General features: G+C 69.0%; 57 protein-coding genes and 1 tRNA gene (1 of these 58 running past the window's edge). 29 read left to right on the top strand and 29 right to left on the bottom strand.

The window, feature by feature from the left end; genetic code table 11:
- The 4 genes in view from cobD to cobU are tightly spaced (each overlapping or abutting the next) and all read left to right on the top strand, a layout consistent with a single transcriptional unit that may run on beyond the window.
- Positions 1-278 carry the 3' portion of a threonine-phosphate decarboxylase CobD gene (cobD, locus tag PMI02_RS05890; RefSeq protein WP_007680103.1) on the top strand. The gene continues 706 nt to the left of window position 1, outside the view, so the window shows 278 of its 984 coding nt (coding positions 707-984); its start codon lies off the left edge, out of view; the stop codon is at positions 276-278.
- On the top strand, positions 271-1,215 hold the full coding sequence (gene cbiB / locus PMI02_RS05885; RefSeq protein ID WP_007680102.1) for an adenosylcobinamide-phosphate synthase CbiB: 945 nt from the start codon (positions 271-273) through the stop codon (positions 1,213-1,215). Before cobD ends, cbiB begins: the two co-directional genes overlap by 8 nt.
- Positions 1,203-2,660: a cobyric acid synthase gene (locus PMI02_RS05880; protein ID WP_007680101.1), complete on the top strand. Its 1,458-nt coding sequence runs from the start codon at positions 1,203-1,205 to the stop codon at positions 2,658-2,660. The genes cbiB and PMI02_RS05880 overlap by 13 nt, the downstream gene beginning before the upstream one ends.
- Entirely contained in the window at positions 2,657-3,163 is a 507-nt protein-coding gene (gene cobU / locus PMI02_RS05875) for a bifunctional adenosylcobinamide kinase/adenosylcobinamide-phosphate guanylyltransferase (RefSeq protein ID WP_007680096.1), read from the top strand. Before PMI02_RS05880 ends, cobU begins: the two co-directional genes overlap by 4 nt.
- Positions 3,164-3,202: 39 nt before the next feature.
- Here cobU and PMI02_RS05870 read toward each other — a convergent pair.
- A tRNA-Arg gene (locus tag PMI02_RS05870) sits at positions 3,203-3,279 on the bottom strand.
- A 115-nt stretch (positions 3,280-3,394) separates the two neighbouring features.
- Here PMI02_RS05870 and PMI02_RS05865 point away from each other — a divergent pair.
- From PMI02_RS05865 to PMI02_RS05810, 12 genes are all read left to right on the top strand, one after another.
- Positions 3,395-3,880, top strand: a complete 486-nt coding sequence (locus PMI02_RS05865) for an MmcB family DNA repair protein (protein ID WP_007680093.1) — start codon at positions 3,395-3,397, stop codon at positions 3,878-3,880.
- 284 nt (positions 3,881-4,164) lie between these two features.
- On the top strand, positions 4,165-5,577 hold the full coding sequence (locus PMI02_RS05860) for a DEAD/DEAH box helicase (RefSeq protein ID WP_007680090.1): 1,413 nt from the start codon (positions 4,165-4,167) through the stop codon (positions 5,575-5,577).
- 303 nt (positions 5,578-5,880) lie between these two features.
- Positions 5,881-6,645, top strand: a complete 765-nt coding sequence (locus PMI02_RS05855) for a sterol desaturase family protein (protein ID WP_007680088.1) — start codon at positions 5,881-5,883, stop codon at positions 6,643-6,645.
- The gene (locus PMI02_RS05850; protein WP_007680081.1) at positions 6,645-7,052 is read left to right on the top strand and encodes a DUF2141 domain-containing protein; all 408 of its coding nucleotides are present in this window, start codon (positions 6,645-6,647) and stop codon (positions 7,050-7,052) included. Before PMI02_RS05855 ends, PMI02_RS05850 begins: the two co-directional genes overlap by 1 nt.
- 41 nt (positions 7,053-7,093) lie before the next feature.
- Entirely contained in the window at positions 7,094-8,401 is a 1,308-nt protein-coding gene (locus tag PMI02_RS05845) for an MFS transporter (RefSeq protein WP_007680078.1), read from the top strand.
- A 94-nt stretch (positions 8,402-8,495) separates the two neighbouring features.
- The gene (locus PMI02_RS05840) at positions 8,496-9,851 is read left to right on the top strand and encodes a hypothetical protein (RefSeq protein WP_036502487.1); all 1,356 of its coding nucleotides are present in this window, start codon (positions 8,496-8,498) and stop codon (positions 9,849-9,851) included.
- A 183-nt stretch (positions 9,852-10,034) separates the two neighbouring features.
- Positions 10,035-11,396, top strand: a complete 1,362-nt coding sequence (locus PMI02_RS05835; RefSeq protein ID WP_007680072.1) for a M48 family metalloprotease — start codon at positions 10,035-10,037, stop codon at positions 11,394-11,396.
- A 36-nt stretch (positions 11,397-11,432) separates the two neighbouring features.
- Complete coding sequence (locus PMI02_RS05830) at positions 11,433-12,134, top strand: DsbA family protein (RefSeq protein ID WP_238538995.1); 702 nt, start codon at positions 11,433-11,435, stop codon at positions 12,132-12,134.
- Between the two features lie 93 nt (positions 12,135-12,227).
- A complete protein-coding gene (locus PMI02_RS05825; protein ID WP_007680066.1) occupies positions 12,228-13,391 on the top strand; it encodes a sensor histidine kinase in 1,164 nt (387 codons plus the stop codon).
- Positions 13,392-13,437: 46 nt separating this feature from the next.
- On the top strand, positions 13,438-14,235 hold the full coding sequence (locus PMI02_RS05820) for a LytTR family DNA-binding domain-containing protein (protein ID WP_007680063.1): 798 nt from the start codon (positions 13,438-13,440) through the stop codon (positions 14,233-14,235).
- A 323-nt stretch (positions 14,236-14,558) separates the two neighbouring features.
- Positions 14,559-15,419, top strand: a complete 861-nt coding sequence (gene nadC / locus PMI02_RS05815) for a carboxylating nicotinate-nucleotide diphosphorylase (protein ID WP_007680059.1) — start codon at positions 14,559-14,561, stop codon at positions 15,417-15,419.
- Complete coding sequence (locus PMI02_RS05810) at positions 15,416-16,120, top strand: ribonuclease T (protein WP_007680056.1); 705 nt, start codon at positions 15,416-15,418, stop codon at positions 16,118-16,120. The genes nadC and PMI02_RS05810 overlap by 4 nt, the downstream gene beginning before the upstream one ends.
- Here the strand turns inward: PMI02_RS05810 and PMI02_RS05805 are convergent.
- The gene (locus tag PMI02_RS05805) at positions 16,117-16,572 is read right to left on the bottom strand and encodes a nucleoside deaminase (protein ID WP_007680054.1); all 456 of its coding nucleotides are present in this window, start codon (positions 16,570-16,572) and stop codon (positions 16,117-16,119) included. The two genes, PMI02_RS05810 and PMI02_RS05805, sit on opposite strands and share 4 nt — an antisense overlap.
- A 115-nt stretch (positions 16,573-16,687) precedes the next feature.
- Here PMI02_RS05805 and rpmB point away from each other — a divergent pair, with 115 nt between their 5' ends.
- Positions 16,688-16,972 (top strand): 50S ribosomal protein L28, encoded by a 285-nt coding sequence (gene rpmB / locus PMI02_RS05800; RefSeq protein ID WP_007680053.1) that lies wholly within the window; start codon positions 16,688-16,690, stop codon positions 16,970-16,972.
- A gap of 100 nt (positions 16,973-17,072) precedes the next feature.
- Here rpmB and PMI02_RS05795 read toward each other — a convergent pair whose 3' ends face one another.
- From PMI02_RS05795 to xseA, 4 genes are all read right to left on the bottom strand, one after another.
- Positions 17,073-18,068, bottom strand: a complete 996-nt coding sequence (locus tag PMI02_RS05795; protein ID WP_007680051.1) for an esterase-like activity of phytase family protein — start codon at positions 18,066-18,068, stop codon at positions 17,073-17,075.
- A 77-nt stretch (positions 18,069-18,145) separates the two neighbouring features.
- On the bottom strand, positions 18,146-19,042 hold the full coding sequence (locus PMI02_RS05790) for a M23 family metallopeptidase (RefSeq protein WP_007680048.1): 897 nt from the start codon (positions 19,040-19,042) through the stop codon (positions 18,146-18,148).
- Between the two features lie 7 nt (positions 19,043-19,049).
- Positions 19,050-19,253, bottom strand: coding sequence for a DUF2093 domain-containing protein (locus PMI02_RS05785; protein WP_007680047.1), 204 nt, complete (start codon positions 19,251-19,253; stop codon positions 19,050-19,052).
- Between the two features lie 21 nt (positions 19,254-19,274).
- Positions 19,275-20,783 carry an exodeoxyribonuclease VII large subunit gene (gene xseA / locus PMI02_RS05780; RefSeq protein ID WP_007680046.1) on the bottom strand — a complete coding sequence of 503 codons (1,509 nt, stop codon included), beginning with the start codon at positions 20,781-20,783 and terminating at the stop codon, positions 19,275-19,277.
- Between the two features lie 5 nt (positions 20,784-20,788).
- Here xseA and purD point away from each other — a divergent pair, with 5 nt between their 5' ends.
- Together purD and PMI02_RS05770 are read left to right on the top strand one after the other, a co-directional pair.
- A complete protein-coding gene (gene purD, locus PMI02_RS05775; RefSeq protein ID WP_007680045.1) occupies positions 20,789-22,072 on the top strand; it encodes a phosphoribosylamine--glycine ligase in 1,284 nt (427 codons plus the stop codon).
- A complete protein-coding gene (locus PMI02_RS05770) occupies positions 22,065-22,598 on the top strand; it encodes a hypothetical protein (RefSeq protein WP_007680044.1) in 534 nt (177 codons plus the stop codon). The genes purD and PMI02_RS05770 overlap by 8 nt, the downstream gene beginning before the upstream one ends.
- Positions 22,599-22,619: 21 nt before the next feature.
- Here PMI02_RS05770 and PMI02_RS05765 read toward each other — a convergent pair whose 3' ends face one another.
- From PMI02_RS05765 to PMI02_RS05755, 3 genes are read right to left on the bottom strand one after another with little or no spacing between them, the layout of a single operon-like run.
- Positions 22,620-23,030 carry a hypothetical protein gene (locus PMI02_RS05765; RefSeq protein WP_238538994.1) on the bottom strand — a complete coding sequence of 137 codons (411 nt, stop codon included), beginning with the start codon at positions 23,028-23,030 and terminating at the stop codon, positions 22,620-22,622.
- Positions 23,027-23,533 carry a hypothetical protein gene (locus PMI02_RS05760; RefSeq protein WP_007680041.1) on the bottom strand — a complete coding sequence of 169 codons (507 nt, stop codon included), beginning with the start codon at positions 23,531-23,533 and terminating at the stop codon, positions 23,027-23,029. Before PMI02_RS05760 ends, PMI02_RS05765 begins: the two co-directional genes overlap by 4 nt.
- A 21-nt stretch (positions 23,534-23,554) precedes the next feature.
- Positions 23,555-24,553 (bottom strand): adenosine kinase, encoded by a 999-nt coding sequence (locus PMI02_RS05755; RefSeq protein ID WP_007680039.1) that lies wholly within the window; start codon positions 24,551-24,553, stop codon positions 23,555-23,557.
- A 139-nt stretch (positions 24,554-24,692) separates the two neighbouring features.
- On the opposite strand from PMI02_RS05755, the gene PMI02_RS05750 reads away from it, so the two are divergent.
- Positions 24,693-25,160, top strand: coding sequence for a hypothetical protein (locus PMI02_RS05750; protein WP_007680037.1), 468 nt, complete (start codon positions 24,693-24,695; stop codon positions 25,158-25,160).
- Between the two features lie 11 nt (positions 25,161-25,171).
- Here the strand turns inward: PMI02_RS05750 and PMI02_RS05745 are convergent, their stop codons facing one another.
- Together PMI02_RS05745 and pdxH are read right to left on the bottom strand one after the other, a co-directional pair.
- Complete coding sequence (locus PMI02_RS05745) at positions 25,172-26,113, bottom strand: cation diffusion facilitator family transporter (RefSeq protein WP_007680036.1); 942 nt, start codon at positions 26,111-26,113, stop codon at positions 25,172-25,174.
- Entirely contained in the window at positions 26,110-26,718 is a 609-nt protein-coding gene (pdxH, locus tag PMI02_RS05740; protein WP_036502498.1) for a pyridoxamine 5'-phosphate oxidase, read from the bottom strand. Before pdxH ends, PMI02_RS05745 begins: the two co-directional genes overlap by 4 nt.
- A gap of 174 nt (positions 26,719-26,892) precedes the next feature.
- Here pdxH and PMI02_RS05735 point away from each other — a divergent pair, with 174 nt between their 5' ends.
- From PMI02_RS05735 to fabI, 3 genes are read left to right on the top strand one after another with little or no spacing between them, the layout of a single operon-like run.
- Entirely contained in the window at positions 26,893-27,873 is a 981-nt protein-coding gene (locus PMI02_RS05735; protein WP_007680031.1) for a DnaJ C-terminal domain-containing protein, read from the top strand.
- Positions 27,863-28,879 carry a YihY/virulence factor BrkB family protein gene (locus PMI02_RS05730; RefSeq protein ID WP_238538993.1) on the top strand — a complete coding sequence of 339 codons (1,017 nt, stop codon included), beginning with the start codon at positions 27,863-27,865 and terminating at the stop codon, positions 28,877-28,879. The genes PMI02_RS05735 and PMI02_RS05730 overlap by 11 nt, the downstream gene beginning before the upstream one ends.
- Positions 28,876-29,679 (top strand): enoyl-ACP reductase FabI, encoded by an 804-nt coding sequence (gene fabI, locus PMI02_RS05725; RefSeq protein WP_007680021.1) that lies wholly within the window; start codon positions 28,876-28,878, stop codon positions 29,677-29,679. Before PMI02_RS05730 ends, fabI begins: the two co-directional genes overlap by 4 nt.
- Before the next feature lie 67 nt (positions 29,680-29,746).
- Here fabI and PMI02_RS05720 read toward each other — a convergent pair whose 3' ends face one another.
- From PMI02_RS05720 to PMI02_RS05675, 10 genes are all read right to left on the bottom strand, one after another.
- Positions 29,747-30,601 (bottom strand): sulfite exporter TauE/SafE family protein, encoded by an 855-nt coding sequence (locus PMI02_RS05720; protein WP_007680019.1) that lies wholly within the window; start codon positions 30,599-30,601, stop codon positions 29,747-29,749.
- Between the two features lie 242 nt (positions 30,602-30,843).
- Positions 30,844-31,419: a hypothetical protein gene (locus PMI02_RS05715; protein WP_007680017.1), complete on the bottom strand. Its 576-nt coding sequence runs from the start codon at positions 31,417-31,419 to the stop codon at positions 30,844-30,846.
- A 147-nt stretch (positions 31,420-31,566) separates the two neighbouring features.
- Positions 31,567-32,088, bottom strand: a complete 522-nt coding sequence (locus PMI02_RS05710; protein ID WP_007680015.1) for a demethoxyubiquinone hydroxylase family protein — start codon at positions 32,086-32,088, stop codon at positions 31,567-31,569.
- Positions 32,085-32,573 (bottom strand): disulfide bond formation protein B, encoded by a 489-nt coding sequence (locus tag PMI02_RS05705; RefSeq protein ID WP_007680013.1) that lies wholly within the window; start codon positions 32,571-32,573, stop codon positions 32,085-32,087. Before PMI02_RS05705 ends, PMI02_RS05710 begins: the two co-directional genes overlap by 4 nt.
- A 14-nt stretch (positions 32,574-32,587) precedes the next feature.
- The gene (locus PMI02_RS05700) at positions 32,588-33,961 is read right to left on the bottom strand and encodes a S41 family peptidase (RefSeq protein WP_007680011.1); all 1,374 of its coding nucleotides are present in this window, start codon (positions 33,959-33,961) and stop codon (positions 32,588-32,590) included.
- Positions 33,962-34,324: 363 nt separating this feature from the next.
- On the bottom strand, positions 34,325-35,560 hold the full coding sequence (locus PMI02_RS05695) for a murein hydrolase activator EnvC (RefSeq protein WP_007680008.1): 1,236 nt from the start codon (positions 35,558-35,560) through the stop codon (positions 34,325-34,327).
- Between the two features lie 78 nt (positions 35,561-35,638).
- A complete protein-coding gene (locus tag PMI02_RS05690; protein WP_007680005.1) occupies positions 35,639-36,064 on the bottom strand; it encodes a 23S rRNA (pseudouridine(1915)-N(3))-methyltransferase RlmH in 426 nt (141 codons plus the stop codon).
- 101 nt (positions 36,065-36,165) lie between these two features.
- A complete protein-coding gene (rsfS, locus tag PMI02_RS05685) occupies positions 36,166-36,564 on the bottom strand; it encodes a ribosome silencing factor (RefSeq protein ID WP_007680003.1) in 399 nt (132 codons plus the stop codon).
- A 114-nt stretch (positions 36,565-36,678) separates the two neighbouring features.
- On the bottom strand, positions 36,679-37,461 hold the full coding sequence (locus PMI02_RS05680) for a nicotinate-nucleotide adenylyltransferase (RefSeq protein WP_007680001.1): 783 nt from the start codon (positions 37,459-37,461) through the stop codon (positions 36,679-36,681).
- A gap of 124 nt (positions 37,462-37,585) precedes the next feature.
- On the bottom strand, positions 37,586-38,875 hold the full coding sequence (locus PMI02_RS05675; protein ID WP_007679999.1) for a glutamate-5-semialdehyde dehydrogenase: 1,290 nt from the start codon (positions 38,873-38,875) through the stop codon (positions 37,586-37,588).
- Positions 38,876-39,299: 424 nt separating this feature from the next.
- Between PMI02_RS05675 and PMI02_RS05665 the strand changes: the two genes are divergently transcribed.
- Both PMI02_RS05665 and PMI02_RS05660 read left to right on the top strand, forming a co-directional pair.
- A complete protein-coding gene (locus PMI02_RS05665; RefSeq protein WP_007679997.1) occupies positions 39,300-40,346 on the top strand; it encodes a M23 family metallopeptidase in 1,047 nt (348 codons plus the stop codon).
- 24 nt (positions 40,347-40,370) lie between these two features.
- A complete protein-coding gene (locus PMI02_RS05660) occupies positions 40,371-40,793 on the top strand; it encodes a polymer-forming cytoskeletal protein (RefSeq protein WP_007679994.1) in 423 nt (140 codons plus the stop codon).
- A gap of 70 nt (positions 40,794-40,863) precedes the next feature.
- Here PMI02_RS05660 and PMI02_RS05655 read toward each other — a convergent pair whose 3' ends face one another.
- Both PMI02_RS05655 and PMI02_RS05650 read right to left on the bottom strand, forming a co-directional pair.
- On the bottom strand, positions 40,864-41,571 hold the full coding sequence (locus PMI02_RS05655) for a DUF1013 domain-containing protein (protein ID WP_007679991.1): 708 nt from the start codon (positions 41,569-41,571) through the stop codon (positions 40,864-40,866).
- A 174-nt stretch (positions 41,572-41,745) separates the two neighbouring features.
- Positions 41,746-42,762, bottom strand: coding sequence for an NAD(P)H-quinone oxidoreductase (locus PMI02_RS05650; protein WP_007679989.1), 1,017 nt, complete (start codon positions 42,760-42,762; stop codon positions 41,746-41,748).
- An 86-nt stretch (positions 42,763-42,848) separates the two neighbouring features.
- Here PMI02_RS05650 and PMI02_RS05645 point away from each other — a divergent pair, with 86 nt between their 5' ends.
- From PMI02_RS05645 to PMI02_RS05630, 4 genes are all read left to right on the top strand, one after another.
- On the top strand, positions 42,849-43,067 hold the full coding sequence (locus PMI02_RS05645) for a DUF1192 domain-containing protein (RefSeq protein WP_036502475.1): 219 nt from the start codon (positions 42,849-42,851) through the stop codon (positions 43,065-43,067).
- A gap of 146 nt (positions 43,068-43,213) precedes the next feature.
- Positions 43,214-45,589 (top strand): ATP-dependent Clp protease ATP-binding subunit ClpA, encoded by a 2,376-nt coding sequence (gene clpA, locus PMI02_RS05640; RefSeq protein WP_007679987.1) that lies wholly within the window; start codon positions 43,214-43,216, stop codon positions 45,587-45,589.
- 63 nt (positions 45,590-45,652) lie between these two features.
- Positions 45,653-46,657, top strand: coding sequence for a ligase-associated DNA damage response exonuclease (locus PMI02_RS05635; RefSeq protein ID WP_007679984.1), 1,005 nt, complete (start codon positions 45,653-45,655; stop codon positions 46,655-46,657).
- Positions 46,658-46,945: 288 nt separating this feature from the next.
- A complete protein-coding gene (locus PMI02_RS05630) occupies positions 46,946-48,538 on the top strand; it encodes a cisplatin damage response ATP-dependent DNA ligase (protein ID WP_007679969.1) in 1,593 nt (530 codons plus the stop codon).
- Positions 48,539-48,567: 29 nt separating this feature from the next.
- Here the strand turns inward: PMI02_RS05630 and PMI02_RS05625 are convergent, their stop codons facing one another.
- The 6 genes from PMI02_RS05625 to PMI02_RS05600 all read right to left on the bottom strand — a co-directional run.
- The gene (locus tag PMI02_RS05625; RefSeq protein WP_007679966.1) at positions 48,568-48,849 is read right to left on the bottom strand and encodes a DUF167 domain-containing protein; all 282 of its coding nucleotides are present in this window, start codon (positions 48,847-48,849) and stop codon (positions 48,568-48,570) included.
- The gene (locus PMI02_RS05620; RefSeq protein WP_007679964.1) at positions 48,849-49,424 is read right to left on the bottom strand and encodes a gamma carbonic anhydrase family protein; all 576 of its coding nucleotides are present in this window, start codon (positions 49,422-49,424) and stop codon (positions 48,849-48,851) included. Before PMI02_RS05620 ends, PMI02_RS05625 begins: the two co-directional genes overlap by 1 nt.
- Positions 49,421-51,655: a fused MFS/spermidine synthase gene (locus tag PMI02_RS05615; RefSeq protein ID WP_007679961.1), complete on the bottom strand. Its 2,235-nt coding sequence runs from the start codon at positions 51,653-51,655 to the stop codon at positions 49,421-49,423. Before PMI02_RS05615 ends, PMI02_RS05620 begins: the two co-directional genes overlap by 4 nt.
- Complete coding sequence (locus PMI02_RS05610; RefSeq protein WP_007679958.1) at positions 51,634-52,188, bottom strand: GNAT family N-acetyltransferase; 555 nt, start codon at positions 52,186-52,188, stop codon at positions 51,634-51,636. The genes PMI02_RS05615 and PMI02_RS05610 overlap by 22 nt, the downstream gene beginning before the upstream one ends.
- Position 52,189: 1 nt before the next feature.
- Entirely contained in the window at positions 52,190-53,185 is a 996-nt protein-coding gene (hemB, locus tag PMI02_RS05605) for a porphobilinogen synthase (protein ID WP_007679955.1), read from the bottom strand.
- A 94-nt stretch (positions 53,186-53,279) separates the two neighbouring features.
- A partial coding sequence (locus PMI02_RS05600; protein WP_007679952.1) for a M23 family metallopeptidase occupies positions 53,280-54,677 on the bottom strand: 1,398 nt, incomplete at its 5' end.

The following is a 54,677-nucleotide window of genomic DNA, read 5'->3' as shown; positions in this document are numbered from 1 at the left end:
ATGCCGACGCCGAATGGACCGCGCGCACCCGTGCCGACCTCCCCCGCCGCGCCGCCGCGCTCGACGCCGTGCTCGAACGCAGCGGCCTCACCCCGCAAGGCGCCTGCCCGCTATTCCGCTACCTGACCGGCTGCGACGCGCAGGCCCTGTTCGCCCTGCTCGCCGAGGCCCGCATCCTCACCCGCCCCTTCGCCGAGCGTCCCGACACCCTGCGCCTTGGCGTCCCCACCGACCCCGCAGCGCTGGACCGCCTGAGCCGTGCGCTCCGCCATGGCTGAGCCGATCGCCGCCGCCGCTCTCGCCATCGAGGCCCTGCTCGGCTGGCCCGCGCGACTCCATGCCGTGACCGGGCACCCGGTCGGCCTCTTTGCGAGGTTCATCGGCGCTGCCGACCGCCGCCTGAACCGCCGGGAATGGCCCGATCACCGCCGCCGCCTCGCCGGGCTGGCCGCGATGGCCCTGCTCATCGTCCTGACCGCCGCAGCCGCCGCGCTGGTCGAGGCCCTCGTTCGCGCGCTGGCGGGCGCCTGGGCCTGGCCGGTCCTCGCCCTGCTCGCATGGCCCGCCATGGCCGCGCGCAGCCTCGACGATCATGTCCGCCCGATCCGCGCCGCACTGAATGCAGGCGACCTCCCCGCCGCCCGCCGAGCCGTGGGCATGATCGTCGGGCGCGACACGCAGCGTCTCGACGCGCCCGGCGTCACCCGCGCCGCCATCGAGAGCCTGGCCGAAAGCTTCTGCGACGGCGTCGTCGCGCCGCTGTTCTGGCTGCTCGTGCTCGGCTTGCCGGGCGTATGGGTACTGAAAGCGATCAACACCGCCGACAGCATGATCGGCCACCGCGAGGAGCCCTACGGCCCCTACGGCTGGGCCGCCGCGCGCATCGACGACCTTGCCATGCTGATCCCCGCGCGCCTGTCCGGCGTCCTGTTGTGCCTTGCCGGAAGCGGCGGCTGGCGCACGATGGCGCGCGACCACGCCGCCCACGCCTCGCCCAACGCCGGCTGGCCCGAAGCGGCGATGGCGGGCGTGCTGGGCGTCCGGCTCGCGGGGCCGATCGCCTACGACGGCGTGCTTGCGGACAAGCCGTGGATCGGGAAGGAGGGCCGGGACGTACAGGCCGCCGACCTCGGCCGCGCCCTCACCGTCTACCGGCGCGCCTGCGTCATTCTGGGAGCGATCGCGCTGATGGGAGCAGCTTCATGGCCGGGCTGATGCTGCAGGGAACCGGCTCGGACGTCGGCAAGTCGGTGCTGGTCGCCGGGCTCTGCCGCGCCGCCGCCAACCGGGGCCTGCGCGTGCTGCCGTTCAAGCCGCAGAACATGTCGAACAACGCCGCCGTCACGCCCGAGGGCGGCGAGATTGGCCGCGCGCAGGCGCTGCAGGCGTTGGCTGCAAGGGCTCCGCTCCATGTCGACATGAACCCGGTGCTGCTGAAACCGCAGGCCGACCGCACCTCGCAGCTGATCGTCCACGGACAGGTGCGCGGCACGCTGGGCGCCGCCAATTTCCGCGAGGCGCGCCGCCCGCTGCTCGGCGAAGTGCTGGCCAGCTATCGCCGCCTCGAAGCGCGCTGCGACCTCGTGATCGTGGAGGGCGCGGGCTCACCCGCGGAGATCAACTTGCGGGCCGGCGACATCGCCAACATGGGCTTCGCGCGCGAGGCCCATGTGCCCGTCGTGCTGGCCGGCGACATCGACCGGGGCGGGGTGATCGCCGCCGTCGTCGGCACCCGCGCGGTGATCGATCGAGAGGACGCGGCGATGATAAAAGGCTTCCTCATCAACAAGTTCCGGGGCGAACCTGCCCTCTTCACCGATGGCTATGAAGCGATCGAGCGGCTCTCGGGCTGGCGCGGGTTCGGCGTGCTGCCGTGGGTGCCCGAGGTCGCGCAGCTGCCGAGCGAGGACGCGGTAGTGCTCGAACGCGGGCTGGGCGCCAGGCCGGGCAAGCTGCTCGTCGCCTGCCCGATCCTGCCGCGCATCGCCAATTTCGACGACCTCGACCCACTGCGGCAGGAGCCGGGCGCCGAAGTCGCCATGATCCCGCCCGGAAGCCCGATCCCGTCTAGTGCCGCGCTGATCGTGCTGCCGGGCTCGAAGGCGACGATCGCCGACCTCGCCTTCCTGCGCGCGCAGGGCTGGGACATCGACGTGCTCGCCCACCACCGGCGTGGCGGCGCGGTGCTCGGCATCTGCGGCGGCTACCAGATGCTCGGCCGCACGATCGCCGACCCCTTGGGGATCGAGGGACCGCCGAGCGAGGTCGCCGGGCTAGGCCTGCTCGACGTGACCACCGTGCTGGGCAACCGCAAGGCCCTGGCGCAGGTCGAGGGGAGCGCGCTCGGCGGCCGTTTCACGGGCTACGAAATGCACATGGGCGTGACGCAGGGGCCCGATACCGCGCGGGCCTTTGCCCGCCTCGACATCGGCCGCGACGATGGCGCCACCAGCCGCGACGGCCTCGTGCTCGGCACCTACTGCCACGGCTTGCTGGCGAAACCCCCCTTTCGCGGCGCGCTGCTGGAGCGGATCGGCAGCGCCTCGGACGGTGTGGACCACGACGCGCGCGTGGATACCGCGCTCGACGCGCTGGCGGCGGCGATGGAGGAGCATCTGGATATCGACGGCCTCCTGGCTCTCGCAGGGATAGGCGCATGACCTCGCTGTTCGTCCTCGGCGGCGCGCGCTCGGGCAAGAGCCGTTATGCGCAGGCCCGCGTGGAGGCGCATCCGGGCGCCCTCGCCTATATCGCCACCGCGCAGGCGTTCGACGACGAGATGACCCACCGCATCGCCCGCCACCAGGACGACCGCGGGTCGCGCTGGACGACGCTGGAGGAACCCCTCGACCTCGCCGCCGCGATCGAGCGCGCGGGAGCCGAGGCCGGCGCGATCCTCGTCGACTGCCTGACGCTGTGGCTCTCGAACCTGATGCTGGCGGAAATGCCGCTGGACGACCCCGTCGCCGCGCTGGGCCAGGCGATCCGCCGCTGCCCGGTGCCCCTCGTCCTCGTCTCGAACGAGGTGGGCCTGAGCATAGTCCCCGAAAACCCCCTCGCCCGCGCCTTCCGCGACGAAGCCGGGCGGCTCAACCAGACGGTCGCCGCGCTGGTGGACGAGGTGCAGTTCGTCGCGGCGGGTCTGCCACTCAAGCTGAAGTGACGCTCGGAATCCGAGCCTGAAGCTCACAAAAGAGAGAAATGGTGCACCCGACTGGATTCGAACCAGTGGCCTACGCCTTCGGAGGGCGTCACTCTATCCAGCTGAGCTACGGGTGCAACGACAGGGCGGTTAGCAGAGGGCGGCGGGGGTTTCCAGCGGCAATTTGAGCGTCTTACGACACCCTTACCGTCATGGCTTGCCAGTTCCCTGTATGTTCTTATTATGGGTGCCATGGCCGAAGCCGATTCTCTCCCCCTGCTGCGCACCGCTTCCGACGTTTCGCGCGGAATCTGTCGCCTGTTCGCCCGCAACGGCATCTGGTGCATGCCCGAAATGCCGCTGCGCTGCGGGCGGCGCGCCGATCTCATGGGGATCGACGCGAAGGGCCATGTCATCATCGTCGAGATCAAGGTCTCGCGCGCGGATCTGCTGGGTGACGGCAAGTGGCCCGACTACCTCGACTACTGCGACCGCTTCTACTGGGGCCTCTCCCCCGCGCTCGACCGCGCCCCGCTGGAGACGGCGGCGTTCCTGCCAGAGCGCTGCGGCGTGATCGTGGCCGACGGCTACGACGCCGAAATCCTGCGCCCCGCGCCGCTGCACCAGCTCGCCGCCGCCCGCCGCAAGGTGGAAACCGAGCGGCTCGCACGCGCCTCGCTGCGGCGGCTGGTGACGCTGGGTGATCCGCACACCGCGCAATGGGGCTCCGAGGTCTGACCCCTGCGAAGGCAGGACGCGCAATTTTCTTGCTTTTCGCTGCAACGCACCCTATGTGGCAACTCAGCAACCGGCGCGCGGGGATTTTCCCGCCGCAATCCGTGAGCAGCGTGAGGTCATGGCGCCAGCCGCCAGGACCGGCCCGGACGAACGATTGCCACCACTCAAGCTTCCTTCCTCACGCAGGGTCGCCCGTAACGACACCTTGCCGTGCGCGCGCTCTTCTTCGAAAGCCTCGTCTTTTCGGAAGCTGTGCGCCCCCGTGCACTTTTGAAAGTGACTTGATGTCCTATTTCCACGAACTTGGCCTTGCCGAGCCCATTCTCCGCGCGCTCCAGGTCAAGGGCTACACCGATCCCTCGCCGATCCAGCGCCAGGCCATTCCGGCCCTGCTCGAAGGCCGCGACCTGCTCGGCATCGCGCAGACCGGCACCGGCAAGACCGCCGCGTTCTCGCTGCCTTCGCTGCACCGCCTCGCCCAGGATCCCAAGCCGCGCCAGAACGCCGGCTGCCGCATGCTCGTGCTCTCGCCCACGCGTGAGCTGGCTGCGCAGATCGCCGACAACATGCGCGGTTATGCGAAGTTCCTGAACCTCACCATCCAGTGCATCTTCGGCGGCGTGCCGGTAGGCAAGCAGGCCCGTGCGCTCGAGCGCGGCGTCGACATCCTCGTCGCCACTCCCGGCCGCCTGCTCGACCTCATCGACCAGCGCGCGCTGACCCTCAAGCACGTCGAGATCTTCGTGCTCGACGAAGCCGACCAGATGATGGACCTCGGCTTCATCGTGCCGCTCAAGCGCGTCGCCAACATGCTGCCCGCCGGCCGCCAGAGCCTGTTCTTCTCGGCCACCATGCCGCAGGCGATCGCGGACCTCGGCCGCCAGTTCATCAACAACCCGGTCAAGGTCGAGGTCGCCCCGCAGTCGACCACCGCCGAGCGTGTCGAGCAGTTCGCCACCTCGATCAACCAGGCCGAGAAGCAGGCGCTGCTGACCCTCAGCCTGCGCGCCGGCCTCGCCGATGACGCCGCCGAGAACGCCACCCACGGCGCGATCGACCGCGCGCTGGTGTTCAGCCGCACCAAGCACGGCGCCGACCGCATCGTGCGCCACCTCGTCGCCGCCGGCATCCCGGCCGCCGCGATCCACGGCAACAAGAGCCAGGCCCAGCGCACCGCCGCGCTCGGCGGCTTCCGCCAGGGCGCCATCCGCGTCCTCGTCGCCACCGACATCGCGGCGCGCGGCATCGACGTCTCGGGCGTCAGCCACGTCTACAACTACGAGATCCCGAACGTCGCCGAGCAGTACGTCCACCGCATCGGCCGCACCGCGCGCGCCGGCGCCACCGGCGTCGCCATCAGCTACGTCGCGCCGGACGAGAAGCCCTATATCCGCGACATCGAGCGCCTGACCCGCATCAAGCTCGAGCCGCTGGCCCTGCCCGAGGACTTCCAGAACCAGGCGGCCCGCCTGCCCGCCCCCGCCCGTCCCGCCCCGGCCCAGCCGCAGGGTAGCGGTCGCGGCCAGGGCGGTGGTCGCAGCGGCGGCCAGGGTGGCCGTGGCGGCCAGCGCAGCGACCGTCCCCAGGGCGATCGCCAGGCTGCCGGCGGCGAGGAAGGCGAGCGCAAGCGCCGCTTCCGTCCGCGCGGCCCCAAGGGTCTCGGCGCGCACAAGGGCGCGGTTCGCCGCGCCGGTTGAGGCACTTCTGGTAGGGTAGTCCCGGGGCCAACGCCCCGGACTCCGTTGCCGCCGTCATTGGGCACGCAGCCATGCTGCGCGCCCATTTCGTTTTCAGCTCCCGACATACCGTCATCCCAGCGAAGGCCGGGATCGCCGCGAACCCTCGAGGCGATAGCTTTCCGACAGCCAGCGTTCGCCTTGAAGCGGCTCGGCCTTGCCGGCGGTCCCAGCCTTCGCTGGGACGAGGGGTGAGCACCGCCCCGCCGACATATCTTCCCTTTTCTCTTCCCCTGCCGCCCGACAAAGCCTAGTCCGGCGCCCATGGCGCTCGACGCTCCCCTCACGGCAATCATCGCTTCCGCCGCCGCCATGACGGCCATCGTCGGCGTGCGGTATCTGGTGACTTCGGGCCTGTTCGCCTGGATCACCGGGCGGGTGAGGCCCGGCCATTACGACGGCCTCGACAGCCAGATCCGGCGCGAGATCCTATGGTCGCTGCTCTCGGCGGCGATCTACGGGATTCCGGCCGGCGTGGTCGCCTGGGGCTGGCAGGCGCATGGCTGGACCCGCATCTACACCGATGTCCGTGCCCAGCCGCTGTGTTGGCTGCCGGTCTCGGTGCTCGTCTACCTCCTGCTCCACGACACCTGGTTCTACTGGACCCACCGATGGATGCACCGCCCGCGCGTGTTCAAGCTCGCCCATGCCGTGCACCATGCCAGCCGCCCGCCGACGGCGTGGGCGGCGATGAGCTTCCATCCGCTCGAGGCGCTGACGGGCGCAGTGGTAGTCCCGGCGCTCGTGTTCTTCGTGCCGATCCACGTCGGCGCGCTGGGCGCGGTGCTCACGATCATGACCGTCATGGGCATCACCAATCACATGGGCTGGGAGATGTTTCCCCGCCCGCTGGTGCAATCGCGCATCGGCCGCTGGCTGATAACGGCCAGCCACCACCACCGGCACCACGAAAGCTATCGATGCAACTACGGGCTCTACTTTCGCCACTGGGATCACCTGTGCGGCACGGACCGGGGGCTCTCGGACGGACTGGCGCAGGACGCCTCGCCACGTGCGGTGCCGCGCTGATGACGGCGGCGGTTCTCACCGCGACCGGCGTCCCGCCGACCTTGGTACAGGTGACGGTGACGGAACTGCGGTCGGACAAGGGCCAGGTCCTCGCCTGCCTGACCACGCGCGCCGACGCCTTTCCCGACTGCGACAAGGACCCGCTCGCCCGCAAGCTGACCGTCCCCGCCGCCGCCGAGGTCCACCTCGACTTCGGGGCCGTACCGGCGGGGCGATATGCCGTCTCGGTCATCCATGACGAGAACGGCAACGGCAAGCTCGACACCCGGCTGGGAATCCCGCGCGAGGGCTACGGGTTCTCACGCGATGCTGCGGTTCGCATGGGACCGCCGAAGTTCGAGCACGCCGCCGTGGACGTGGCGGGCGAGACTGTTCGCCTGGCGATCCGGATGCGATATCTTCTCTGACCGGGCTTGCCCCTGAGCCACGCGCCCCCTAGCCTCGAAACGTGGATGGGAAAGAGGATGCGATAGAGCACGCCGTCGAAAAGGCGGTGGAAGTGACGACGGCGGGGCTGGTCGCCCGCCCTCGCGGCAGCACGTTCTCGCCGTTCCGCTACCCCGTGTTCCGCGCGATCTGGACCGCCAACCTGTTCTCCAACCTCGGCTCGACGCTGCAGGGTGTGGGCGCGGCATGGCTGATGACCGAGCTGACGACCTCGCACCAGCTGGTCGCGCTGGTGCAGGCTTCGGCGACGGTGCCGATCATGCTGCTGGGTGTCTTCGCGGGCGCCATCGCCGACAACTACGACCGCAGGCAGGTCATGCTGGTGGCGCAGGTGGGCATGCTGGTGGTCTCCGCCGCGCTGGCCGCGCTCGCCTACGCGCACCTGCTCACGCCGTTCCTGCTGCTCGCCTTCACGCTGAGCGTGGGCATCGGCACCGCGCTCAATTCGCCCGCGTGGCAGGCCTCGGTGCGCCAGCAGGTCGAGCCGCGCGAGATACCGCAGGCGATCGCGCTCAATTCGATCTCTTTCAACATCGCGCGCTCGATAGGCCCTGCGCTGGGCGGTCTGCTGATGTCGATCTGGGACGTCTCGTTCGCCTTCGCGATCAACGCGATCAGCTATGTCGGCCTGATCGGCGTCCTGCTCTGGTGGAAGCCCGAGGCGCGGCCGGTGCAGGTGGACCGGCGGCCGATCCTGCCCGCCGTGGCCGTGGGCATCCGCTACTGCGCGACCAACGGCCCGCTGCGCCGCCTGCTCATCCGCGGCTTCGCGCTGGGCTTCAGCCTTGCCGCCTACCAATCGCTGCTCCCGGCCGTGGTCAGCGGCAACATCCACGGCGACGAGCTGGATTTCGGGCTGATGCTCGGCCTGTTCGGCATCGGCTCGATCACCTCCGCGCCGTTCACCGGCACGATCCGCCGCAAGATCGGGCTCGAGGGTATCCTCGCGCTGGGGGCGGCGATGTTCGTCTTCTCGCTGTCGCTGATCGCGGAGGTGCACGACATCCGCTTCGCCCTGCCCGCCGCCTTCGTGTCCGGCATGGCCTGGGTGATGATCCTGACCACGCTGAACACCGCCGTCCAGCTGCGTTCGCCCGATGCGATCCTGGGTCGTTGCCTGTCGATCTACCAGGCGGCGACGTTCGGCGGCATGGCGCTGGGATCGTGGGTATGGGGCGCCGTTGCCGACTGGCAGAGCCTGTCCTTCGCGCTCCACGCCGGGTCGATCTTCCTCATCGTGTCCTTCGTGGCTCTGCGGATCGTCGCCCCGCTGCCCAGGCCCGGCGAGGGCGTGATCCGGCACGATTGAACGATCGCGGGCTACCCGATGGGCCGGGCTTAAAGGTTAATTCACCATGTGCGGCCAGAACGGGCATCCAACAGGGGTGAGTCGGGATTTCGGCATGGACAGTTTGCACGGTCAGTTTTCCGACCAGGACGGTGCCGGGACGAGTCCCGGCGACGCGGACCTGCCGGACATGGGCGGCGGCTCCACCGCGCCGGTGGCCGGCAACGACGAGCGCCGCATGCAGGTGCGGGCCTACAATTTCTGGGCCGGCATGCTCGGCACCCGCGCCTTCCCCGACATCGCCGACCTGACCCCCGAAACCCTCCCCGACTTCGGTCCCCGCAGCGTCCTGCTCGACTTCACCGGAGGCATCGAAACCCCCTCGATCACCCACCTCGGCTCGCTGCTGGCGCAGGAATGCGCGGCTGACGGCCCGATCCACGGCATCCGGGACGTGCCGAGCCGGTCGCTGCTCTCGCGCATCACCGACCACTACATGCAGATCCTCGCCAACGAGGCGCCGATCGGGTTCGAGGCCGAATTCGTCAACGCCCTGGGCGTTACGATCCTCTACCGCGGCATCCTGCTGCCCTTCTCGCGGGGGGACTCAGGCCGGATCGACTACATCTACGGCGTCATCAACTGGAAGGAACGCGCCGGCCCGCTGGGCGACGAGCCCCCCGTTCCCGCCGATGCGCCGGAGAAGGACACCCGCCCGGCCATGCTGCGCGGGCTGGAGCCGCTGACCGAATGGGCGGACGGCCCCGCCGACCTCGGCCTGTCGATGCCCCTCAACAGTTACTCTCCCATCGAACTGCCGCGCCCCGGCTTCGCGATGGACGAGGAGCCCACCTCGTTCGAACCGCGCGACCTCGGCCTTGCCGACTGGCTGGCATCCGCGCGCGAACTGGCGCAGGTCGCCCACGGCTGCGAGGAACGCTCGCACCAGGCGCTCTACGATGCGATCGGGCGCGCCTACGACTTCGCGCTGGCCGCCGCCGACGCGCCGGAAGACCTCGCGGAGCTGCTGGAAGACGCCGGGATCAAGGGGCAGGAGCGCGCCCCGCTGCTGCCGCTGGTCAAGCTCGTGTTCGGCGCCGACTACGACAAGACCCGCCTCACCGAATTTGCCGCCGTCATCGCCCACGGTCGCCGCCTCGACCTCGCCAGCGGCATGCTCGCCGCGCATCTCGGCGCCGTGCCCGGCGGTCTCAAGGCACTGGTCCGCGAGGAACGCCGCCTGCGCCGCGAGGAAGAAGGCAAGGTCGCTACCCCTTCGACGGCCCGCGAACGCCTCGCCAGCGGCCTGCGCGCCATGGAGACCCGGCCGCTTGCCGCGCTCGCCCGCGACGGCGAGGAATTCACCGTGCTCGTCGCCCGCCGCCTGGATAGCGGCGAAGTGGTGGTGCTGGGCGAAGCGGGCGGCGACGAAGCCCTGCTCCAGCGCGCCGCCAAGCACCTGCTGGGCTGAGACGTCGGCAGACGATAGCTGACAACGGCCGTCATCCCGGCAAAGGCTGGGATGACGGAGATTTTTCATCGCACCGCCGCGTCTCGACTTCGCTCGACACGAGCGGGGATGGTGTGCTTTGGTCCCCGAAGCGTCTGGTCCGGCTTCATCGCCGGTTAAGCCCGCCGGCCCCCAAGAGGAACGATGCCGAAGCTGCGATTTCCCGCAACTCTCCTCGCCCTGCTGGCGCTCGTCGGCATGTCGGCCGTCCCCGCGAGCGCGCAGTCGATCCTGCGCGACGCCGAGACCGAAGCGCTGCTCAAGGACATGGCGGCGCCGCTGGTCAAGGCTTCCGGGCTTGGCGCGGGCAACGTCGACATCGTGCTGGTCAACGATTCGTCGGTGAACGCCTTCGTGGCGGGTGGGCAGGCGGTCTACGTCAACTCCGGCCTGATCGACGAGGCCGACACCGCCGCCGAAGTGCAGGGCGTGATCGCCCACGAACTCGGCCACGTCACCGGCGGCCATGCCGTGCTGAACCTGGGCGGCCAGAGCGCGACCAACATCTCGCTGCTCTCGCTGCTGCTGGGCGCTGCGGCCGCTGCGGCTGGCGGCGGCGAGGCGGCGATGGGCGTCATCATGGCGGGCCAGCAGGCGGCCATGGGCAAGTACCTGGCCTATAACCGCTCGCAGGAAGCCTCTGCCGACGCGGCGGGCGCGCAGTATCTCTCCAGCGCCGGGATCAGTGGACGCGGCTCGGTCGAATTCTTCAAGAAGCTGCAGAACCTCGAGTTCCGCTACGGCTACCGGCCCCAGGACGGCGACGAGTTCTATTCCAGCCACCCGCTCACCGCGGACCGCATCGCCACGCTCCAGGACACTTACGAGAAGGACCCGGCCTGGACCAAGCCGGACGATCCGCTGATCCAGAAGCGCTTCCTGCGCGCCAAGGCCAAGCTCTACGGCTTCCTCGCCGCCCCGCGCGACGTGCTGCGCAAGTATCCCCTGACCGACAATTCGGTGCCCGCCCGCTACGCGCGCGCCTATGCCTATCACCGCGAGTCGCAGTTCGACCTCGCCCGCAAGGAAACCGAAGCATTGATCGCGGCCGATCCCGACGACCCTTATTTCCTCGAACTCGACGGCCAGATTCTGCTCGAGGCGGGCAAGGCGGCCGAGGCGATGATGCCGCTGCGCAAAGCGACCGAGCTTTCGGGCAACACGCCGCTGATCGCCACGCTGTTCGGCCACGCTCTCATCGCCACCGAGGACCCCGCGAACTTCCGCGAGGCGCAGGAAGTGCTCAGAACCGCCGTCGCGCGGGACCGCGAGAACCCCTTCGCCTGGTACCAGCTGGGCGTGATCTACGCCGCCAACGGCGACATGCCGCGCGCCTATCTCGCCAGTGCCGAGCAGCAGGTTATGTCTGGCCGCATGGACGACGCGCTGCGCAGCGCCCAGGCGGCCGAGGCGGGGCTCAAGGAAGGTACGCCAGACTGGCTGCGCGCGCAGGACATCGAGATGCAGGCCCGCGCCGAACTGGAACGGGACAAGAAGCGCCGCTAAGGGCGCTTCTCCCGCACGTATGAAACCGACAGGAATATGATGGGCAACGCCTCGAAGTTCACAATGATCGCCGGAGCCCTCTTGCTGGTGGGCGCCGGGGGCTGGTACGGGGGGCGCATCGCGGTGGAGCACGTCGTTCACGACTACATCCTCGATCACCCGGAAATCCTGCCGCAGGCGATGGAGAACTTGCAGAAACGCCAGGCCACGCAGGCGCTCTCCGGCGTGCGCCAGAACGTCGAGACGCCGTTCCCCGGCGCCGTGCTCGGCAATCCGAACGGCAAGGTCACCCTGGTCGAGTTCACCGACTTCGCCTGCGGTTACTGCCGCCAGAGCCTGGGCGACGTGCAGGGCCTCATCGCCAAGAACCCGGACCTGCGCATCGTCGTGCGCGAACTGCCGATCATCAGCCCGCACAGCCCCGACGCCGCCAAGATGGCGCTCGCCGCCGCCGAGCAGGGCAAGTACCCGCAGTTCCACGACGCCATGTTCGCCGCCGGCCAGGTCGACACGCCGACCATCGAGGCGGTGGCGCAGAAAGTCGGCCTCGACATGGACAGGGCCCGCCGCATCGCCGCCAGCCCGACCGTCGAGGCGGAACTCTCCCGCAACCTCGAGATCGCGCAGCGCCTCGGCTTCTCGGGCACGCCCAGCTGGATCGCCGGCGAGCGCCTGATCGCGGGCGCGGTCGGCATCGACCAGCTCTCGGAAGCGGTGAACGCCGCCCGGGGGCGTTGATGCGGACAGGGATGCAGGCGTCGATGCGGATAACGCGTGAACTCGGGTTCTTGCGGATTTCAGCTTTCGTGGAACATCGGCTAGGCTGATCCGATGAGCGTCCTGCCCATCCAGCCGATCCCCTTCTTCGCCAACAAGGACAAGGCGTTCTGGCGCCTCCAGGTCATCGGCTGGGGCGGGGCCATGATCCTGCGCACGATGTCGGCGCTGGCCAACGACCTGCCACTGGCCTCGCTGGTGCTGGTGCTGATCGCGACGATCACCGGCTTCTCGATCTCGCTGGTGCTCTCGGTGATCTTCCGCACGCTCATCACCAAGCGGGCGCTCGTCACCTGGGGCCTGACCGTGCTGATCCTGCCCTTCGCGGTGGGCCTGCATGCCTTCATCGACGCCTGGGTGATCTCGCTCTGGCGGACCGAGGGCGACGCCAGCTTCACCCAGCTGTTCCTCGGCGTGTTCTACCTCGATGCAACGCTGCTGGGGGCGTGGACCGCGCTCTACTACATGGTCAACTTCTACCTCCAGGTGGAGGAGCAGAACGACCAACTGATCCGGCTGGAGAACCAGGCGACCAGCGCCCAGCTCGCCATGCTGCGCTACCAGCTCAACCCGCACTTCCTGTTCAACACGCTGAACTCGATCTCGACACTGGTGCTGCTCAAGCAGACCGAGCCGGCGAACGCGATGCTTTCGCGCCTGTCCTCGTTCCTGCGCTACACGCTGGTGAACAAGCCCTCCGCGCGCGTCACCGTGGCGCAGGAAGTGGAGACGCTGCAGCTCTACCTCGACATCGAGCGCATGCGCTTCGAGGAACGGCTGCGCACCACCTTCGACATCGATCCCGCCACCGAGACCGCGCTGCTGCCCTCGCTGCTGCTCCAGCCGCTGGTCGAGAACGCGATCAAATATGCGGTCAGCCAGCAGGAGGCGGGGGCAGAGATCACCGTTTCGTCGCAACTCGTCGGGCCGATGCTTCGCATCACCGTCTCGGACACCGGGCCGGGCTTGCAAAGCCCCACGACCGACAACAGGTTGTCGGGCATGACCTACGATGGAGGGGAGCCGGTATCGACCGGCGTGGGACTGGCCAACATCCGCGACCGCCTGTCGCAGGCCTACGGCGAGCAGCATCGCTTCGAGACGGTAGAGCCGCTCGAGGGCGGTTTTGCCGTCGTCATCGAAATTCCCGTCGACCGCCGCGAAACCTCCGAGGACATGAACGAGCCCATGCGTCAGCCCGTTTCGGCTGCACGATGAAACAATTTTGGTCCGCGCGCGTTTGCCGGTCCGGAGAAAACAACAGATGACCATCCGCACGATCCTTGTCGACGACGAGAAACTCGCCATCCAGGGGCTGCAACTGCGGCTCGAAAAGTACCCTGATGTCGAGATCATCGACACTTGCGCCAACGGCCGCGAGGCGATCCGCAAGATCAAGACCGAAAAGCCCGACCTCGTCTTCCTCGACATCCAGATGCCCGGTTTCGACGGCTTCTCGGTGGTCAAGGGCGTGATGGAGATCGAGCCGCCGCTGTTCGTCTTCGTCACCGCCTACCAGGAACACGCCGTCCGCGCCTTCGAGGCGAACGCGGTGAATTACCTGATGAAGCCCGTGGACGAGAGCAAGCTGGACGACACCCTCGCCCGCGTGCGCCAGCGCCTCTCGGAAAAGCGCTCGTCCGAGGAAGCCGAAAAGCTCAAGACCGTGCTCGCCGAAGTCGCCCCCGACGCGGTCGACCACATGCCCGAGGACAGCGATCCGGGCGCGGACCGCTACGAAAAGCTGATCAACATCAAGGATCGCGGCCAGATCTTCCGCATCGACGTCGATTCGATTGAGCACATCGAAGCCGCCGGCGACTACATGTGCATCCGCACCGCCGACAACTCGCTGATCCTGCGCGAAACGATGAAGGACCTCGAGCGCCGCCTCGACCCGCGCGTGTTCCAGCGCGTCCACCGCTCCACCATCGTCAACCTCAACCAGGTCCGCCAGGTGAAGCCGCATACCAACGGCGAATGCTTCCTCGTGCTCGATTCGGGCGCGCAGGTGAAGGTGAGCCGCTCGTACCGCGACGTGATCGCGCGCTTCGTTCACTGATATAGCGGGACGCAGGGGCCATCACCCCTGCTCCCTCCACTCAACGTCGTCCCAGCGAAAGCTGGGACCGCTTGCAACGCCGCGCGGCCTTTCGGCGGAGCTGTCGGCAAGACATCGCGTCGAGAGTACCTAGCGGTCCCAGCCTTCGCGGGAACGACGGGCTGTCGGAGGCCATCAAATTGCCCTGACCCCGAAATGAGCGGGCCAACGACGCCGCGCGCAGCGACGACATAAAAGGGCTCTGGGGTGATGGGGCCAGGTCTTCCCCTCCCCCAAAGCTGCTCCCCCTCGACAACGCAACCTGAACGCGCAAAAGACGCGCCATGACATCGTTCTCGATCCCCGGTTTCGACCTCGCCGCCTTCGTCGACGCAACGCTGGCCGAGGATCTCGGCGTGGGCCTCCCGGGCGGCGGCCGCGACGTCACGTCCGAAAGCGTGATCGAGGCGGACGCCCGGTTTTCGGGCGTGATGGACTCGCGCGATGCGATCACCGTGGCCGGCCTGCCGATCGCGGCTGCCTTCTTCCGCAATCTCGACCCGGCAATGGATATCGAAATCCTCGTCGAGGAAGGCGCGCAGGTCCAGCCCGGCACCAACCTCATGCAACTGACCGGCAATGCCCGCGCCATGCTGACGGCGGAGCGCAGCGCGCTCAACACCGTCCAGCACCTCTCCGGCATCGCCACCATGACACGCGAATACGTCGACGCCATGCAGGCTCACGCGACCCTGCTGGACACGCGCAAGACCATCCCCGGCCTGCGCCACCTCGAAAAGTACGCGACGCGCCAGGGCGGTGCGAAAAACCACCGCATGGGCCTGTGGGACGCGGCGATGATCAAGGACAACCACGTCCTCGTCGCCGGCGGCGTCGGCCCGGCTGTCGCCCGCGCGAAGGCCGCAGGCGTGGCTCAGATCATCTGCGAGGTCGACCACCTCGCCCAGATCGAACCCGCCATCGCGGCGGGCGCCCACCACCTGCTGCTCGACAACATGGGCCCGGACATGCTGCGGGAGGCCGTGGCCATCGTCGCCGGTCGCGTCCCGACCGAAGCCTCAGGCGGCGTCAACCTCAAGACCATCGGCGCCATCGCCGCCACCGGCGTCTCGTATGTCTCGGTCGGCCGCCTGACCCAGAGCGCCCCCGCCGCCGACATCGGACTGGACTTCACGCCGCTGTGAGGAGCGCCGGGGCGCTGATCGCGGCGATGGCGAGCGTCCTGCCCGTCCCGGCACTCGCGCAGGCCTATCAATGCTCCATGCCGCCCAGGGTCGCTGCCGTGGCCCCTGTCACGCCCGACGGTCCTGCACGTCGGACGCCGATCGCCGGCTATACCCTCGCGGCGAGTTGGTCGCCCGACTACTGCAAGACCAGCGGCGACACGCGTTCGATGCAGTGCGCCAAGGCCAACGGGCGATTCGGCTTCGTGCTGCATGGTCTATGGCCCGAATCGGCGCGCGGCCCCGCGCCGCAGTGGTGCGCGGCGGCACCTCTCCCTCCGCCGCAACTGTTGCGCCAGCACTTGTGCATGACCCCCTCGCCCTCGCTGCTGGCGCACGAGTGGGCCAAGCACGGCAGCTGCATGGTAAAGACGCCCGAGACCTATTTCCGCGTCAGCGCGATCCTGTGGCGCTCGCTCGGGTGGCCCGACGCCGACCGGCTGTCCCGTAAGCGGGACCTGACCGCCGGCATGCTGCGCGACCAGTTCCTGGCAACGAACCCCGGCTGGCCCCGCGCCGCCGTCGGCATCGGCGCGAGCGACAACGGCTGGTTGCGAGAAGTGCGGCTATGCTACCGCAAGGACTTCCGCCCCGGCCGCTGCCCCGCGCGGCAGTTCGGCCTGCCCGATTCGGCGCCGCTGAAGATCTGGCGCGGGCTCTAGCGCCGCTCGCGGAAAAATCGCCGCAGCATTTCCGCCGATTCGGCCTCGCCTATGCCGGTGTAGACTTCGGGGCGGTGCAGGCACTGCGGATGCTCGAACACCCGCGCGCCGTGCTCCACCGCGCCGCCCTTGGGATCGGATGCCCCGTAGTAGAGCCGCGCGATGCGGGCGTGGGCGATGGCCCCGGCGCACATCGCGCAGGGCTCCAGCGTGACCCACAGCTCGCAGCCTTCGAGGCGTTCGTTGCCCAGCACCCGCGCCGCGGCGCGAATCGCCTCGATCTCGGCGTGGCTGGTGGGGTCGTGCCGTTCGCGAGGGCCGTTGCGGCCCGTCGCCAGCACGCTGCCGTCCTTCACCACCACCGCGCCGATGGGAACTTCGCCCAAATCAGCGGCTTCGCGGGCTTGCGCGAGAGCGAGAGCCATGTATTCGGGGAGCGGCCAACGAGTCATGGGTTTGCGCTAGCCTGCGAAAAACCTGTGCGCAACTTGACCTTGCACGGGCGACTCGCTAAGGGCGCGCCTTCCCGTTTCTACGGCAACAGATCTTTTTCGAGCGAGAGTAGACATGTCCCGCATCTGCGAACTGACTGGCAAGGGCCGCCAGGTCGGCTGCAACGTCAGCCACGCCAACAACAAGACCAAGCGCGTCTTCCTTCCCAACCTGCAGAACGTGACCCTGCTGTCGGACGGCCTGGAGCGCAGCTTCAAGTTCCGCGTCTCGACGCACGGCCTGCGCTCGGTCGAGCACAACGGTGGCCTCGACAACTGGCTGCTGAAGACCTCGGACACCAAGCTTTCGCCCAGCGCCGTCAAGGTGAAGCGCGAACTGCTGAAGAAGCAGGCAGCCTGATTTCGCTGCTCTCCTAACGGAGAGCGCGTCAGGTCGATCCGCTTGAAACGGCGTGCGAAGCCTGGCTTCGCGCGCCTTTTCGCGTTCCCATCCGGTGATCCTACTTGGGCCAGGGCAGCCGTGCCGGGTCGACCGACAGGCGGAACAGCAACGTGCGCTGGTAGTCGGCATGATTGTCGTCCGAGATCAGCCAGACGCCCAGCCGGCCGTCGGCGCGGGGCTCCACCGTCATGCCCTCGAGGTTGTCGATCGGCAGCACCGAGGCCAGCCGCGCCACTTCCTCGACATGCCAGGGTTCGCCTTCGCGAATAGCGCGCGGGTCGCCGATCGCGATGCGCGAGGCGAATCGCATCGGGAACGGCCAGATCAGCCGCCGCATGAGGACAAGCACCCGCCCGTCGGGCATCTGCGCCATGTCGGTTATCGCGAAATTACGCGGCCCGTCGAAAGTGAACCGGAGGGGCCGGGCGCCCGAGGTCGGATCTCGCGGGAACAGCAGGCCCGGGTTTCCAGTGCCGGCGAAAAAGCGCCCGGGAACCTCGCGCACCGTCAGGAACCGGCCATCGGTGAGACGCACGAGGCTTTCCGGCCCGGTATTGTCGCCCCAGTCCTGCATGGCGGGCGGCTGGATCGCGGCGGTCTTTACGTAATCGGGGCCCAACCTGATGATCTGGTTGCGGCCCTCCAACCCCACCCAGAACCGACCGCTGACCGGATCGCGCGTGGCGGACTCGACGTCGCTGAACTCCTTGCCATCGGCTGAACCGAGCAGCAGCGGGCTCGCGGCGGGGCCGGGACCGGCGCGGTCGGGCGGGGTGAAGCGCAGCAGCGCGCCGCTGTCGCTGAAGGCCGCCCAGCGGCCACCGGGGATCGCCAGCAGAGCGGAGTAGCCGCCGAAGCGGATCGATCTGCTGCGCAGGCGCCAGATCTTCTCGAGCCGGAAAGCCCCAAGCCGCGCTGTCTGTCGCGCGGGCGGCAGGGGCTCGGCATTCACCCGAAGGTTCAGCTCGTAGATGGGCTTGGGGGGCGGCTCGCCCTGCGACCATGTCACGACGAGCAGGCCGACAAGGCCGAGGGAACCGATGATGCGCTGCACGCGCGCTGCGGTAGCGAATCGGCGATCCGGCGCAAGACGCGAACCGGGAGCGTCGCCGAATTAGCGGGGCACAGGTGTCAGTTCATGGGTCCGGTGAACAGCAGCGGGTCGAGCCGCGCCTCGTTCCACTTGATCGACCAGTGCAGGTGCGGGCCGGTCGCGCGCCCGGTCATGCCGATACGGCCGATGACCTGCCCCTGCCGGACATGGTCGCCCTCCTTCACGAGAATCTGCGAGCAGTGGAGGAAGGCGCTGTTCAGGCCCATGCCGTGGTCGAGCATGAGGAGGTTGCCCTCCAGCGTGAACGGCTTTTCGGCGGTGAGGATCACCACGCCGTCGGCAGGCGCGACGAAAGGCGTACCGCTGGCGCCGCTGCTGATGTCGAGGCCCGAGTGATAGGCGCCGGGCTCGCCGCGATAGATGCGCTGCGAGCCGAAGCGGCCGGAGATGCGCCCCTTGGCGGGCCAGACGAAGTGCTGGCGCCACCCTTGGGCATCGGTCACCTGCGCCCGCGCCGCGTTGATGCGCGCGAGTTCGGGGCGGCGGATAGCCATGTAGGCCTCGGTCGGGCCGCCGGGGCTGCGGGCAATGTTGACGTTCTCGATCTGCCAGGCGCGCGGGGAGACGACGACGCGCTGCTCGCCGATCGAGCCGTTAGCCAGCACCGTGCGCAGCAGCGCCTGCGGCGCCGCGTCACGGTCGAACGCGGCGAACCACGTGCCGTCGGGCGCGACCTTGACCGGCGTCCCGTCGAGCGAAAGCGTGCGCATGCCGGCGGGGAGCGAGCCGCGAATCCAGCCGCCCTGCGTCTGCTCGCCGCTGAAGGGGATCGTGACCGGGCGGGCCGGTGCGGCAGGAGCGACCGGCGCCACGCCGCCGCGCGGAGCTGCCGCGCGGATCACCATGGGCACCGCCAGCGCCGTGCCAATGGCGACGGCAACGAGCAGCGCGAAGCCGCGCCGGCTTCCCGTCATGTCCCGGTCAGACCTGACCGAGCAGGCGCTTCGTGGCGATTTCGGCGGTGGCGTAGGGTTCCTGGCGCTCGTTGCTCCAGTAGCGCAGCATTTCGAGCGGGATCTTCTCGCCGCTCACGGCGCACAGGACGTAGTGCCCGGCGCTCAGGACACGAAAGCCGTTGGGGCCATAAGCGAGCTTGGCGGGGCGATCGGCAGAGGACATCAGCATGGGTGGGTCCTTAGCAGACCATCACGATCCGAACAAATCGTCCTGTCGCGGCGCTATGGGCGCCGGTCGCGTGGGCTTGCGAGCGGGGGCTGCAACGGGTGCGACGGGAGGCGGCACGGCGCCGCTTTCGCCCACTGATACCGGCAGTTCGCCGTCGCGGAACTCGATCACCAGCCCTGCCTCTTGCGAAGCGGCCTCGCGGCTCGTGAGCGCCCGGCCTCCTGCGGTCTTTACCAGCGCATAGCCGCGCTGGAGCGGCAGGCGTGGGTCGAGCTGGGGCAGCACGCGGGCAACCGGGGCAAGGCCGTCGCGCGCCAGCGTCCAGCGGCGTTCGAGCAGCCGCGGGGTCAGGCCGACGCGCACCAGCCGCTCGCCCGAGGACTGGATGCGGTGGCGCAGCAGCGGCAGCGAGAGCGTGCCGGCGACGCGGTGCAGCGCCTCGCGCTTCTTCGCGGCCTCGTCGCGCAGGCCGCGGCGCAGGCGGTCGGACAACTCGTCGAGCTTCTGGGCCTTGGCGGCGAGGATCGCCTCCGGCTTGGGCAGGCGCTGGACGCGCGCTTCCAGCCGCTCGCGGCCGAGCGTGACCGGACGCAGCGCGCAGCGGCGCTTGCGAAGGGCGAGTTCGTCGATCTGGTTCTGGAGTTCGGCGCGCACCGGCACGGCCATTTCAGCGGCGGCGGTGGGGGTGGGAGCGCGGCGGTCGGCGGCATGGTCGCACAAGGTGGTGTCGGTCTCGTGGCCCACGGCGGAGATCACCGGGATCGTCGATTCGGCGACCGCGCGCACGACGATCTCCTCGTTGAAGCTCCACAGGTCCTCGATCGAGCCGCCGCCGCGCGCGACGATGACGAGGTCGGGGCGCGGCACCGGACCGCCGGGCTGGATCGCCGAGAATCCGCGCACGGCATTCGCCACCTGCGCCGCCGCGCCCTCGCCCTGCACCAGCACCGGCCAGACGAGCACACGGCTGGGGAAGCGGTCGGCGAGGCGGTGGAGGATGTCGCGGATCACGGCGCCGGTGGGCGAGGTGACGACCCCGATCACCTGCGGCAGGAACGGCAGCGCGCGCTTGCGTTCGGGGGCGAACAGGCCCTCGGCGGCGAGGCGCAGCCGCAGCTTTTCGAGCAGCGCCAGCAGCGCGCCCTCGCCCGCGATCTCCATCGATTCGATGACGATCTGGTATTTCGAGCGGCCGGGGTAGGTGGTGAGCTTGCCGGTGGCGATGACTTCGATGCCGTCCTCGGGCCGGAAGGCGAGTCGCTGCGCGCCGCCTTTCCACATGACGCCGTCGATGACCGCCTTGTCGTCCTTGAGCGCGCAGTAGAGGTGGCCCGAGGCCGCGCGTTTCACGCCCGAAAGCTCGCCGCGCAGGCGCACGAAGCCGAAGCGGTCCTCGACCGTGCGCTTCAGCAGGTTCGAAATCTCGCTGATCGAAAGGGGCGCGGCGTTGTCCCCGGCCGACTCCTTCGCTACCAGCCCCCCGAAACGACCATCGTTGGTATCATCGTCGTAGAATTGATCGGAAGGCACGGGAAATGAACATCCTGCTACTGGGCTCTGGCGGCCGCGAACATGCACTGGCGTGGAAGCTGGCGCAATCGCCGCGCTGCGATGCCCTGTGGGCGGCGCCCGGCAATCCGGGCATCGCACAGGTGGCCACCTGCATCGCGCTCGACGCGACCGACCATGCCGCAGTGCTCGCCTTCTGCGAGGCGCACGTGATCGGCCTCGTCGTCATCGGCCCCGAAGCGCCGCTGGTCGACGGCCTGTCCGACTCGCTGCGCGGCGAAGGCTTCGCGGTCTTCGGGCCGAGCAAGGCGGCGGCGCAGCTGGAGGGCTCGAAGGGCTTCACCAAGGACCTGTGCGCGCGCGCCGGCATCCCGACCGGCGGCTACGAGCGCGTCACCGATGAGGCCGCCGCCATGGCCGCGCTCGCGAAGTTCGGCGCGCCGGTGGTCATCAAGGCCGATGGCCTCGCTGCCGGCAAGGGCGTCACCGTGGCGATGACCATGGCCGAGGCCGAGGACGCCGTGCGTGACATCTTCGCCGGACGCTTCGGCAGCGCCGGCGCCGAGGCGGTGATCGAGGAGTTCCTCGAGGGCGAGGAGGCCAGCTTCTTCGCGCTGACCGACGGGTCGACCATCCTGCCCTTCGCCTCGGCGCAGGACCACAAGCGCGTGGGTGATGGCGACACAGGCCCGAACACCGGCGGCATGGGCGCCTACAGCCCCGCCAGGGTGCTCACGCCCGAGCTGGAAGCGCTGGCGATGACGCGCATCATCGCTCCCACCGTGCGCACGCTCGCCAACGAGGGGATGCCCTACTCGGGCGTGCTGTTCCTCGGCATCATGCTCACCGCCAAGGGGCCGGAGCTGATCGAATACAACTGCCGCTTCGGCGATCCCGAGTGCCAGGTCATGCTGATGCGGCTCGAATCGGACCTCGTCGAACTGCTCCACGCCTGCGCCGAGAACCGCCTCGCCGCGATCGAGCCGCCGCGCTTCTCGCCCGATGCGGCGCTGACCGTGGTGATGGCGGCCGAGGGCTATCCCGGCACGCCGGCCAAGGGCGGCGCGATCCGCGGTATCTCCGAGGCCGAGGCGAACGGCGCCAGGGTCTTCCACGCCGGCACCGCCTTGGTGGACGGCGAACTGGTGGCCAGCGGCGGGCGCGTGCTCAACGTGACCGCGCGGGCGAAGACCGTGACGCAGGCGCAGGACATCGCCTATGCGGCTGTCGATGCGCTCGATTTCCCCACCGGCTTCTGCCGCCGCGACATCGGCTGGCGCGAAGTGGCTCGCGAACGCACCGATGCTTAAGCACGCCGACCCCATCCTGAAGATTGCGCTGGCGCTGGCGGCGCTGCTCGCCGGGGCGGGCGTGGGCTATTACTACGGCATCTACCTGCCCGCGCAGGACGTGCGCCGCCAGACGCAGGAGATGGCCGCACGCCGGACCCAGGAACAGGCCGAGACCAAGGCCCTCGCCGAGCGCGCGCGCCGCGAACAGGCCGCGCAGACCGAATACCAGGACTGCGCCAACTTCGCCGAGCTGTCGTACAAGCAGCGCTGGAACCTCAGCTGCCAGAGCCTGCATGACGCCGACGAGGCGGTGTTCGAGGATTGCGCCGACGATCTGTTCAGCACGCGGGACGGCTGTCTCGCCAAGCATCCGATCCGCCCGGCACAGGGCTGCGCCCTGCCCGCGCAGGTCGCCCAGTCGCTCTCGCAGGCGCGGGACGAGCGCAAGGCCCAGTGCCTCGCACGGCTGGAAGCTGTGCAGCAGGGGCGGAGCCCCGCACCGATCGACGATGCGCCGATGACTGGGCCAAGCGGGCTGAACTGAACGGTCCCTCCACGGGACCGGTCAGCCGCGCCAGGCCAGCCGCGTCGGCGAAACCTCGATGACCGGCACTTCCCAGGGATGCGCGGCGAGCAGGCGCCCCACCATCGCCAGCAGCGCCGGATCGTCGGGCCCGCAGACCGCGTAAGTCGTCAGGATCACGGTCGACGACAGGCTCGCCTCGCCCGCTGAGCCCAGCGTGGGAGCGGCGTCGGGGCCGGAGCGGAAGGATTCCCAGCCCGGCGCGATCTCGACTACGCCGGTGTAGAGGCCGAAGTCGCCCAGCACCCCGCCCTCGCGGATGACAGCCAGCATTACGGCGAGCACCGGGTCGCCGTCGGCGGCGGCAGCATCGCCAGTCAGCATCGCGGCGAGCGTTTCGGCGCGGACCGGAACGTGGATGCGCACCATCGTCGCATCGCGCAATGTGGTCACGCCGCTTCGCCGTCCAGCAGCAGCCGGACCACCAGAGCCAGCCGCTTGGCGTCTTCGCGGGCGAGGTGTTCCTTGGGCAGGCGGCGCTTGGCCTCCTCCAGTGCGGCGACGACCTGCGGGCGGGTGAAGCCGTGTTCGACGAAGAACTCGCCGAGGTAATGCACCGGGAACGGCAGCTTCACGCCGACCCCCTGGCACAGGACCTCCAGCCAGTATTCATCGAGGTCCGCATCGGCATAGACGCTGCAGTCTCGCACGAACTCGATCATCTCGGCGAGGACCTGCGCGGGGGGCAGGCCCTCCGCCTCGAGCATGTCCTGGCTGATGCCGTGCAGCGCCTCGGCCTCGTCCGACCAGTCCCAGTAGCGCCATGCCTCGACCGGGCGGATCAGCCAGGCCCGGCTCGAGCCGTCGATGCGCGCCACCGCGACTTCGATCGGATAGGACTGCCCATATTCGGGCAGGCAGCTCGCCTCGAAGTCGATCAGCGCCGGACAGCTCAAGCCGTGGTCCCTTTCGTCAAATCATTGCCCCATGCGCTGTTCGACGAAGTCGGCCAGGTCGCATTCCGGCCGTGCGCCGTAGTGCGAGATGATCTCGCTCGCGCAGAGTGCGCCCATGCGCAGCGAATCCGCAAGGCTCTTGCCGCGCACGTGGCCGTAGAGGAAGCCGGCGGCGAAGAGGTCGCCCGCGCCGGTGGTGTCGACCACCCGGTCGATCGGCTCGGCGGTCACTTCCACGCGCTCGCCGCCCTGCAGCGCCACCGCGCCCTCGGCGCCCCTGGTGACGACCAGCACGTCGACCTTGGCGCCGAGCTGGGCGATCCCGTCCTCGAAGCCGGGCTTGCCGGTGAGCGAGGCCATCTCGTGCTCGTTGCAGAACATCAGGTCGATCGCGCCGTCCTCGATCAGCTCGAGGAAGTCGAGGCGGTGCATGTCGATGATGAAGGATTCGGACGGCGTGAAGGCGATCTTGCGGCCGGCGGCGCGGGCCGCCGCGATGGCCTTGCGCATCGCGGCGCGCGGCTCGACCGGGTCCCACAGGTAGCCTTCGAGGTAGAGCACGGCGGCATCCGCGATGGCCGCTTCGTCCACCATATCGGCCGAGAGCAGGTGCGAGGCGCCGAGGAAGGTGTTCATCGTGCGCTGGCCGTCGGGGGTGACGAAGATCAGGCAGCGGGCGGTGGGGGTTTCCCCGGCGCGGGCGGGGACCGAGAATTCGATGCCGGCGGCGTGGATGTCGTGGGTGAAGACCTCGCCCAGCTGGTCGGCGGCGACCTGGCCGACGAAGCCGCACTGGGCGCCCAGCGCGGCGAGGCCGGCGAGCGTGTTGGCGGCCGATCCGCCCGACACTTCGCGGGCCGGGCCCATCGCGGCATAGAGGGTGCGCGCCTGGTCGGCGTCGATCAGCTGCATGCCGCCGTGGGTCAGGCCGAGGTCGTCGATCAGGCTGTCCTGGCAGTTGCCGATGACGTCGATGATGGCATTGCCGATGGCGATGACGTCCAGCTTGGGTTGCGTCATGTCGGGTGGAAGTCCTTGCGTGATGTGCGGGAAAAGCGATTGTCACCGCGACTAGCGCGCGGACCACCGCTCGGCAAGCGCCGGCCGGACGAAGGAGCGTTGACTCGTCCCCGGCGGCGCGCAATGCCACCGCCCGACCATGACGACGATCCTCCCTGCCGGAACCCGCTCCCTCGTTCGACCGCTTCGCGGCGCCCTTGCCGCCGCCTCGCTGGCGCTGCTGATGGCCGCCTGCACCAGCGGCGCCACCGGCGGCGTGGCGAGCGCGCCCCAGCCGCCCAAGCGGACTTCCGGCGTGCCGTCGGTGCGCCAGCCCACCCGCACCCCCACGCGCGATGCGCAGGTACAGATGGCACCGGGCCTCGAAGGCGTGATCGGCGCGAACCAGGGCCAGCTCGTCCGCCTGTTCGGCGAGCCCCGCCTCGACGTGTGGGAAGGCGATGCGCGCAAGCTGCAGTTCACCGGCACCGCCTGCGTGCTCGACGTGTTCCTCTACCCCAGCACCACCTCGAAGGAGCCCCACGCCAGCTACGTCGACGCGCGCCGTTCGTCGGATGGGCAGGACGTGGACCGCGGCGCCTGCGTCGCGGCGCTCAAGGGGAAATAGGCCCGCTGGGCTCAGCCGACCCGGATCGGCGGGAGCACATCCTTGCCTGCCGCTCCGGCCTCGTCGACCAGCCCCTCGGGATCGGTGTGGATGAGGATCTCGGTGTCGGGGAAGTCGACCCGCAGCCGTGCCTCGAGGTCGGCCATCACCCGGTGCGCATCGCGCACGGTCATGTCGGCATCGACCCAGACGTGGAACTGCACGAAGTCCTGGCTGCCCGAGGTGCGCGTGCGCAGGTCGTGGACGCCGCTGATGTCGGGATTGGTGGCCAGCACTTCGAGGAAGCGGCGCTTCTTCTCGGCGGGCCATTCGTGGTCCATCAGCTGGTCCAGCACCTGCTCCGACGCGCTGAACGCGCCCCAGGCGAGCCAGCCGGCGATGGCGAGGCCGAACAGCGGGTCCGCCTGCCGGAAACCGATGTACTGGTCGAGCACCAGCGCCGCGATCACTGCCACGTTGAGCAGCAGGTCGGACTGGTAGTGGACGCTGTCGGTGGCGATGGCGAGGCTGCCGGTGCGGCGGATCACCCGGCGCTGCCAGGCGATCAGCGCGAAAGTGACGACGATCGCCGCGACCGAGACGCCGATGCCCTCGCCCGCCGCCTCGACCCGGTTTCCGGCGGCGAACTGCTCGATCGCGCGCGTAGCGATGCCCAGCGCCGAGATCGAGATGAGCACGATCTGGAACAGCGCGGCGATCGCCTCGGCCTTGCCGTGGCCGAAGCGGTGCTTGTCGTCCGCCGGTTGCGCCGCGATCCACACGCCCACCAGCGTCGCCACGCTGGCGACGAGATCGAGCGCGGTGTCGGCAAGGCTGCCCAGCATCGCCGTCGAGCCGGTCGTCCACGCGGCGTAACCCTTGATCGCCAGCAGCAGGGTGGCCGCCGCGATGCTCGCCAGCGCGGCGCTGCGGTTGAGCTGGCCCCGCTCTGCGCTGGCGTCAGGTTGGCTCACGGATAGAGCAGCGTGCTGGCCCAGCCGTTCGCGCCATGCTCGAAGCGGCGGCGTTCGTGGAGGCGGTGGGGACGGTCGTGCCAGAACTCGATGGCGAGCGGGCGCACGCGCCAGCCGCCCCAGTGCGCGGGACGTTCCACCTCCATATCGTCGAAGCGGGCGCGGGCCTCCTCGTAGCGGCTGAGGAAGGTTTCGCGCGAATCGAGCGGGGCCGACTGGTCCGAGGCCACCGCGCCGATCTGCGAATCGCGCGCGCGCGAGTGGAAGTAGGCTTCGGCCTCGGCCTCGCTCACCGGGGAGAGCGGGCCCTCGATACGGATCTGGCGGCGCAGGCTCTTCCAGTGGAACAGCAGGGCGACCTGCGGATTGGCGGCGATCTCGCGGCCCTTGCGGCTGTGGCCATTGGTGTAGAACACGAAGCCGTCGGGGCCGTGGTCCTTGAGCAGCACCATGCGCACCGAGGGCACCGCGTCCGGCGTCGCGGTGGCGAGCGCCATGGCGTTCGCATCGTTGGGCTCTGCGCCGCGCGCCTCTTCGTACCACTGCGTGAACAGCGCGAAGGGATCGCCGTGCGGGATGACCTCGCGGGCCTCGGCGGCGTCGATGTCGGAGGGGAAGGATGTGGACACGGGTATGGCCTGCCTTTGAATATCGGGCCGGGTCAGCCGACACCGCGCCGTAGGAAACCATCGCACGGGCCGCAAGTTGCTGGCAACCCGGGGGATGGCGCATCGTTGCGCTTGTCCAAAGGCGCGTCGCGACCTAGCTAGGCAGTCATCATGGCAGCAGACCCTTATACCACCCTGGGCGTACCGCGCGGCGCGAGCGAGAAGGACATCAAGTCCGCCTATCGCAAGCTCGCCAAGGAACTCCACCCCGACAAGAACCAGGACAACCCCAAGGCGGCCGAGCGCTTCAGCGAAGTGACCGGCGCCTACGACCTGCTTTCCGACAAGGCGAAGCGTGCCCAGTTCGACCGGGGCGAGATCGACGCCGACGGCAACCCGGCCGGTCCCTTCGGCGGCGGCGGCGGGTTCGGGGGCGGCGGCTTCGGCGGCGGAGGCTTCGGCGGCGCGGGCGGCCAGCGCGGTTTCGGCGGCGGCTTCGGCGGCGGCAGCGAGGACGGCATCGACCTCGAGGACCTGTTCGGCGGCATCTTCGGCGGCGGCGCGCGCGGCGGTCCCGCCGGCGGCATGGGCGGCATGGGCGGACGCGGACGCGCGGCCCCGCGCGGCGCCAACGTCAGCTACCGCCTCGCCGTGCCGCTCACCGACGCGGCGGAGCTGAAGGCGCAGCGCATCACGCTGTCGGACGGCAAGACCATCGACCTCAAGCTCCCCGCCGGGCTCGAGGACGGCACCCAGATGCGCCTCTCGGGCAAGGGCGAGGCCGGCCCCGGCGGCGCAGGGGACGCCATCGTCACCATCCAGATACAGCCGCACCCCTTCTTCCGCCAGGAAGGCGACGACCTGCGCATCGACCTGCCGATCACGCTAGACGAGGCTCTCTCCGGCGCCAAGGTCAAGGCCCCCACCCCGGCGGGCGCGGTCATGCTCTCGGTCCCCGTGGGCGCCAGCTCGGGCAAGGTGCTGCGCCTCAAGGGCCGCGGCATGAGCCGCAAGGACGGCACCCGCGGCGACCAGCTGATCGCCCTGCAGATCGCCATGCCCGAACCCGATTCCGAAGCAGGACGCGACCTCGCCGCGCGGCTGGAAGGCTGGAGCGACGGCCGCGACGTGCGCGGCAAGCTTGGCATCTGATCCCCCGGCCCGGCCCGCCCTCCCGGCGGGCGTGACGGACGGCCAACCCGGCCACGACCCCGCTCGTCATCACGAGAGGCTGGGCCACAGGATCAAGCGCAAGGCCGGCCCCGGCACCCGGTTCTTCCGCATCGTCATGCGCGTCGTCAACGGCACCTGGGACGACGGGTTCATCCACGCCGGCAACCTCGCCTACATGACGCTTCTGGCGCTGTTCCCCTTCTTCATCGCGCTGGCCGCCATCTTCTCGGCGCTGGGCGAGCAGGACCAGCTCGGCGCGTCGATCGACGCGGTCTTGAGCGCCATCCCGCCGCGCGTCGCCGAAGTGCTCGGACCCGTCGCCCACGATGTCGCCGCCGCGCGCCATGGCCACCTGCTGTGGATCGGCGGCATCTTCGGCCTCTGGACCGCGACGAGCCTGGTCGAGACGATCCGCGACATCCTCCACCGCGCCTACAACACCACCAAGCGCCAGCGCTTCTGGCGCTCGCGGCTGGTGTCCACCGGGCTCATCTTCGGCTCGGTGCTGCTGCTGCTGGTTTCGTTGTCCTCGCAGGTGCTGATCTCGGCGAGCGAGGCGATCATCGCGGTGCTGTTCCCCCGCCTCGACGACCTGTCGGAGCAGATCGCGATATCGGGCGCGATCAGCGCGGGCGCGCTGTTCGGCTCGATCTACATGCTGATCTACCTGCTCACTCCGTCCGCCTACCAGAAGCGCCGATACCCCAAATGGCCGGGCGCCGCGCTCGTCACCGGATGGTGGCTGCTGGTCGCCTACGCCCTTCCGAAGGTCCTCCAGACGTTCTTCATGTACGATCTGACGTACGGAAGCCTCGCTGGAGTGATGATCGCGCTTTTCTTTTTCTGGCTTGTGGGATTAGGGATGGTGGTAGGCGCCGAACTCAACGCGGCGCTCGCGGGGGCACCCGAGGCGCCAGACACGCCCGGACCCGCCGCCACGACCCCCGGGTCGAACGACAAGGAAAGTACAGGAAGAAACGAATGACCGGTCTGATGCACGGTAAACGCGGCCTCATCATGGGCCTTGCAAATGACAAGTCGCTGGCCTGGGGAATCGCAAAAAAGCTGCACGAACAAGGCGCAGAGCTCGCCTTTTCCTACCAGGGCGAAGCTCTTGCCAAGCGGGTGAAGCCGCTGGCCGAGAGCCTGGGCAGCGATTTCCTCGTCGAATGCGACGTCTCGAACATGGAAGCCCTCGACACTGCCTTCGCGCAGATCGAGGAGCGCTGGGGGACGATCGACTTCGTCGTCCACGCCATCGGCTTCTCCGACAAGAACGAACTGCGCGGGAAATACGTCGACACCAGCCTCGACAATTTCCTGATGACGATGAACATCTCGGCCTACAGCCTCGTGGCCGTGACCAAGCGGGCGCTGCCGATGATGTCGGCGGGCGGCTCGATCCTGACGCTCACCTACTACGGCGCGGAAAAGGTGGTGCCTCACTACAACGTCATGGGTGTGGCCAAGGCCGCTCTCGAGGCCTCGGTGAAGTACCTCGCCAACGACCTGGGGCCGCAGGGCATCCGCGTCAACGGCATCTCCGCCGGCCCGATCAAGACGCTCGCCGCCAGCGGCATCGGCGACTTCCGCTATATCCTCAAGTGGAACGAACTGAACTCGCCGCTGCGCCGCAACGTCACGATCGAGGACGTCGGCGGCGCCGGGCTCTACCTGCTGTCCGACCTGTCGTCGGGCGTGACGGGCGAAACCCACCACGTCGACTGCGGCTATCACGTCGTCGGCATGAAGCAGGAAGACGCCCCCGACATCGCGCTCGCCTGAGCGCATAGGGGCTGGAAAGACGAAGGGCCGGGGTGATTCCCGGCCCTTTCGTGTTCCTCTTTCCCCGTCAGCGCCGCTCCGCTGCCCTGGCCGGGGCGATGACTTCGACCTTCGCCTTCTCCGGCGTATAGGCCTTCACGAAAAGCTGCCACGACGACAGCGCCAGCACCCCCGCCAGCAGCGGCTGCAGCACCCGGTCGGGCGCATGCGAGGACAGGTAGCTGCCCACCACCACGCCCGGGATGGAGCCGATCAGCAGGTTGGTCAGCAGCCGTCCGTCGACATCGCCCATGATCCAGTGCCCCGTGCCCGCGATCAGCGCCAGCGGCACGGCGTGCGCGATGTCCGAGCCGACGATGCGTGCCATCTGCAGACGCGGGTAGAGCATCAGCAGCACTGTCACCCCGATCGCGCCCGCGCCCACCGAGGACATCGACACCGCCGCCCCGATCAGCGCGCCCAGCGCCACGGTGGCGCCGGTCACGCGGCCGGGGGAGCGGACGCCGTCGAAGTCCCGAGCATGGCGGAACAGCCACTTGCGCCCGATCACCGCCAGCGCGGTCAGCGCCAGCAGGCAGGCGAGCGAGACCAGGATCACATGCTCGGCGGACTGCCCGACCTTGCCGATGCTCGCCAGCACCGCCAGCGTCAGCAGGGCAGCCGGGATGCTGCCGATGGCGAGGCGGCGCACGATCGGCCACTCCACCGTCTCGCGAGATCCGTGGACGGCAGAGCCCGCGATCTTGGTGATGGCGGCGAACAGCAGGTCGGTGCCCACCGCGGTCTTGGCGCTGACGCCGAACATCAGCACCAGCAGCGGCGTCATCAGCGAGCCGCCGCCCACTCCGGTCAGCCCTACCAGCGTGCCGACCAGCAGGCCCGCGATGGCGTGGAACACGTCGATCGACTCCGTCACGCCCATCCGCGCACCCGCTTTCCTTCAGTCTGGAGATTGATGCGAAGGCTCGCGGCGCACGGCCGCGCCGACCGGAAACCCGGCCCGCACGGCGTCGGCGTTGATGCTGCGGAACCCCTCACGGGCGTCGTCTGACCCGATTTGCGGGATGCGGACAAGTGCGTTCCGGTTTCAGGGCAGGAAGCCCGCCTTGGGCCAAGGAGCCGGCGACCGCCGTCCTCCCCGGCCGGGCCGGGGTGAAGTACGGCTTACTGGACCTTGGGCAGCGGCGCCTTGCCCGCGGCTTCCGCCGCATCCTGTTCCGCTTCCTGGCGCTGGCGCTGCTCGAAGTAGGCCTTTTCGGCTTCCTCGACGCGGCCCTGCTGCTCGGCGGCGTCGGCATCGATGGTGGAGAGGCGCTTCTCGCGTTCGGCGGCGATCAGTTCGCCGAAGCGGATTTCGCTGCCATTGTCCCGATCGGCATAAGCCTTGTCGATCAACTGCTGCGTGCACCCCAGCGATCCGCCCGCCCCGACCGGGGAGCAGCTGAGCGAACCGAAGGCGCCGACCGTTTCGTAGGCCTGCACCTTGTTGGACCAGGCTTCGGCCTGCGGCTGGTCGATCCCGCGCAGCGGCAGGGGGATGCGGTAGCGCTCCTCCTCCGGCTTGCGCGCGCAGACGGTGATCTCGCCGGGGGCCGAGGCCGGGCAGGAATCTTCACCGTAGACGATGAGCTGGTTGACCTTCTCGCCCCGGGAATCGAGAGCCGCGTCATCCTGCGCCATGGCGGGCGCGGCCGTCAGCATCAGGGCGGCCAGGGCGGCGGAAGTCAGGAGGCGGGTCATCGCGGGGGCTCCAATGCGTCGGTAGCGGCAAGGTATGGCCCCGATATAGGACCGTCCCGGCTTGAACGATAGCTTAAGCCGGCCGCATTCCAAACAAACCCGCCGGCGGGCGAAATCGTTCCGGGAACGGCCCCTCGGGAGTTGCCCCTAGATGCGCTCGGAAAGCTTGATCGCCACCCGGCAGCCCATGCGGATCGCGTGGAACAGCAGCGGATAGGCCGGCGCCTGCTCCGCGCCCGCCGCCAGCGCGGCATCGCGGTGCTCGCGCTCGTCGTCGCGGAATTCGCGGATCACCTCGGACAGCTCGGGATCGTCGGTGCCGAGTTCGTCGACCTGCTGGGTATAGTGACGCTCGATCTCGGTCTCGATCGCGGCGGTGCAGGCCATCGCCGCCTTCGGGCCGATCAGCGCCGTCGCCGCGCCCAGCGCATAGCCTGCGACCGACCACACCGGCTGGAGCAGCGTCGGGCGCACGCGGCGCTCGGCGATCATGGCATCGAAGCGGGCCCTGTGATCCGCCTCCTGCGCGGCCATGCCGGCAATCTCGGTGGCGTGCGGCGCGCGCGTGCCCATCACCGCGAGCTGGCCGGCATAGATGCGCGTCGCACCGTACTCGCCCGCCTGGTCGACCCGCAGCATCCGCTCGCTGCGCCTGGAAACTTCACTCATGGCCGGGCCTTTTCAGAAGTCGCGATCAGGCCGAAAATGGCCAGTGCCGCTGCGGTCGAGAACAGGAAGTTCCAGCCCGCCAGCGAGACACCCAGCAGATCCCAGGGCGCCACGTCGCAGCGGATCACCGGCGCGTTCATGATCGCGTCGAGCGGGTCGCCGCCGCCCGCCATCGGGCTGGCGGTGCAGGCGGTGACGCCTTCCCACCAGTGGTATTCGACCCCGGCGTGGAAGCCGCCGATCAGCCCGGAGGCGAGCACCGCCAGCGCCGCCACGGCGACGAGCGGGCGCACCGGCCGCCAGAAGAACGCCAGCGCCGCCAGCGGGATCGCCAGCATGTGCGGGTAGCGCTGCCACCAGCACATCTCGCAAGGGTGTAGACCGAAGACGTACTGGCTCACCAGCGCCCCGCCCAGCAGGCAGACCGGGACGGCAAGCGCGAGCCAGCGGGCGGCGCGCACCGGAGCGGCGATGGGAACGGCCATGTGCTCGCCTGCCGTCAGCGCTTGGCCGGCGCGGCGGCGGGCTTGGCGGCGGCAGCCAGCGCCGGCTTGCCCGCCGTGCGCTGCAGCGTCGTGATCGCGTAGTTCAGCTGGAAGTCCTTGATGCCCTGCTTTTCAAGTTCCGCGGCCGTTACCTTGAAGCGCGGATCGTCCATCTTGTCGGTCTCGAGGTCCTTGTCCTTCAGCGATGCCTCGTTGATGAGGTGGCCGCGCAGGTCGGACTCGCGCACCGCGCGCTCGGCCCGCGCGCGGGCATCGGGGTCGGACAGCTGCGGCACCTTGATGTCGGGGACGATGCCGCCCTCCTGCACCGAATGGCCCGAAGGGGTGAAGTAGCGCGCCGTGGTCAGCTTCACCGCGCTGTCGTTGTCGAGCGGGAGGAAGGTCTGGACCGAGCCCTTGCCGAAGGTGCGCTCGCCCATGATCACCGCGCGGTGCTGGTCCTGCAGCGCGCCCGCGACGATCTCGGAAGCCGAGGCGGAGCCCGCGTCGACCAGCACGACCACCGGGAGGCCCTTGGCGGCATCGCCCTTGAACATCGATTCGGCGCGGTAGAACTGGTTCTCCGCCGCGTTGCGGCCGCGCTGCGAGACGATGTCCCCCTTTTCGAGGAACAGGTCGGACAGCGCCACCGCCTCGTCGAGCGAGCCGCCGGGGTTCGAGCGCAGGTCGAGCACGAGGCCCGCCAGCTTGCCGCCCTTGAGCGCGGCCTGCTTCTTGAGATCGGACAGCGCGGTGTTCACGTCGTTGCCGACATCGCGCGAGAACTCGTTCACCGAGATCACGCCGACATTGTCCTTCAGCTCCGAAGTCACCGGTTCCAGCTCGATCACGCCGCGCGTCACGGTGACGTCGAACGGGGCGTCGCGGCCCTGGCGGAAGATCGTCAGGCGGATCGAGGTGCCCGCCGCGCCGCGCATCTTGGACACGGCTTCGTCCAGGTCGCGCTCGTAATAGAGCACGCCGTCGAGGTGGGTGATGTAGTCGCCCGCCTTGAGGCCCGCCTTCTCGGCCGGGCTGCCCTTGAACGGCGAGATGATCTTCACCGCGCCTTCGTCCTCGATCACCGAGAGACCCAGGCCCGTGTACTTGCCGTCGATCATCGTCTCGAGCCGCTGCAGCGAGGGGCCGTCGAGGTAGTTCGAATGGGGGTCGAGGCTGGCGAGCATGCCGTCGATCGCGCCCTTGAGCAGCTTGTCGTCGTCCACCTGGTCGACGTAGTTCTCCTTCACGATCTGGTAGATCGTGAACAGCTTGTCGAATTCGTGGGCGGCGCGGGTATCGACCGCCGCCAGCCCCGAGGTCGCGACGGGCAGCACCGCCACGGCGGAAACGAGCAGCGCGGCGCGCAGGAACGGAGCGATCTTCATCGGGCGATGTGCCTCTTTCAGGTCATCCGGCGACGTGGCCGAACGGGGTTTGTGTCATCCTATCGTCCGATTGCGGTGAACGCCAGCGGAACGGACGGGGTTTGGCTCCATATGGGAGACAGTGGGTGAATGCGCAGCCCCCTGTTCACGCGGAGACGCGGAGAAGAGAAGAGCGGGTTCACGCAGAGACGCAGAGGCGCAGAGATGTCGAGTGACGCCGCAGGCCCTGGTGCCATTCGGCGCTGCGGCAGGCGCCATCGAGGAGCGAAAAGCGGCTTCGCCGAAAGCGCTGCCCCTCTGCGTCCCTGCGTCTCTGCGTGACCGTATCCCTTGTTCTTATCCGCGCTCCCGCGTGAAACCGATCTACAACGAACGGATGTACGCCAGCGGGTTGACCGCCACCCCGCCGCGCCACAGCTCGACCATCACGCGCGGCGCTCCCGGCCCGGCAGTGCCGATCGGCGAGCCGGCCACCACCGTCTCCCCCACCGCCACGTCCAGCCGCGCGAGGCCGGTGACGAGCGAGGTCCAGCCGCCCTGATGCTCGACGATGACGATGTTCTGGTAGCCGCGATAGGGCCCGGCGAAAGCTACCCGTCCCGGCGCCGGTGCCACCGCCTGGGCCAGCGCGCGCGGGCCCAGCACCAGCCCGGCCGAGCGCGCCTGGCCCGGCGCATCCTCGCCGAAGCCGGTCACCAGCCGCCCCGTCACCGGCAGCAGGTAGGTGGACAGCCCCTCGGGCGGCGGCACGAACTGCGAGGCATCGGCGACGCGCGCATCCTCGGGCCGGGCCGGGCGCATGATCGGCCCCGGCAGCGCGGCGAGCTGCGCGCGCAGCTGGCCCTGGCGGCCGACTTCCTCGACCAGGTCGCCAAGGTCGCGCGCCTTTTCCGCGAGCGCCAGGGCCCGGTCGCCTTCGCGCGCGGCGATGCCGTCGGCCTCGCGCCCGGCGAGGCGCTGGCGCGATTCGAGCATCGCCAGCTGCCGCCGCCGTGCCTGCATCTGCGCCTGCGCGCTCGCCAGCCCGGCGGCGGCCGCGCGGGCCTGTCCTTCGAGTGCGCGGCCCCGCTCGATCGCGGCGCGAAGACCGGCAGTGCGCTTCTCGACCTCGGGCAGCATCGTGTCGAGCATCGCGCGCAGGTAGACCGCGTCGCGAACCGAGCCCGGCCGCAGCAGGGCCAGCAGCGGCGGCCGGCGCGAGAGCCGCTGGAGAGAGCCGGTCAGCCGCGCGAGCGGCCCCTGCCGCTCGGCCAGCTGGGCGCGCAAGCTGGCACGCTGCGAGGCGATCAGCCGCATCTGCGCCTGCTGCGCGGCGATGGCGGCCTCGGTTTCCTGGATGCGCGCGGCGACGGCAGCAGCCTCGCGCGCGGTGCTTTCGGCCTGACGGGTGACGGCCCGCGCGCGCTGCTCGAGCGTCTCGGCCCGCTTTCGCGCCGCCACACCCTCGGCCTGCGCGGCGCGCATGTCGGCCTGTGCCCGCCGCGCGTCGACGGCCGGGTCGAGCACCGCCAAGGCGCCGCCCTGCGTCATCGCCTGCGTGGCAAGCGCGGCTCCGCCAAATGCGGCAACGACCAGCAGGGAACGGGAGACAGGCTTCACGCGGGGTTACTAGGCGAGCGCGCGGGGGCCGGGAAGAGGGAAGTGCGGCGGCCAGGGGACGCGTGCTGCCTGCGGCGCTCACCCCGAGCGGTGGTAGGGATGTCCGGCGAGGATCGCGGTCGCCCGCCACAACTGTTCGGCGAGCATGGCGCGGGCCATCAGGTGGGGCCAGGTCATCCGGCCGAAGCACAGCAGATGGTCGGCGCGGGTACGCGCCTCGTCGCCGTGGCCGTCGGCGGCGCCGATGAGGAAGCGGCATTCGCGCACGCCCTCGTCCCGCCAGCGGCCGAGCAATGCGGCGAATTCCTCGGAACTCATGGTCTTGCCGCGCTCGTCGAGGAGGACGTCGCGGCTGGGGGTCTGGCTGGGGGGCGGGACCTTGCCGCCCACGTCGGGAAGTTCGCTGTGGCGGAAGGGCCAGGCGATGCGCTTCGCATAGCGGTCGAGCAGGTCGGCCTCGGGCGAGCGGGCGATCTTGCCGCGGGCGATGATGTGAAGCAGCATTGTCGGGCGCCACCGGGATCGGGTCCCGGCGCTTGTCCTTTCGCAAGGGGCCCGGTCACTCGTGGCGACCGGGGCTCATCCTCTCGCCGCGGCGAAGGCCGTCAGGCCGCCCCGGACGGTCCGTCGAAGCCCCACATCCTTTCCAGGTTGTAGAAGCTGCGCACTTCGGGTCGGAACAGGTGAATGACCACGCTGCCCGCGTCGACCAGAACCCAGTCGGCTGCCGGAAGACCCTCGATGCGGGGGCTGCCGTGGCCGCCCTGCTTGAGGCGCTCGCCGAGCTTCTGCGCCATGGCCGCGACCTGGCGGGTCGAACGGCCCGAGCCGATCACCATGAAGTCGGCGATGCTGGATTTGCCTTCGAGATCGATGGTGACGAGGTCCTGCACCTGGTCATCGTCCAGCGAACCGAGGACGAGGGCCAGCAGCGGATCGTCGCTCTGGATCGTAGGCGGGGGGGTGGCGCCGGTGGAGGCCGGCTGTATCTGTGCCTGTGGCATTTTAGTTGGTGTCTGCTCCTTTCAGGGATCGACCGAACCCGGCGGAAACCGCCGTGCCACGATCGATCGTTTTCTTTGGTTGCCGGTAGTGCAGGAGAAGGGGCACGAAGCCACTCACTCTGCCATACCCGGAATGGTGCGGTGCGTGACTGCATCCCGCGAAAGTCCGGTTCCAGACCTTCGTGCCCAGTCCGGATCGGCCTGGCGTATCGCCGTTGCCGACCGCGTATCGGGGTCGAATCGCAATGTCACTAGCGCGGGTGCGCTCCACCTTTCCGGGTCGCGAAGGCTGGTCATGGGCTTCCGGTAGCGCCCTAGCCAGGCCATCGCGGGGCTCGCGAGGGCAGCGCCATCATACCCCGGACGGGCGATTACCGCAATCGGCATGAGTCGGGCGATGGTCCGCCAGTCTTTCCAGCGGTGCAACTGGGCGAGATTGTCGGCCCCCATGAGCCACACGAAGCGCCGTTTCGGGTAGCGCCGCAGCAGCGCCTTCAGGGTATCCACGGTGAAGCGCGTACCCAGTTCGCGCTCGATCGCGGTGGGACGGATCCGCGAACGCCGGGCCTGACGCCGCGCCGATTCGAGCCGCGCGCCGAGCGGCGCCATGCCCTTGGCGGGCTTCAGCGGATTGCCCGGCGAAACCAGCCACCACGCCTCGTCGAGGCCGAGCGCGTCGATCGCGAACAGGGTGATTCGCCGGTGTCCGCCATGGGCCGGATTGAAGCTGCCGCCGAGCAGGCCGGTGAACGGGCCGGGGCGGGAGGGGAAGGTTTTTGTCACGCGGAGGCGCCAAGGCGCGGAGGAGAAAGGGATTCGGGTTCGCGCAAAGGCGCAAAGGCGCGAAGAGGTCGCTTCGCGCCGCAGGCTTTTTTGCAGGAGCAGGTGCTGCGCCATCCGCAACGCCGAGATGGAAGGCGGCTTCGCCGCAAGCACGACACCTTCGCGCCTTTGCGCCTTTGCGCGAACACCCCTTCTCCTACTCCGCGCCTCGGCGCCTCCGCGTGAACCATCCGGAGAATCAGGGACGCGCCTGCCCCGTGCCGCGCACCTGCCACTTGTAGGTGGTCAGCCCCTCGAGCGCGACGGGGCCGCGGGCGTGTAGGCGGCCGGTGGCGATCCCGATCTCGGCGCCGAGGCCGAACTCGCCGCCATCCGCGAACTGGCTCGAGGCATTGACCATGACGATGGCGCTGTCGACCTCGTCGAGGAAGCGCTCGGCGGCCTCCGCGTCGTCGGTGACGATGGCGTCGGTGTGGTGCGAGGAGTGCGCGGCGATGTGGGCGATGGCGGGCTCGATCCCGTCCACCACGGCGACCGCAAGCACGGCGTCGAGGTATTCGGTGTCCCAGTCTTCGTCAGCGGCGGGTACGATACGCGGGTCGAGCGCCTGGGCGCGGGCATCGCCGCGCAGTTCGCAGCCCGCATCGAGCAGGCCCGCGACCACCGCCTCGCTCTCGGGGAACAGCGCGTCGAGCAGCAGCGTCTCCATCGCCCCGCAGATGCCGGTGCGCCGCATCTTGGCGTTGAGCGCGAGCTTGCGCGCCATCTCCGGCTCGGCGGCGGCGTGGATGTAGGTGTGGCAGATGCCGTCGAGGTGGGCGAGCACGGGAACGCGCGCATCGGCCTGGACCCGGGCGACGAGGCTCTTGCCCCCGCGCGGGACGATCATGTCGATCAGCCCGGCGGCGGTCAGCATCGCGCCGACGACGGCGCGGTCCTGCGTCGGCACCAGCTGAATCGCGGCGGCGGGGATACCCACGCTCTCGAGCCCGGCGGCCAGGGCGGCGCGGATCGCGCGGTTGGAATGGAGCGCCTCGGTTCCGCCGCGCAGCAGCACGGCATTGCCCGAGCGCAGGCACAGCGCGGCGGCGTCGGCGGTGACGTTGGGGCGGCTTTCGTAGATGATGCCGATGAGGCCGATCGGCACGCGGACGCGAGACAGCTTGAGGCCGTTGGGCCGCTCGCTGGCGGAGATCACCTCGCCCACCGGATCGGGCAGCGCCGCGACCTGCTCGAGGGCGTCGGCGATACCGGCGAGGCGCCCCTCGTCGAGCCGCAGCCGGTCGAGCAGCGCGGCCGTCAGGCCCTTCGCCTCGCCCGCCGCGATGTCCTGCGCGTTGGCGGCGAGGATGTCGGCTTGCGCCTCGCGCAGCGCGGCAGCGGCGGCGCGCAAGGCATCGGCCTTCTGCCCGTCGCCCAGCCAGGCAAGCACGCGCTGGGCGGCGCGGCCGTCACGCGCGAGCTGCTCGACCAGCGCTTCGGGCGAAAGCACGTTGGGATCGGCGGTCAGGGTGGTCTCGAGGTTCATGCCCTCCGGCTAGCACTGCCGCGCCCGGTTGTCACCGATCGCGAAGGGCGCGGCGACGGGCATTTTCCTACATCGCCCAGCGCTGCTACCTTCGCGCAGGCTCCTTCACATCGTCGGCATCCAGTGCGGCTTCGCCCATAAGAAAAGCCGTCCCGCGCATGTATTTCATCAACCAGGCGATGCGATTCCCGGGCAGCAAAATGACAATCGGTGTTGTATCCCTCGGCTCACCGCAGGACTCGTCCGACTCGGCTCGATTCGACAATGCTTCGAGCCGAGTCGATTCGCCATGCCAACCGCCCCCTGCTAGCTCGCCGATCCGGGACTGAGACATAGAATTTCCAGCGGGGTCGTTTTGCTATCCACATCAGCCGGGGCGCTTTTACAGCGCCTCAGGACTGCCTTCCCTGATCGCGAGTTCATCATGCGATCGCAGGGGCAGGTCCGTTTCATCCGCGTTTCGGCGCGGAGCCAGAAGATCGCCGCCGGTGTCGCGGTCGGCCTGCTCGGCGCCTGGTGCGCCTCGGTCGGCGCACTGGCGCTGTCGCAGGCCTCCACCGAGACCACGCAGGCCGCCCTCGTGCAGCGCGAGGCCACTGTCGCCAGGGCCGAAGGGCGCGTCCAGCAGTACAAGCAGGGCGTCGATGCGCTGGCTTCCGATCTCGTCCGCCGGCAGAAGTTCATCGAGCAGGTGGTGGACGCCCACATCGGCGACCTTCCCGAAGCCGGCACCGTCGAAGGCTCCGGCGACGAGGTTCCAGCCGCCACGAAGATCAGCGCCGCGATGCCGGGCGCCGGCCCCCTCGCCCGCATAGAGGCCGGACAGCTCGCTCTGGTCGATCGCCTGACCCGCTATGCCGACCAGCGCTCTGAGGCGGCCAGCGAGGCGATCCGCCACCTCGGCCTCAATCCGGGTGCCATGGCTTCGCGGGCCCGAACCGCAGAGGGCGGCCCGCTCATCAAGCTGGTCACCGCGAGCGACGGCAGCGTGGACCCCCGCTTCCGCCGCATGGGCCAGAGCCTTGCCCGCATGGACGCGCTGGAAAGCGGCCTCGCCTCGATCCCCCAGGTCAGCCCGGCCCACGTCGCCTATGTCTCGTCCAGCTATGGCTACCGGTCCGACCCCTTCACCGGCGGCGCCGCATTCCACGCCGGGCTCGATTTCCCCGGCCCGATGGGCTCGCCGATCTACGCCGCCGCCAAGGGCAAGGTCACCTTCGTCGGCCAGAAGTCCGGCTACGGCAACTGCGTCGAAGTGACGCACGGCAACGGCCTGATGACCCGCTACGGCCACCTTTCGGGCTTCCGCGCCCATGTCGGCCAGGAGGTCGAGGCAGGCGCTTTGATCGCCGCCATGGGCAGCACCGGACGCTCGACCGGTCCCCACCTGCATTTCGAGGTGCGCGTCAACGACCGCCCGGTCAACCCGCGCCCGTTCCTCGAAGCCGCTCGTAACGCCCAGACCAAGTAGGGCCAAAAAAGGAGAGACGCGGACATGGCCAAGGCCTTCATCAGCTCCCGCACCGTCAACGGCGCCACCAGTTTCTCGATGCTCGGCGCCGACACCGCCATCACCGGCAACATCCAGGCGAGCGCCGACCTGCACGTCGACGGCAGCGTCGACGGGGACATTTCATGCAACTCGCTCGTGCAGGGCGAAGGCAGCGAGATCACCGGCGCCGTGCGCGCCGAATCGGTGCGGATCGCCGGCCTCGTGCGCGGCTCGGTCGCCGCGCGTGAAGTGGTGATCCTCAAGACCGCGCGGATCGAGGGCGACGTCGCCTACGACGCTCTGACCATCGAGCAGGGGGCCCGCCTGGAAGGACGCCTCAGCCCCAACGGCGGCCAGATGCCTCCGGCCATCGCGCGCCTGCCCCACGCCGAACCGGAACTGATCCTGCCCGCCGCGGCGGAGTAACTGTCCTCAAGCCCAAAAAAAGGGCCGCGGGTTTTCGCCCGCGGCCCTTTTTCGTGTCTTGCAGGCGCGCTTACTGGCCGCGTTCCTCGGCCTCGGCGGCGCGCTTGGCTTCCAGCCAGGCGGCGACTTCGGCTTCCTGCGCGGCGGCGCTGGCGGCCTGGACCTGGGCTTGACGCTCGGCGCGCAGTTCCTCGATCAGCGCGGTGCGATCGTCGGACAGGCGCTCGTTGGTGAGGTTCTCGTCCTCCTCGATGCCCGCCTTCTTGGCAGCCTTGGCGACGATGGCGTCGAGTTCGCGCTGCGAGCACAGGCCCAGCGTGACCGGGTCCTTCGGGGTGATGTTGGCGATGTTCCAGTGCGAACGGTCGCGAATCGCCGCGATCGTGTTGCGCGTGGTGCCGATCAGCTTGCCGACCTGCGCGTCCGAAACCTCGGGGTGGTTGCGCAGGATCCAGGCGATGCCGTCCGGCTTGTCCTGGCGCTTGGACACCGGGGTGTAGCGCGGGCCCTTGGTACGGCTCACGTTGACCGGCGCCTTGTGCATGCGCAGCTTGTATTCGGGGTTGGCCTGCCCCTTCTCGATTTCTTCCATGGTCAGCTCGCCCGAACGCACGGGGTCGCGACCGGTATACTTGCTGGATGCCAGGTCGTCGGCCATCGCCTGGACTTCGAGCATGTGGAGTCCGCAGAATTCTGCGATCTGCTCGAAAGTCAGCGAAGTGACGTCGACCAGCCAGGAAGCGGTCGCGTGGGGCATCAGCGGAGTGGGCTGGCTCATGTCTCTATCTCCGGCGGAAACAATAAGGGCCGCCCCATCGGAGCGGCCGTACCGGGTCGATTTAGGCAATGTTTGCGGATTCGGCAAGCAAAAGGCTCGTTATTCGGCAGAGTCATTTACGGCGTCATTCGATCGCTTGTCTGGAACGTTTCACGTGGAACGCTCCGGCGACGTTTAAACCTCCAGCACGATCTTGCCGATATGGTCGCCCGCTTCCATCCGCACATGCGCCGCAGCAGCCTCGGCTAGTGGGAAACGGGCGTCCATGACCGGCCGCAACTCCCCCTCTTCCACGAGAGGCCAGGCGCATTCGAGGATTTCCTGCGCGAGCAGCGCTTTGAACTCGTCCGAACGCGGCCGCAGCGTCGACCCGGTGAGCGTGTAGCGACGGCTCATGACCACCGCCATGTTGATCTCCGCCTTCGCGCCGCCCTGCACCGCGATGGTGACGTGCCGACCCTCGGGCGCGAGGCACTTGAGATTGCGGGCGACGTAGCTTCCCGCGACCATGTCGAGCACGAGGTCGACGCCCCTGCCGCCGGTGATCCGTGCCACTTCCTCGACGAAATCGGCCGCCTTGTAGTCGATCGCATGATGCGCGCCGATCTTCAGCGCCGCCTCGCACTTGTCGGGCGAGCCGCTGGTGACGATGACGGTCAGCCCGAAATGACGCCCCAGCATCGTCGCCATGGTGCCGATGCCGCTGGTGCCGCCGTGGACCAGAAGCGTCTCGCCTTGCCGCGCGTAGCCGCGTTCGAAGACGTTGTGCCAGACGGTGAACAGCGTTTCGGGAAGCGCCGCCGCTTCGTCCATGGCGAGGCCGTCTGGGACCGGCAGGCAGTGCGCGGCCTTGGCGATGCAGTATTCGGCATAGCCCCCGCCCGAGACCAGTGCGCAGACCGCTTCCCCGGTGACGAAGGCATCCACGCCCTCGCCCAGTGCGGCGATGGTGCCCGAAATCTCGAGCCCCGGAATCGGCGAGGCGCCCGGCGGCGGCGGATAGTTGCCCTGCCTCTGCACGACGTCGGGGCGATTGACGCCGGCAAAGGCCACCTTGACCAGCACCTCACCCGGACCGGGCGCCGGCACGGAGACGACCGTGGCCCGGAGAACCTCGGGTCCGCCGGGCGATTCGTAGCCGACGGCGGTCATGGTGGCAGGCGGCTTCAGGTCCGGAGCGTCAGCTAACATGGCCCGATGGTGCCACAGCACTGGGCTGCGGGGAACACCTTTCGGCCCATTGACAGGCAGGAAATACAGTCCGATGCTGCACCGCAATGGACGATGATGATCGACCGCGGCTGCGGTCCTCCGAAGGAAACTTCGGCGCCGCCAGCCTCCTCGCCAGCGAAAGCCTGGAGCGCTATTCGCTGGACGAACTCGGCGCACGCATCGTCCTCCTGGAAGCGGAGATCGAACGGGTCCGCGCCCACCGGGACACATCTTCCGCGCACCGGCTCGCAGCCGATGCGCTGTTCAGGCCGCGATCATCGTGAGCCGCGCAGCTTCGCCTCTTGCCGCCGATACGGGTGCAACTGGAGGCAACCTCGCAACGGCCCTGATCGTTCCTATATCGATGCTGAAACCTCTTGCCGCCAAGCTCCCCACAGGAGAGTCGTCCCTCACAATGAAGGTCGCTTAAATGCCAAGTTTCGCGCAAAGCCTTGAAAAGACCCTGCACTCGGCTCTGTCTCACGCATCCGAGCGCAGCCATGAATATGCGACGCTCGAGCACCTCCTGCTCGCGCTGATCGACGACACCGACGCCGCTCAGGTCATGCAGGCTTGCGGCGTGGACCTCGGCGATCTCGGGGACGTGGTGCGCCAGTATCTCGATCAGGAATACCAGTCGCTCAAGACCGAGGAAAAGGGCGACCCCGCCCCGACCGCCGGCTTCCAGCGCGTGATCCAGCGCGCCATTCTCCACGTCCAGTCCTCGGGCAAGGACACCGTGACCGGCGCCAACGTGCTGGTCGCCCTGTTCTCCGAGCGGGACAGCTACGCCGTGTATTTCCTGCAGCAGCAGGACATGAGCCGCCTCGACGCGGTCAGCTATATCAGCCACGGCATCGGCAAGGGCGGCAAGCGCGTCGAGGATCGGAGCCCCAAGGGCTCGTCGGACGAGAACACGCCCACGCCCGAGGACAAGAACGAGACCAAGGCCGCCGCCGGCAACAAGAAGGACTCGGCGCTCGACCAGTTCACCGTCAACCTCAACGAGAAGGCGCTGAACGGCAAGGTCGACCCGCTGATCGGGCGCGGCCCGGAGGTCGACCGCACGATCCAGATCCTGTGCCGCCGGTCCAAGAACAACCCGCTCTACGTGGGCGATCCGGGCGTCGGCAAGACGGCCATCGCCGAGGGTCTGGCCCGCAAGATCGTCGAGGGCGACGTGCCCGAGGTGCTGGCCGAAGCGGTGATCTACTCGCTCGACATGGGCTCGCTGCTGGCAGGCACCCGCTATCGCGGCGACTTCGAGGAACGCCTCAAGCAGGTCGTCTCCGAATTGGAGAAGATGCCCCACGCGGTGCTGTTCATCGACGAGATCCACACCGTGATCGGTGCCGGCGCCACCAGCGGCGGTGCGATGGACGCCTCGAACCTGCTCAAGCCGGCGCTGTCGGGCGGCACCATCCGCTGCATCGGGTCGACCACCTACAAGGAGTTCCGCAACCACTTCGAGAAGGACCGCGCCCTGCTGCGCCGGTTCCAGAAGATCGACGTGAACGAGCCGACGATCGAGGATACCATCAAGATCCTGCGCGGCCTGCGCACGGCCTTCGAGGAACACCACAAGGTCAAGTACACGCCCGACGCGATCAAGACCGCCGTCGAGCTTTCGGCCCGCTACATCAACGACCGCAAGCTGCCCGACAAGGCGATCGACGTGATCGACGAAGTCGGCGCGATGCAGATGCTGGTGCCCCCCAGCCGCCGCAAGAAGACGATCACCGCCCGCGAGATTGAGCAGGTCATCGCAACCATGGCGCGCATCCCGCCCAAGTCGGTCAGCTCCGACGACAAGAAGGCGCTCGGCAACCTCGAGCGTGACCTCAAGCGCGTGGTGTTCGGCCAGGACAAGGCGATCGACCTGCTGTCCACCGCGATGAAGCTCAGCCGGGCCGGGCTTCGCGATCCGGACAAGCCGATCGGCTCGTTCCTGTTCTCGGGCCCGACCGGCGTCGGCAAGACCGAAGTCGCCAAGCAGCTCGCCACCATCATGGGCATCGAGCTGAAGCGCTTCGACATGTCCGAATACATGGAGCGCCACTCGATCAGCCGCCTGATCGGCGCGCCCCCGGGCTATGTCGGCTTCGACCAGGGCGGCCTGCTGACCGACGCGATCGACCAGAACCCGCACTGCGTCCTCCTGCTCGACGAGATCGAGAAGGCGCACCCCGACCTGTTCAACATCCTGCTGCAGGTGATGGACAACGGCCGCCTGACCGATCACCACGGCAAGACCGTCGATTTCCGCAACGTGGTCCTCATCATGACCACCAACGCGGGTGCGTCGGACATGGCCAAGCAGGGCATCGGCTTCGGCGACACCTCGAAGGAGGATGCCGGCGAGGAAGCGGTGAAGCAGATGTTCACGCCGGAATTCCGCAACCGCCTCGATGCGATCGTGCCCTTCGCCTATCTCGCCAAGGACACCATCAGCCGGGTCGTGGACAAGTTCATCCTCCAGCTCGAACTGCAGCTGGCGGACCAGAACGTCCACATCCAGTTCGACTCGGATGCGCGGACCTGGCTGGGTGATCGCGGCTACGACAAGCTCTACGGCGCGCGCCCGATGGGCCGCGTGATCCAGGAGAAGGTCAAGCAGCCGCTCGCCGAGGAACTGCTGTTCGGCAAGCTCGCGCACGGCGGCGAAGTCCACGTCTCGGTCAAGGAAGACGCGCTCAACTTCGAGCTGACGCCTTCCGCGCCCAAGGTCGCCAAGGCAAAGAAGAAGGCTCCGGCCAAGCGGGCGAAGAACCCCGGCACCCAGCCGGAAACCAGTTCCGACGACTGAGCCGAATAACCAGGCCAACGAGATGGGGTGGGAACCGCGAGGTTCCCGCCCCATTCTCTTTGGATGGCCCGCGATTTCTCCTGGATTAGACCCGAACCCTGGGGAATCCACGTCGTCCCCGCCGACTGCTGGATCGACCCGGCCCGGCCGGTCGATCGCGCGCTCGTGACCCATGGCCACGCCGATCACGCGCGCGGGGGCCACGGCCAGACGTTCGCGACCCCTGCGACCCTCGCGATCATGAAGCTGCGCTACGCCACCGAGGACGGCGCGGTGCCGGTCCCCTACGGCGAGCGCATCGCCTTGCCGGGTGACGTCCATGCCACCTGGATTCCTGCCGGCCACGTCCTAGGCTCGGCGCAGATCCTGCTGGAGCACGCGGGCGAGCGCATCGTCGTCACCGGCGACTTCAAGCGCCGCTCCGACCCCACCTGCCCGCCCTTCGAGGTCACCCCCTGCGACGTGCTGGTCACCGAGGCCACCTTCGGCCTCCCGGTATTCCGCCACCCGCCGGTCGAGCAGGAGATCGCCAAGCTCCTCGCCGCCCTTGCCGCCAACCCGGAGCGCTGCGTGCTCGTCGGCGCCTACGCGCTCGGCAAGGCGCAGCGACTGATCGCCGAACTGCGCCGCGCCGGGCACCGGGACACCATCTGGCTCCACGGCGCGATGGAGCGCATGTGCCGGCTCTACGAGGAATGGGGCGTGGACCTCGGCGATCTTCGCCTCATGTCCGATGCGACGAAGGAAGAGCTGGCCGGCAGCATCGTCGTCGCCCCGCCTTCCGCGCTCAACGACCGTTGGAGCCGGCGCCTGCCCGAACCGATCACCGCCATGGCCTCGGGCTGGATGCGCGTGCGGCAACGCGCCCGGCAGCGGATGGTCGAACTGCCGCTCATCATCTCCGACCACGCCGACTGGGACGAGCTGACGCAGACCGTGGTGGACGTGAACCCTGCCGAGACCTGGATCACCCACGGCCGCGAGGAAGCGATGCTGCGCTGGTGCCAGCTGAACCAGCGCAAGGCGCGAGCGCTGGCGTTGGTGGGGTACGAGGATGAGGATGACTGATACTTTCCGGAGATGTGCGCGACCTGGCTCAAAAAGAGTGTGGCACGCGGAGGCGCGGAGACGCGGAGAAGAAGAACAGGAAGGGTTCGCGCAAAGGCGCGAAGGCGCAAAGAGGTCCGGCAGCACCGCAGGCTATCTCTTGATGCCAACGCGTCGGCACACGCAACCCAGATATGAAAAGCGGCTTCGCCGCAAACACGACACCTTTGCGTCTTCGCGCCTTTGCGCGACCCCCCATTCCCTTTTCTTCTCCGCGCCTCCGCGCCTCCGCGTGCCAAACCCTTTCTGATGGAAGCGTTCGCCGCCCTCCTCGACGCGCTGGTCTATACGCGCAGCCGCAACGCCAAGCTCAAGCTCCTGGCCGACTACTTGCGCGTCACGCCCGACCCCGACCGGGGCTGGGCGCTCGCCGCACTGACCGACGGGCTGGACTTCCCGGCGGTGAAAAGCTCGACCATCCGCAACCTGCTGACCGAGCGGATCGACCCGGTGCTCTGGACGCTGAGCCGCGAGTACGTCGGCGATTCGGCCGAAACCGCCAGCCTGCTCTGGCCCGAACCGGCGCAGGCGCCCTCGCCGCCGACCGTTTCCGAAGCGGTCGACGCGCTATCCCGCATGACCCGCGCCAACGTCATGACCGACCTGCCGCGCCTGCTCGACCGGCTTGACGCGGAGGGCCGCTACGCCCTGCTCAAGCTGGCGACCGGCGCGATGAGGATCGGCATTTCCGCAAGGCTCGCCAAGACAGCTTTCGCGCAGGCTTTCGGCGTATCGGTGGAGGACGTGGAGGAACACTGGCACGGCCAGACCGCGCCCTATGCAGCCCTGTTCGACTGGGCCGCACATGGCGCCGAGCCGCCGAGCTCGCAGGACCTGCCGCTGTTCCGACCCTTCATGCTGGCGCATGGACTGGAGGAAACGCAGGTCGATCTGGCGGACTATGCCGCGGAGTGGAAGTGGGACGGCATCCGCGTGCAGGTGGTTCGCGCGGGCGGCGAAACGCGCGTCTATTCGCGTTCCGGCGATGACATTTCCGGCACATTCCCAGAGATCGCTGATGCCCTGCACATCGACGCGGTGCTCGACGGTGAACTGCTGGTGCGCGGCGCGCATCAGGGCGGCGAGACCGGCGGCGCGGCCAGCTTCAACGCGCTCCAGCAGCGCCTCGGCCGCAAGACCGTCAGCAAGAAGATGCGCGAGGAATACCCGGCCTTCGTGCGGCTCTACGACGCCCTCATCGTCGAGGGAGTGGACCTGCGCCCCCTGCCCTGGACGGATCGCCGGGCTGCGCTGGAAACCCTGCTCCCCCGGCTCGACCCGGAGCGCTTCGACATCAGCGGCGTCATCCCCGCCGCCGACTTCGCCGAACTCTCCGCCATTCGCGAAAGGGCACGCGACGATGCGATCGAGGGGGTCATGCTCAAGCGGCGCGACAGCCCCTACGTCGCGGGCCGCAAGACCGGCCTGTGGTACAAGTGGAAGCGCGACCCGCTGCTGGTGGACTGCGTGCTGATGTATGCCCAGCGCGGCTCGGGGAAGCGCTCGTCGTTCTATTCGGATTACACCTTCGGCTGCTGGGACGGCGATCCCGACGCCGGGGCCGAGCTACTGCCGGTCGGCAAGGCCTACTTCGGCTTCACCGACGAGGAGCTGAAATGGCTCGACCGCTATGTCCGCAATCACACCGTCAACCGCTTCGGCCCGGTGCGCGAGACCGACAGGTCGCTGGTGTTCGAAGTCGCCTTCGATTCCGTCCACTCCAGCAAGCGCCACAAGTCCGGCGTTGCCATGCGCTTCCCCCGCATCAGCCGCATCCGTGCGGATAAGCCCGCGCATGAGGCGGACAGGCTGGAGACATTGCGGGGGCTGATCCGCGATTGAGGGTTGGGTTTCACGTGGAACAGCCGAGGTCAGGCGTTAACCCTGAACTGCTTCTCGCGCGAGGTGGCGCCGCGCAGCAGTTCCACCCGCGACGGCGCCAGCCCCAGCGCCCGGGCGAGCAGATCGCGCACTGCCTCGGTTGCCTTGCCATCCTCAGGTTTCTCGCGAACCTTTGCGAGCAGGCGGCCGTCCGTGATCTCCAGTGCCTCCACGCGCGCACCGGGGGTCACGCGCAAGGCCAGTCGCCCTTCCCGGTCCACCATCGCCAGCAGCGCCTCGGCCGAGGGAAGTTCCGCCCGCGCCCGGGCCATTAGCCCTTCGAGCCGCCATGCACGCCAAGCGCCTCGGCGTGCATCCGGCCATTGATGACGTAGCCCTTCACGCCCGCCTGATTGGCTGCGATGGCGGCATCGTCGAGGTCGCGCAGGTGCTTTGCGGGGCGGCCCATCCACAGCTGCCGTGCGCCGATGCGCTTGCCGGTAAGCTGCGCGCCGGCTGCCAGCATGCCGTCGGACTCGATGTAGCTGCCGTCCATCACGATCGCCCCGAGGCCCACGAAGGCGCGGTCCTCCAGCGTGCAGCCGTGGACCATGGCGAGGTGACCAATCAGCACGTCGTCGCCGATGATGGTGGGAAAACCGTCCGGATTGGAGGGCTTGGGGCTGTCGCAATGGACGACCGAGCCATCCTGGATATTGGTACGCGCGCCGATGACGACGCGGTGGACGTCGGCGCGGATCACGCAGTTGTACCAAACGCTCGCATCCGGCCCGATCTCGACGTTGCCGATGATGCGGCAGCCCGGCGCGATGAAGGCGCTGGAGTGGATCCTGGGAGCCTTGCCATTGATCGCGGCGAGAGTGATGTCGGTGCGCTCAGCAGTCATGGAGTTCCTGTCAGCCTGTCCCAGCGGACGTGCGGGAGGATGGACGCGTGGTCGTCCGTCCAAGGCCCCGCCGCCCGTTCCTCGAGCGGCGACCATGGGCTATCCGCGTCGCCGTGCGCAAGAGCCGAGAGCACGGCGCGGTCACGCGAGAGGGCGATCCAGCGCGACGGCGTGTAGCGGGTGGTGTCCTCCGGGAAATCCAGCCGCGACAGCGCGCCGAGGCCGCTGTCCTGCGCGGTCGAGCCGATCACCGGGGCAAGGTCGATGTAGCGGTTGGAGATGTGCAGCATGAGCAGCCCGCGCGGGCTCAGCGCGCGCAGGTAGACCTGCATCGCCTCGCGGGTGAGCAGGTGCATGGGGATGGCGTCGGACGAGAAGGCGTCGATCACCAGCACATCGAGCGAGGCGGCAGGCAGGCCGGCCAGCTTGAGCCGCGCATCGCCTAGGATGACGCGGGCGCCGGGCGCGCATTGGCTCAGGAAGGTGAAGCGGCCCTGGCGTGAGAAGTCGAGGACGACGGGATCGATCTCGAAGAAGGTCCAGCGCTGTCCGGGTCGCGCTTGGCAGGCGAGCGAGCCGGTGCCCAATCCGACTACGCCGACGCGGGCGCCCGCGCCCTTGATCGCCGGTGTCGCTTTCAGCGCCAGCGCCGCGCCCGAGGTCGGGCCGTAGTAGGTCAGCGCCTCGCGCGAATGCGCGGGGTCGAGCGACTGCATGCCGTGCAGCGTGGTGCCGTGAGCCAAAGTGCGCATGTTTTCGTCGGCATCGTCGCGCAGGGTGTAGATGCCGAAGTAGCTGCGGGTGCGCTCTCCGGCCAGTGTCGCGCGGATCGTCCAGATGCCACCCTGCGCGACCATCGCCATCGCCAGCACCGCCACGAAGGCGCCGCGCCAGACCATGACCATCACGCCGGTGCCGATCAGAAATACGGTCAGAACCAGCGCGGTGAGGCTGCTCTCGGGATGCAGCGCGCAATTGTTCAGCTGCCACGACAGGAAAGCCGCGAAGGCCAGCAGCAGCGCGAGCGCGATGCGCGCCATGCCGGGCTCGATGCCATCGGTATTGCGCCAGCGCAGCAGCGGCTCCAGCGGCATGAGCAGCGCGGCGGCGAGGATAAGGATCGGATGCTCCCAGGCCCAGTCGAACACCAGCGGCGCAATGAGCGCGGTGAACACTCCGCCCAGCGCACCGCCCGCAGACATCGCCAGATAGAAGCGTGTAAGCTGCGTCGGACCGGGCCGCAGGTCGTAGAGCCGGCCATGGAGGGCCGTCGCCACGCAGAACAGCAGCAGGCATGCACCGCCCGCCATCCACAGCGTGCCCGAGCCGTTCGACAGCATGGCGTAACTGCCCGCGAACAGCACGACCACCGGCGCCCCCCGGCTCACCGCCATGACCGCCCCGCGCCGGTCGGCGAAGGCGAGCACGAAGCTCAGCAGGTAGAGCCCGAGCGGGATCACCCAGATCAGCGGCATTGCGAAGATATCGGTTGTGAGGTGCGTCGTCGTCGACAGCATGAGGCCCGAGGGCACCGCCGATAGCAGCAGCCAGAGCGCAATGGTGCGGCCGCCGATGGGGGCGCTCTCCTCGACCTCGACCGGGGCCGGCAAGGAGAGCTTGCGGCGGCTCAGCGCGGCGCAGATCACCAATGCGACCAGCAGTGCGAACCCGGCGCTCCATGCCACCGCCTGCGCGCGCAGGCTGAGCAGCGGCTCGGCCAGCAGCGGATAGGCGAGAAGGCCCGCGAAACTGCCGAGATTCGACGCCGCGTAGAGCGCCCAGGGCTGCCCCGCTGCGGGGTCGGCCGCGAACCAGCGCTGCATCAGCGGCGCCTGCGCGGAGACGACGAAGAACACCGGCCCGATGCTCAGCGCCAGCAGCAGCGGCACCCACAAAGTCTCGGACAGCCCGGCAATCGGCGGCAGCGCGACGAGGCCGACCGGAAGCGTCAGCGCCGCCAGCAGAAGCAGCGCGACATGGATGACCGCCTGCCGCCGCAGGGGCAACCGTCCGAGCATATGCGCATAGGCGTACCCGGCAAGCAGCAGCGCCTGGTAGACCAGCATCGCGCTGTTCCAGACGTTGGGCGCCCCGCCGAGCCGCGGCAGCGCCATGCGCGCGACCATCGGCTGCACCAGGAACAGCAGGAAACTGCTGACGAGGATCGTCGCGACGAACAGGTTCCGCGCAGAGCCTCCTGCCCGCGCCCTCAAGCCTGCGCCGCGCGCCATGTCTGGGCGGTGATCGAATGGACGATGGTGTTGCCGATCGGCGGCTCGAAGCGCGGATCGACGAAGTCGAGCTCCTCGCGCCGCCGCATGCCGAGGCGGGTCATCAGGCCCCAGCTGCCGGTGTTCTCGATATTGGTGATGGCGAAGATTTCGCCCGCGCCGAAGCGGCCGAACCCGAGATCGAGCGAGGCGGCGGCGGCTTCCTTGGCATAGCCTTTGCCCCACGCATCTTCGCGCAGGCGCCAGCCGATCTCCATCTCGCCGGTAAAGCTCGCTTCCGGCGCGTCGATCAGCTTGAGGCCGCAGAAGCCGAGCATTGCGCCGTCGTCCTTGCGCTCGACCACCCAGAAGGTGTGGCCGAGCTGCTCCTGGCGCTCGACGACGCGGGTTTCGAAGGCGGCGAGCTTCTCCGCGTCCATCACGCCGCCCAGCCAGCGCATGACGGCGGGCGTGTTGGTGACCTCGGCGAAACGCTCGATGTCGCCTTCGCGCCAGTCGCGCAAGACCAGCCGCTCTGTTTCCACGTGGAACATATCAGCCATTCAGCAGGCGCGCGGCGTGGGCCGCATGGTAGGTCAGCACGCCAGAACAGCCCGCGCGCTTGAAAGCGAGCAGCGTCTCCATGACCATCGCGTCACGGTCGGCGGCGCCGGCGGCCACGGCATGCTCGATCATCGCGTACTCGCCCGAGACCTGGTAGGCGAAGACCGGCACCTCGAAGCGCTCCTTCACGCGGCGCACGATATCGAGGTAGGGCAGGCCCGGCTTGACCATCACCGTGTCCGCGCCCTCGGCGAGGTCCATCGCCACTTCGCGCAGGGCTTCCTCGGTGTTGGCCGGGTCCATCTGGTAGGTCTTCTTGTCGCCCTTGAGCAGCCCGCGCGAGCCCACGGCGTCGCGGAACGGGCCGTAGAAGGCCGAGGCGTACTTGGCGGCGTAGCTCATGATCTGGACGTTGACGTGGCCCGCGTCCTCCAGCGCATCGCGGATCGCGCCGATCCGGCCGTCCATCATGTCCGACGGCGCGATGATGTCCGCGCCCGCGTTGGCCTGGTTGAGCGACTGGCCCACCAGCGCCTCGACCGTCTGGTCGTTGAGCACGTAGCCCGCCTCGTCGATCAGACCGTCCTGCCCATGGCTGGTGTAGGGGTCGAGCGCGACGTCGGTAAGCAGGCCCACCTTGTCGCCCAGGTCGTCACGAATCGCACGGATCGTGCGGCACATCAGGTTGTCCGGGTTGAGCGCCTCGGCCCCGTCCTCGCTGCGGCGCTCGGGCTGGGTATGCGGGAACAGCGCCAGGCATGGGATGCCGAGGTCCACCGCCTCGCGGGCGCGCGCGACGATGCCGTCGACCGACCAGCGCGACACGCCGGGCAGCGAGGCGATCGGCTGCTCCACCCCGTCCCCCTCGGTGACGAACAGCGGCCAGATCAGGTCCGCCGGGGTCAGCACGGTCTCGCGGTGGAGAGCGCGGCTCCAGGCGGTTGCGCGCACGCGGCGCAGGCGGCTGTGGGGATAGGTACCGGTCATGGCGGCTGCTTGCCGCAAAAACGCCGTGCGTTCAATCGCGGGAGGCTTGCGAAATGGGAGGTGAAGGTTGCGCGGGGAGTGCCCTCCCCGAGGCTCAGTCGGCGATCCTGTCGATCTCGCGCCCGGCTTCCACCACCGCGCTTGGCGCGGGTGCCACAGAGCCCAGGGCAGCGCCCGGCGCGATTCCCAGCAGCGCCTTGAGGCGGGCGTTGAAGGCGTCGCGCTCATGGCCGTCGATCTGCGGGCGGGCGACCACGGCGATGCCGGCGGGATTGATGGTATGGCCGCCGCGATAGGCTTCGAAGTGAAGGTGCGGGCCGGTCGAAAGTCCGGTCGACCCCACGTAGCCGATCACCTGCCCCGCGCGCACGCGGCTGCCGCTGGCCACCGCGATGCGGCTCATATGGCCATACCCGGTGTCGAGCCCGCCGCCGTGCTGGAGCCTTACGTAGTTGCCGTGCCCGCCGTGGCGTCCGGCGAACGTGACCGTGCCATCCGCCACCGCGTAGATCGGCGAGCCATAGGGTGCGCCGAAGTCGATGCCCGCATGCATGCGCACATAGCCGAGGATCGGGTGCCGCCTTGCGCCGTAGCCCGACGTTATGCGCCCGGCCACCGGCTGGCCGATCGGCACGCTGCGGGCCTGCCCTGCCGCTCCGGCGGGGAACATGCCGCCGTCCTTGCCCCAGCGCACGAGTTGCAGGCTGGGCTTCCCGGCTCGCTCGACACCGGCGTAGAGGAGGTCGCCGACCTGCCTCTCGCCCTTGGCCGAGCGCCTGTAGGCGACGATCAGGTCGAATTGGTCCTTCGCGCCCAGATCGCTTTCGAGGCTGACGTACTTGTCGAGCGCGCGCAGGTACGACTGGATCGCCAAGACCGGCGCCCCGGCGTTCCGCGCCGATCGGTAGAGGCTGGAGCCGACGGTGCCGCGGATGCGCAGCGGAGTCTCGTCGACGTGGATGGGATGGCGCACCAACGCGAGGCCGCCGCCGCTGCGCTCGATCGACAGATCGAGATCGAAGCGGGCGCGGAAGTCGAGCGAATCGAGGCTGCGCGGGGCACCGGCAGCCGGGCGCTTGCCCAGTGTTATGTCGAACTGCGTGCCCGAGGCGATTTCGCCCACCGGCACCGCCTGCGCGACCAGCGCCGAGACACGTGAAATGTCGGTGCCGCCCAGCCCCGCGCGTTCGAGCATGCGCCCGAGGCTGTCGCCCGCGCCGAGCGTGGAAACCATCTGGATCGCCGGCCGCTCGGGCACATTGGCGAGCGGGCGCACCAGCGGCGTCGCGCCCATGTGGCGGCCGCTGTCCGCGCCGAGCCCGAGGGGGGCGATAGACTGGCAGCGGAATTCATCGCGCGCCTGCAGATCGAGCGGCATCGTCGTCGCCGCCTCGACCGCCGAGAAGCTCGGGCAAAGCGCGATGGCTGCTGCGCCGAGTCCGAGCATGGTGGCGAGCCCGCGAAGCCAGGTGCGGCTGCCGATATCGGCGGG

It is taken from the genome of Novosphingobium sp. AP12 (assembly GCF_000281975.1).
GTDB lineage: Bacteria > Pseudomonadota > Alphaproteobacteria > Sphingomonadales > Sphingomonadaceae > Novosphingobium.
The sequence above is the reverse complement of the archived record's forward strand: the minus strand, read 5'-3'. Positions and strand labels throughout refer to the sequence as shown.

Excerpts from the sequence above, each read along its gene's own strand:
- PMI02_RS05790 (WP_007680048.1), bottom strand. The coding sequence starts at position 19,042 with ATGACGGGAAGCCGGCGCGGCTTCGCGCTGCTCGTTGCCGTCGCCATT.
- PMI02_RS05865 (WP_007680093.1), top strand. The coding sequence starts at position 3,395 with ATGGCCGAAGCCGATTCTCTCCCCCTGCTGCGCACCGCTTCCGACGTT.
- PMI02_RS05655 (WP_007679991.1), bottom strand. The coding sequence starts at position 41,571 with ATGAGCCAGCCCACTCCGCTGATGCCCCACGCGACCGCTTCCTGGCTG.
- PMI02_RS05690 (WP_007680005.1), bottom strand. The coding sequence starts at position 36,064 with ATGCTGCTTCACATCATCGCCCGCGGCAAGATCGCCCGCTCGCCCGAG.
- PMI02_RS05860 (WP_007680090.1), top strand. The coding sequence starts at position 4,165 with ATGTCCTATTTCCACGAACTTGGCCTTGCCGAGCCCATTCTCCGCGCG.
- PMI02_RS05835 (WP_007680072.1), top strand. The coding sequence starts at position 10,035 with ATGCCGAAGCTGCGATTTCCCGCAACTCTCCTCGCCCTGCTGGCGCTC.
- purD (WP_007680045.1), top strand. The coding sequence starts at position 20,789 with ATGAACATCCTGCTACTGGGCTCTGGCGGCCGCGAACATGCACTGGCG.
- PMI02_RS05715 (WP_007680017.1), bottom strand. The coding sequence starts at position 31,419 with ATGACCCGCCTCCTGACTTCCGCCGCCCTGGCCGCCCTGATGCTGACG.
- PMI02_RS05880 (WP_007680101.1), top strand. The coding sequence starts at position 1,203 with ATGGCCGGGCTGATGCTGCAGGGAACCGGCTCGGACGTCGGCAAGTCG.
- cobU (WP_007680096.1), top strand. The coding sequence starts at position 2,657 with ATGACCTCGCTGTTCGTCCTCGGCGGCGCGCGCTCGGGCAAGAGCCGT.
- PMI02_RS05825 (WP_007680066.1), top strand. The coding sequence starts at position 12,228 with ATGAGCGTCCTGCCCATCCAGCCGATCCCCTTCTTCGCCAACAAGGAC.
- PMI02_RS05770 (WP_007680044.1), top strand. The coding sequence starts at position 22,065 with ATGCTTAAGCACGCCGACCCCATCCTGAAGATTGCGCTGGCGCTGGCG.
- PMI02_RS05630 (WP_007679969.1), top strand. The coding sequence starts at position 46,946 with ATGGAAGCGTTCGCCGCCCTCCTCGACGCGCTGGTCTATACGCGCAGC.
- PMI02_RS05675 (WP_007679999.1), bottom strand. The coding sequence starts at position 38,875 with ATGAACCTCGAGACCACCCTGACCGCCGATCCCAACGTGCTTTCGCCC.
- PMI02_RS05650 (WP_007679989.1), bottom strand. The coding sequence starts at position 42,762 with ATGTTAGCTGACGCTCCGGACCTGAAGCCGCCTGCCACCATGACCGCC.
- nadC (WP_007680059.1), top strand. The coding sequence starts at position 14,559 with ATGACATCGTTCTCGATCCCCGGTTTCGACCTCGCCGCCTTCGTCGAC.
- PMI02_RS05610 (WP_007679958.1), bottom strand. The coding sequence starts at position 52,188 with ATGTTCCACGTGGAAACAGAGCGGCTGGTCTTGCGCGACTGGCGCGAA.
- PMI02_RS05710 (WP_007680015.1), bottom strand. The coding sequence starts at position 32,088 with ATGAGTGAAGTTTCCAGGCGCAGCGAGCGGATGCTGCGGGTCGACCAG.
- rsfS (WP_007680003.1), bottom strand. The coding sequence starts at position 36,564 with ATGCCACAGGCACAGATACAGCCGGCCTCCACCGGCGCCACCCCCCCG.
- PMI02_RS05735 (WP_007680031.1), top strand. The coding sequence starts at position 26,893 with ATGGCAGCAGACCCTTATACCACCCTGGGCGTACCGCGCGGCGCGAGC.
- PMI02_RS05665 (WP_007679997.1), top strand. The coding sequence starts at position 39,300 with ATGCGATCGCAGGGGCAGGTCCGTTTCATCCGCGTTTCGGCGCGGAGC.
- PMI02_RS05680 (WP_007680001.1), bottom strand. The coding sequence starts at position 37,461 with ATGGCGCAGCACCTGCTCCTGCAAAAAAGCCTGCGGCGCGAAGCGACC.
- PMI02_RS05705 (WP_007680013.1), bottom strand. The coding sequence starts at position 32,573 with ATGGCCGTTCCCATCGCCGCTCCGGTGCGCGCCGCCCGCTGGCTCGCG.
- cbiB (WP_007680102.1), top strand. The coding sequence starts at position 271 with ATGGCTGAGCCGATCGCCGCCGCCGCTCTCGCCATCGAGGCCCTGCTC.
- clpA (WP_007679987.1), top strand. The coding sequence starts at position 43,214 with ATGCCAAGTTTCGCGCAAAGCCTTGAAAAGACCCTGCACTCGGCTCTG.
- PMI02_RS05850 (WP_007680081.1), top strand. The coding sequence starts at position 6,645 with ATGACGGCGGCGGTTCTCACCGCGACCGGCGTCCCGCCGACCTTGGTA.
- fabI (WP_007680021.1), top strand. The coding sequence starts at position 28,876 with ATGACCGGTCTGATGCACGGTAAACGCGGCCTCATCATGGGCCTTGCA.
- hemB (WP_007679955.1), bottom strand. The coding sequence starts at position 53,185 with ATGACCGGTACCTATCCCCACAGCCGCCTGCGCCGCGTGCGCGCAACC.
- PMI02_RS05645 (WP_036502475.1), top strand. The coding sequence starts at position 42,849 with ATGGACGATGATGATCGACCGCGGCTGCGGTCCTCCGAAGGAAACTTC.
- PMI02_RS05805 (WP_007680054.1), bottom strand. The coding sequence starts at position 16,572 with ATGACTCGTTGGCCGCTCCCCGAATACATGGCTCTCGCTCTCGCGCAA.
- PMI02_RS05785 (WP_007680047.1), bottom strand. The coding sequence starts at position 19,253 with ATGCTGATGTCCTCTGCCGATCGCCCCGCCAAGCTCGCTTATGGCCCC.
- PMI02_RS05720 (WP_007680019.1), bottom strand. The coding sequence starts at position 30,601 with ATGGGCGTGACGGAGTCGATCGACGTGTTCCACGCCATCGCGGGCCTG.
- PMI02_RS05855 (WP_007680088.1), top strand. The coding sequence starts at position 5,881 with ATGGCGCTCGACGCTCCCCTCACGGCAATCATCGCTTCCGCCGCCGCC.
- rpmB (WP_007680053.1), top strand. The coding sequence starts at position 16,688 with ATGTCCCGCATCTGCGAACTGACTGGCAAGGGCCGCCAGGTCGGCTGC.
- PMI02_RS05660 (WP_007679994.1), top strand. The coding sequence starts at position 40,371 with ATGGCCAAGGCCTTCATCAGCTCCCGCACCGTCAACGGCGCCACCAGT.
- PMI02_RS05700 (WP_007680011.1), bottom strand. The coding sequence starts at position 33,961 with ATGAAGATCGCTCCGTTCCTGCGCGCCGCGCTGCTCGTTTCCGCCGTG.
- PMI02_RS05755 (WP_007680039.1), bottom strand. The coding sequence starts at position 24,553 with ATGACGCAACCCAAGCTGGACGTCATCGCCATCGGCAATGCCATCATC.
- PMI02_RS05635 (WP_007679984.1), top strand. The coding sequence starts at position 45,653 with ATGGCCCGCGATTTCTCCTGGATTAGACCCGAACCCTGGGGAATCCAC.
- PMI02_RS05840 (WP_036502487.1), top strand. The coding sequence starts at position 8,496 with ATGGACAGTTTGCACGGTCAGTTTTCCGACCAGGACGGTGCCGGGACG.
- PMI02_RS05625 (WP_007679966.1), bottom strand. The coding sequence starts at position 48,849 with ATGGCCCGGGCGCGGGCGGAACTTCCCTCGGCCGAGGCGCTGCTGGCG.
- PMI02_RS05830 (WP_238538995.1), top strand. The coding sequence starts at position 11,433 with ATGATGGGCAACGCCTCGAAGTTCACAATGATCGCCGGAGCCCTCTTG.
- PMI02_RS05750 (WP_007680037.1), top strand. The coding sequence starts at position 24,693 with ATGACGACGATCCTCCCTGCCGGAACCCGCTCCCTCGTTCGACCGCTT.
- PMI02_RS05620 (WP_007679964.1), bottom strand. The coding sequence starts at position 49,424 with ATGACTGCTGAGCGCACCGACATCACTCTCGCCGCGATCAATGGCAAG.
- PMI02_RS05615 (WP_007679961.1), bottom strand. The coding sequence starts at position 51,655 with ATGGCGCGCGGCGCAGGCTTGAGGGCGCGGGCAGGAGGCTCTGCGCGG.
- PMI02_RS05820 (WP_007680063.1), top strand. The coding sequence starts at position 13,438 with ATGACCATCCGCACGATCCTTGTCGACGACGAGAAACTCGCCATCCAG.